Below are 53,103 nucleotides of genomic sequence, written 5' to 3' on the forward strand. Positions count from 1 at the left end.
TGCGGAACCGGGACACGCTGATCATGACGATCGCGGCCGCGATCGGCACGACGCTCTCCTACGCGCTGGACCCGTTCATCAACGCGGTCCTGGACTCCGACGAGGACTGGCTGACGCTGATCCTGCTCGGCTTCGTCACCTCCATCGTCGTCACCGTGATCGTGGCCGCCATCAGCCGTACGCGCGAGTACCTCGCGGACGAGGGGAGCGCGCGCCTGACCGGGGACCCGCTCGGGCTCGCGCGGGCCCTGGCCAAGATCGAGGAGGCCGTGAGGGGCGCCCCGATCCGGGCGGAGACGACGGCGGAGGCGGCCACCGCCCACCTCTGGATCCGCAACCCGTTCCGCGGCGGGATGCTGGCGCGACTGTTCAGCACACACCCGCCCACGGAGAAGCGCATCGAGCGGCTCAAGCGCCTCGCCGAAGGGCCGCGCTGACGATCGCCCGCGCGTCCTCCACGTACCGGCGCACGGACAGCGGGTCCCACGGGTCCACCTCACGCGCCGCCCGCACCAGCTCCTCCCGCACCTTACGCGCCCGGCGACTCACGGGCTCCACCCGGGGCACCGACACCCGCTCACCCAGCCGCTCCACGGCCATGCGCACGGGCTCCAGCACCAGCGACCGCTCCAGGTCCGTCAGGAAGTCCCGGGGCACCATCCTCCGAACCAGCCGCAGTCCCATCTCCACCCTACGACCGACCGAGCCCGGGATGAACTTCAGCACCAGCTCCTCCGCCCCGCACTCGAGCGGCAGCGACAGGGCGCGGAGGGGCGGCACGCGGCCCGGCAGCACGCCCCGCTCGGCCTGGAGCGCGTGCGCCAGCTCGTGGGCCAACGACAGCTTTACGGAGGTCAGGTCGCCCTCGGCCGGCAGCGTGATCACCACCGTACCGCCGGAGACGATCGTCCTCGGCCCCTCCAACCGCCTCCGGCAGCTGACCAGCGTGACCCGAGCCTCGGGCTTCAGCCCCTCCGGCAGCTCCCGGAACGCCGTCAGCACCTTGCACCGCTCGCGCTCCGGGTACAGCAGCACCACCTTCAGCACGGGCGTACGCGCACGCCCCGCCGCGCCAGGAACTCCTTCACCTCACGGATCGAATACTCCCCGTAGTGGAAGATCGAGGCGGCCAGCGCCGCGTCCGCCCCGGCCTCCTCGAACACCTCCAGCATGTGCCTCGGGTGACCGCAGCCCCCCGAGGCGATGACGGGCACGTTCACCGCCCGGCACACGGCCCTCGTCAGCTCCAGGTCGTACCCCTCCTTGGTCCCGTCCGCGTCGATGCTCGTGAGCAGGATCTCCCCCGCACCCAGCTCCTCCACCCGCTTGGCCCAGCTGATCGCGTCCAGATCCGTCGGCTCCCGACCCCCGCGCACGTACACCCGGAACCAGTACTCGCGATCCCCATCCCGGAACACGTGATCCGCCAGGTGCTCGTTCTCATCCGTCAACGGCTCCCGCTTCGCGTCGATCGCCACGACTACGCACTGACTCCCGAACACGTCCGCGGCCTCGGAAACGAGCTCCGGATTCTCGACCGCGGCCGTGTTCACGGAGACCTTATCCGCGCCCGCCGCCAGCGCCTCGCGGAAGTGCTCGAGCTCGGAGATCCCACCCCCCACGGTCATCGGGATGAACACGGACTCCGCCGTCCGCCGAACCACGTCCACCATCAGCCGGCGACCCTCGGGCGAGGCGGAGATGTCCAGGAACACGATCTCGTCCGCGCCCTCCCGGTAGTAGTACTCCGCCAACTCCGCCGGATCGCCCGCGTCCCGCAGCCCGCGGAACCTGACCCCCTTCACCACCCGACCGTCCTTGACGTCCAGGCACGGGATAATCCGGCGGGCCACCGTCAACGCGTCTCCGCCCACACACCCCGGTTCCTCCTCATCGGGGAACTCGGCGTGGGGTAGCCTCGTCATCGACCTGGGGGTGATCGGGGTGGAATTCAGGCTGCTCCTGGAATCCATCGAAAAATACCTTTTGGTCGTGCGCCGGATGGTCGACGCCGGCATCCCGAAACGCCGCGCCCTAAAGGCCGCCCAGCGGACCTGGGGGCTCAGTCGGCGGGAGGTGCAGGCCCTCTACCGGATCGTCTGGCCCCGACTGGAGTCCCTCGCTCGCGCGGGCAAGCGGGCCCCCACCGAGCTCCTCCGGGGCCACGACCTCCTCGTCGACGGTTACAACGTGCTCGTCGGGCTGGCGGCCCTGGACCGCGGCGAGGCGGTCCTCTGCGACGACGGCGTCGTCCGGGACCTCCGAATGTCACCCCGGCTGGAGGAGGACGAGGTGGACGCGGCGCTGGAGCGACTGTCCGAGTACCTCCGGCACGTACGGCCCGCCTCGGTCCGGATCCTGTTCGACGCCCCGGTCAGCGGCAGCGGCGAGCTCGCGGCCACCGTCGAGCGGTACCTGCGGGAGGAGCTGAACGCGCCCGTGAAGGCAGCGGCGGTCAAGGGAGTGGACGAGAAACTGGTAAAGCTCCCCGGCGTCCCCGTCACCTCCGACTCCGGCATCATCGATCGGACGTCCACGTACCACGACGCGGTCCGAGAGGTGGCCGCGCTGCGCGGGGAGGACGTCTGGCACCCGCCTCGCCTGCCGGAGACCGGGTTCGTCCGGGCCCCCGTCCCGGAGGGATGATGATCACGGGACCGGGATCGAGGCGTGGCGCCGATGAGAAGAAGCGGCCACACCTGATCGGGGACCCCCGAATGAAGGGGAAGTGCCTGTCCCCGCGGATGGAGGACTACCTAGAGGCCATCTACGTACTCTCCCGCTCCCGGGGAGGGGAGGTGAGGATCTCGGAGCTCAGCGAGTTCCTCGGGGTGTCCAAGCCCACCGCCCTGGAGATGGTCCGGAGGATGGAATCCCTAGGCCTCGTCGAGTACTCCGACGGCTCGATCCGACTCCGCGAGAAGGGAAGGCGGATCGGACGCAACGTGTGGAGCCGACACGTGATCATCTCCGAGTTCCTACGGTTCCTAGGCGTCGACCCCGAGACCGCGGAGCGTGACGCCTGCGCCATGGAACACTGCCTGGACGAGCGGTCCTTCCGCCGCCTGGTCAGGCTCTTCAAGCTGCTGAAGGAGAGGTCCAAGGACAGCGAGGACGTGCGACGCATCATCGAGGAGGTGCGGCGCTCATGAAGGTGAGGAGGAAAACGCTCAAGCAGGGGCTGAAAAAGCTCCGCTCCCTCGTGCGGATCAAGATCGAGCTGGCGGAGGACCACGGGACCCGGGAGGTGGACGTGCGACCGCTCCCGGTCGTACGGGACTACTACGGGGTGGACATCCGGACCGTGGAGGAGGCGCGAGAGTTCTACGAGCGCGAGCTGATCCGGATGCACCGGGTGGGTACCGAGGAGGTTCCGAAGGTGGTGTTCAGCGCGTTCGACGTGATCGAGGGGGTCAAGCACGAGTTCGAGCCGAGGAAGTTCATGTATCAGGGGTGCGAGGTGGACCGCATGGAAGGCCTCAAACTTGATATCATGACCGACGAGCCTCGGGCCGGTGCCGCCTACGTCGGGGAGCCTCCGGAGGGCGTGGACGAGGGACTGTGGGCGGGGCGGGTCGTGTCGGTGATTTCAAGGCTGCTGCCGGAGTGCGTCAGGGCGGGCAAGATCGACCGGTGCTCCGACGTCGAAGGGTTCGACGTCCGCGTGGGGAGATTCACGCTGCTGAACTACGTCACCGCCGCGGCGTTCGACGCGGCCGGGGCTACCGTTTCGACCGCTTGGACCCCTTCTCACCCTCCTTAACGATGAAGTAATGGTCGAACGGGTCCCGGCTGGACACGCGATAGTCCCGTGGGATCTCCCCCTCGCGCTTACCCTTCTTCTCGATCATCAGCCTCACCCCCACCCCCTTCGTTTAACATACCTGAGGCGGTCTAGGTCTAGTTAAAAGTTTTGGATAATCGGGTCGCAACGGGTCCGAAAGCATTAAATACCCGTGACCGGTCGTTGGGGGACGGGAGGCAGGGCCGTGGGGTAGCGGTCTATCCTGCGGGGCTTTGGACCCCGCGACCCCGGTTCAAATCCGGGCGGCCCTACCACCGCGAATCGTTACGAACTTCATAACAATGGGGACGCGACGTTGAGCGTTCTCTCCCTCATCTGCGCGCTGAACGCCCTGGCCGTCGTAGGGTTCGCGTCCCTCGCGTGGTTCTCGCTCCGGTACGGGATGCCGGGGTGGATCCTGGCGATGACCGTAGCGCCCGGAATGATGGGTTCGGTCCTCGTGGACGCGGTCATGCTCCGGATTGGGTTCTACAGGGTCCCGTGGGAGACCGCGCTCGCGTTGGTCGCGTACGGGGTGGCGTGGTGGTGGGGCCGGCCCGGGCCATCCGGCCCGGGGTCCCGTTAGGGTTCCCCCGGGCCCTCATCGGCCGGGGGCGTTAGTCCTGGCGCTTCTTGACCCGGATCTTGACCTGCTCCAGCGTGTGGGCCGCGCACGACAGTCAGATGTCGTAGCTCCGGATGATCATCTCGAGGTAGTTTAGCACGTCCTTCTTCTCGGCCATCGGCTCGACCCCCCTCGGGCCTATTCGGCGAGTTTGACGAGCTCGTCCTCGAGCTTCTTCGCGGCGTCGCGCAGGGCCATCTCGATCGCGGGTACGTTGTGCGTGGTGGCCACGATCAGGTTGGCCTCGGTGACGCGGCCCTCCTCGTCCGTCTTGTAGTGGTGGATCAGCGTGCCGCGCGGGGCCTCCACGATGCCGACCCCGTCCCCCTCCTGCGGCTCGTAGTCCTCCTTGCACTCGTCCTCCTCCGTGATCACGTCGTCCTCGAGCAGCATCTTGGCCTCCTCGCACGCCGCCACGAGCTCGATCACCCGGGCCCAGTTGATCGTGAGCGAGTAATTCACGCACCCCCCGAACTCGTCCACGTACTCCTCGTAGAGCTCCTGGGCCCGGTCCGTCTTCATCTCCTCGCACACGTTCAGCCGGGCGCCCGGCCCGACGCGGTAGATCCCGTCCGGGTACCCGACCTCCTTCAGGTACGGGTGCTTGACGTACGAGTACTCGATGGACCGCTCGGCGATCACGTCCAGGTACTCGTCCGGCTGGAACCGCGTGAACTCGTTGCCCTCCGGGTCCACGACGCGGACCTCACCGTCGTAGAACTCGTGCCGGTTCCCGTCCGCCACGAGGCCCATGTGGTACGTCTCGATGTTACCCAGCGTCTCCAGCAGGTCGAGGTCGTGCTTCTCCCGGTACTCCTCCAGCGTCTCCCGGATGGCCTCGATCCCGGCCTGGGCACCCTCGTAGGCCCTCTCCACCATCTCCTCCGCCCGGTTGAGGAGCTCGTCCCGGTCCTCCTCGTCCACGGGCGCGGAGACCCCGCCCGGAATGCCGGCGACCGGGTGGATCGCCTTGCCTCCCGTCGCCTCGACGATGTCCTGACCGAACCTGCGGAGCTCGATCGCGATCTTACCGAGCTCCGGGTTCTCCTTCGCGATCTGGACCACGTTCCGCTGCAGCGGGTCGGCGTCCGGGCCGATCACGTAGTCCGGGGCGGCCAGGAAGTAGAAGTGCAGGGCGTGGCTGTGGATCATGTTGCCCAGGTGCATCAGCCAGCGGATCTTGTGACCGCCCTCGGGCGGCTCGACGTCGAAGCACCCGTCCACGGCCTTGCACGCGGCCAGGTGGTGCGCGGTCTGGCAGATCCCGCAGATGCGGGACACGATGTACGGGACCTCCTCCGCCGGCCGGCCCTGGACGAACTTCTCGAAGCCGCGGACGGCCAGGACGGCGAACTTGACGTCCTTGACCTCGCCGCCCTCCACCTCGATGATCACCTCTCCGTGTCCCTCCACCCTCGTCAGAGGGTGAATCTTGATCTCGGACACCCTACTTACCCCCGATCACGTCCCGGTGTCCCTTCAGGATGGAGGACGCCAGGGAGAACATGTAGAGTCGTCCGGGCAGGTCCACGAGGCCCTCCAGGAGCTCCTCCACGTCCACGTCCGCCTCGAACGACACGGAGGCGAGCGCGTCCAGGAACGCGGCGCCCTGGTCCGCGGCCTCCTCCGTGGGACCGTTGCAGCCGCGGCACGGCAGTCCTCGGGACGGGCACGCCGCCCCGCACCCGGCCCGGGTCGCCGGGCCCAGGCACGGGTACCCCTGCTCCAGGAGGCACTTGTCCGGGTCCGGCCTCCCCTGACCGGTCCGGAACTTGATCTCCTCGATGGGTTTGTCCTCCTTCTCCCGGGGGCACTCCTCGCAGAGGTTGGTCCTCGGGAGCTCCGGCTCCCGGTCCTCCAGCAGCGCCGCCACGATCTCCGCGATGGCGTCCGGCTTGGGCGGGCACCCCGGGACCATGTAGTCGACGTCGATGACCTCGCCGAGCGGCCTCACGTACTCGAAGAGCTCCGGGACGACCTCGCTGGGAACATCGCCCTCGTCGTCGGTGCTGTAAGACTCCTCGTACACCCACTTGAGCAGCTCCTCCCGGTCGTACAGGTTGGCCAGCCCGTGCACGCCCCCGAAGCACGCGCACGTGCCCACGGCCACGACGACCTCGGCGGCCTCCCGGAGCTCCTCCGCCACCTCCAGGTCCTCCTCGTTCCGGATGCTCCCCTCGATGAGGGCGACGTCGACCTCCTCGGGGATCTCCTTCTGATCCAGCACCACGTAACAGTACTGGAGATCGATGGCGTCCTCCAGGAGGTCAAGCAGCCGCTCGTGCAGGTCCAGCAGCGACACGTGACAGCCCACGCAGGAAGACAGCTGCGCGGTCGCGACGGTGGCCTTGCCCATGGAGAACGCGTCCCCGGGCGGTCCGACGCGCTGAATTTAATACGCGGACGGCATTAAAATTCCTGATGATGCCCATCATCGAACCGGGGGGACGGGCGATAGCCCACGTGCACCTGCCGGACGGCATGATCCCGCTGCGCTGGTGCGCCCTCTGCTACGCCCTCGCGGGCTCCGTCGTCGCCCTGGGGATCTATAAGATGCCGCGCGAGCGGCTCGTCCCGGCCGGGCTCCTCGCCGGCCTCTCCTTCGCGCTGATGCAGGTGCCCGTCCTGCACGCTCATATTAACCTCACAGGGTTGATCGGTATCCTGATGGGACCGCTGGCCTCGGCCCCGATCGTCTTCCTGGTCAACCTGGCGTGCGGGCTGCTCGGACACGGTGGAATCACCCTGGTGGGGCTAAACACGCTGCTGAACTGGTCCGAGTGCGCGGGCGCGTGGGCCCTGTACCGGGCTCTTCGGGGCGCGATCGGGGCCAGACTCGCCGCCGGGATCGCCACCTTCACGGTCCTGTCCACCACGGCCCTCGTCGCCGCGCTCATCGTCGCGCGGGCCGTCGGCCGGTCCCCTTACTACTTCCTGATCACCCTCACGCCAAGCTGGATCCTAACGGCGGCGATCGAGGCCCCGATCACGGCCTCGGCCGTGGCCGCGCTGGAGAGGATGACGCCGGAGTGGGTGCGCTGAGCGTTGCGTGCGGGGGAGATCCTGGAGTGGTCGCTCACCGCGAACACCGCGCTCCATCGGGTGGACCCGGCGACCAAGCTGGGCTGCCTGTCCGCCACCCTCCTGGCCCTGCTGCTGGTGCGGGACCCGTGGGGAGCGCTGCTGCTGTCCCTACCGTACCTGATCGGCGCGCTCGCTGCCCGGGTACCCTGGGGCTCCATGGCGCGCCTCTCGGTCGTCCCGCTCGGTTTCCTCGGGGCGATCCTCGCGCTAATGCTTCCCACCGGCGTACCCGCGCGCGAGGTCGCCCTCTACGCGGCCCGCGGGTTCACCGCGCTGCTGGCGACGCTGCTCGTCGCCTTCACCACCCCGTTCAACTCCCTGTGGTCCTCGATCGCGAGCCTGATGCCCGGACGCCTGGCGGAGATGGCGCTGCTGTTTCACCGGTCCCTGTACGGGATGATCGACGACCTGAACGGTCTTCTGAGGGCGGCCCGGATGCGGGGGGCCCGGCCCGGACCCCGCCTGATCGGGGTGCTCGTGGCTACCCTGCTCGCCCGGAGTCACGAGTCCGCGCGGAGGCTGATGGCGAGCCTGGAGGTGCGGGGGGCCCGCGGGAGGGTGCGCCCGCTCCGTCGCCCGCGCCCGTCCCGGGAGGACGCGGCGTGGACGCTGCTCACGCTGCTCTCGATCGCGCTCGCGCTCCTAAGGGGGGTGTGACGGGATCGGTTACGCGGTGAAAATCGAGTGCCTGGAGCACGAGTACCCCGACGGCACCCGCTCCGTATGCGGGCTGACCCTGAAGATTCGGGAGGGCGAGTCGGTGGTCGTCCTGGGCCCGAACGGGTCCGGCAAGACCACGCTGCTGCACCACGTGATCGGGCTGCTGGAGCCCAAGGATGGATACATCGAGGTGCTGGGGCACGAGCTGCCCGAAGAAGTCCACCGGGTGCGGGAGAGGATGGGCGTCGTGTTTCAGGACGTGGACGACCAGCTGATCATGCCCAGCGTGCTGGAGGACGTGGCCTTCGGGCTGGTCAATCAGGGCGTGCCCCGGAGGGAGGCCTTCGAGCGGGCGGAGCGGGTGCTGCGAGAGCTGGGCATCGAGCACCTGAGGGATCGACCGCCCCAGTTCCTGAGCGGGGGTCAGAAGAAGCTTGTGGCGCTCGCGGGCGCGGTGGTCACGGATCCCGACCTGCTGGTGCTGGACGAGCCGACCTCCGGGCTGGACTACCGGGCCACGCGGAGGTTCGTGCGGCTGATCTCCGAGCTGAAGGAGCGGATGGACTTCACCCTGATCCTCACGACGTTCGACGTCGACGTGGCGGCCGAGCTGGCGGATCGGGTGGTGGTGCTCAAGCGGGGGAACGTGGTCGCCGACGGGCCGCCCCGGAGGGTGCTCACCGACGTGGATCTAATGCGTTCCTCCGGCTTGAAGCCGCCGGAGCACGTGGAGCTGCTGCGGGAGCTGGGCGTGAAGCGACCGCCGCTGGATCTAACGGAGGCGAAGGAGGTGCTTCGGGAGCTGGTGGGGGAGAGGCTGGATGGAGGCCCGTAGGCTGCCGTACCCGGAGGTGGATCTGGAGGGTGAGGTCGTGTTGCTCCCCGTGGGCAGCACGGAGCAGCACGGGCCGCACCTACCGCTCGGCACGGATCACCTGATCGCGGCGGCGATCTGCCGGGAGGTCTCGCGCCGGACGGGGGCTCCCTGGTACCCGGCGATCCCGTACGGCGTCTCCCGGCACCACCTGGGGTTTCCCGGGACCGTGTCCCTGAGGACGGGCACCATGATCCGGCTGCTCCGGGACGTGCACCGGTCGTTCCTGCACCACGGGGCCGCCGCCACCCTGGCGATCAACGGGCACGGGGGGAACGAGCCCGCGCTGGGGGCGGTGGCCGAGGAGGAGGAACGGTTCCATTGGGTGAGCTGGTGGCGGCTGGCCCCGGAGGAAGAGCTGGAGACGGACTGGGGAGGGCACGCGGACGAGCTGGAAACATCGGTGATGCTGTACCTGTACCCGGAGCTGGTTCGGGAGGATCGGATGGTCAAGGACGGGCGCCGGACCGAGGTGTGGGAGTACCCGGACTTCCACGAGATCTCGGAGACGGGGGTTAAGGGGGACCCGCGGCCGGCGGATCGGGAGAAGGGGAGGCGGATCTTCCGGGAGGTGGTGCGCCGGACGTGCGAGATCGTGGAGCGGCTGCGGGACCGGGGCTAGGAGATGCGCTCCTCGACCCTCTCCGATAGCCTCTTGACGGCTTCCACTTCCTCCTCGCTCAGCTCCAGCTCGGCCAGCTTTTTCGTCCGCTCCCAGCCAGGGTACTTGGAGGTTCCCAGCCGCCGGGAGCGGCGCAAGGTATAGACGGTCACCCGAGCCCCGTCCTCGCCCTCCTCCACGACCACCTCGTACCTGCCGCCCGTGTGAAGGATGCTCTGCATCTGCTTCGCCACGCTGGAGAGCTCGCCCGGCAGCTCCTCGAGTTCCTCCTTCCGACCGTACCGGGCCAGGTTCTCCAGCGCCTCCTCGAGCTCCGTCATCCCTCGACCCCGCCGCCACCCGGCCGGCCGGGGGTTCAAAAGGTGCGCGGGGTGCTGGGGATCGACGAGGCGGGTCGGGGGCCCGTGTTCGGGCCCATGGTCGTGGCCGGCGTTCTGGGGCCCGGCGAGCGTCCGGGCATCGGCGCCCGAGACTCCAAGCGAATGACCCCGAGCGCCCGCCGGCGGAAGTTGTTGGAGATCCTCCGGGACGAGCGGCTGACAGTCGACGTGGAGATCGTCTGGCCCTGGGAGATCGACGAGGAGGGGGTCAACGAGGCCGAGCTCCGGGCGATGAGCGCGTTGATTCGCCGGCACCGCCCGGACCTGGCCCTCGTCGACAAGCCCGGCAATTACGACCCGGACCGGGTCCGACGGGCGCTGCGGCCCCCGCGGGGAGTGACGGTCATCGCGGAGGACCGGGCGGACGAGCGCTACGAGATCGTCTCGGCCGCGTCCATCGTGGCCAAGACGTACCGGGACTGGATCGTCCGGCTGCTGGAGCTGGAGTTCGGGGTCGAGGTCGGATCCGGCTACCCCTCCGACCCGCGCACCGTGCGGGCCCTGCGCCGGGAGCTGCGGCGGAAGGGACCACTGCTCGAGTACTTCCGACGGTCGTGGAGCACCTACGATCGACTCGCCTCCGAGCTGGGCCAATCCACGCTCGACGAATTCGTATGATCAGGGGGAGGGGAGCTGAAGGTCGCCGGCCTCCGGCCCGTCAGCTGTTCGGACGGGCTGCCGGGCGAAGTCTGCTCGGTGGTGTGGGTCCAGGGGTGCCCGCTGCGGTGCCCGTGGTGCCACAACCCGGAGCTGCGGCCCGCAACCGGAGGCACCGAGATGTCGCCCGACGAGGTGGCGGACCTGGTGAAGCGGCGCTCGGACTACCTGGACGCCGTGATCGTCTCGGGCGGGGAACCGCTGACCCAGCCGCTCGACGAGCTCCGGGAGCTCTGCCGACGGATCCGCCGGCTGGGCCTGTCCCCCGTCCTGGACACCTCCGGGTACCCGGCGGAGCGGCTGGATCGCGTGGCGGACGCGTTCGATCGGGTGGCCCTCGACCTCAAGGCCCCGCTGCGGGACCGGGACTACCTGCGCGCGACCGGGAACGTCATGGACGCGCTCGAGCTCCGGCGCGCGGTGAACGCCGTCCGGGGCCGGGTCGAGCTGGAGCTCAGGATCACCGCGCACCCCTACCTGCCCGACGACCGCGAGTCCCTGGTCCGGTCCGTCAAAGAGATCGACCCGGACTACGTGGTCGTTCAGCGGTACGTCGGTGAGGGTGAGGGGCCCGATCCGCGCGAGCTCGCGGGCGCGCTGAGGGAGGTCGTCGGAGCGGTGTTCGTGAGGGTGTGAGGCCGTTGCGGGTGCGGTTCGAGGTCAAGGACCGGGACGTCGCCGGGCGCCTCGCCCGGTTCGAGGTGAACGGGCGCCGACTCGAGACGCCCGCCCTGCTCCCGGTCATCAACCCGAACGACCCGGTGGTCCCGCCCAAGGAGATCGGTCGGATGGGTTTCGACGGGGTGATCACCAACGCGTACATCATCTGGAAGCACGAGCACCTGCGTCGGGAGGCGCTGGAGCGCGGCGTGCACGGGCTCCTGGACTTCGACGGGTTCGTCATGACCGACTCCGGCTCCTTCCAGCTCGCGGAGTATGGGGACGTGGACGTCACCAACCGGGAGATCGTGCGGTTTCAGGCCCGGATCGGGTCGGACGTGGGCACCATCCTGGACATCCCCACCCCGCCCGACGCGCCCCGGGATCGGGCGGAGCGGGACGTGGAAACGACCGTCGAGCGGGCCCGGGAGGCCGCCTCGCTGGACGAGCGCCCGCCCCTGGCCCTGACCGTGCAAGGATCCACGTACGAGGGCCTGCGGCGGGAGTGCGCGGAGCGGCTCGCCGAGCTCCCGGCCGCGGTCTATCCGGTCGGCGGCGTCGTGCCCCTCCTGGAGGAGTACCGGTTCGCCGACGTCGTCCGCGTCGTCCTCGCCGCCAAGTCGGCCCTACCGCCCCACCGACCGGTGCACCTCTTCGGGTGCGGTCACCCGCTGGCGATCCCGCTGGCCGTCTGCATGGGGTGCGACCTGTTCGACTCCGCCTCCTACGCGATCTACGCGCGAACCGACCGGTACCTGTCCGTCCTCGGGACCCTCAGGCTGGAGGAGCTGCGCGAGTTCCCCTGCTCCTGCCCGGTCTGCACCCGACACGATCCCGGGGAGCTGCGGGATATGGACCGGGAGGAGCGGACGCGGCTGCTCGCGCGGCACAACCTCCACGAGCTGCACCGGGTGATCCGCACCGTCCGTCAGGCGATCGCCTCGGGGGAGCTGTGGGAGCTCGCCGAGTCCGTCTGCCGCGCGCACCCGGCCGCGTGGAGGGGGATGGAGGAGCTGTCCCGGCGCGGGGAGGAGCTGGAGCGATGGGTGCCCGGGACGCGACGGAGCGTCTTCGCGTTCGACGAGGTGTCCAAGGGGCGGCCGGAGCTGCGCCTGTACCGTCGTCGGCTCCGGGAGCGGTTCGGTCCGCTCGAGGGGCGAAGGCTCGTAAAGGGGCTCAAGAGACCCTTCGCCGAGCGGGTGGAGTGGCTCGAGCCCTGGGAGCTGGCCTTCGCCGACGAGTGGCTGGGAATCGTGCCCGGGGAGCTCTCGTGGACGTACCCGTGCCACTCCCTCGTGACGCCCGGGGATGATGAGGGTGAGGACCGACGGAGGGGTGAAGAGGGTCGCAGGCGCTGAGCTCGTGCTCTACCGGGAGGGGTCCTCGGAGTTCTACGTGCCCGATCCGGACCGGTACTGCGAGGGCGGTCTCCCCACCCGCGACGCCCCGATCGCCTTCGCCCCGAACGCGGCGGTTAACCGGTCGATTCTGGTGCTGTTCCACCGGGTCAACCGGATCGAGCGGTTCGGGGACGTGTTCTGCGGGGTGGGGGCCCGGGCCGTTCGGCTGCACCTCGAGGCGGGCATCAGGGAGTCCGTGCTGTCCGACGTGAACCCGCTCGCCTGCCGCGTCGCCCGGATGAACGTCACCCGACACGGGCTCCGGGCCCGGGTCCACTGCCTCGACGCCGCGATCGCTCTCTCCAGCTTCGACTTCGACGCGGTGGACCTGGACGTGCACGGGTCCCCCGTTCCGTTCGCCCAGGCCGCGTTCCGCGGCGTGGGGGACGGGTACGTCCACCTCACGGCCACGGACCTGGAGTCCCTGTACACCCCGGCCGCCCGCCGGAAGTACCTGCTGGACGGTCCCCTGAGGGACCGGGACCCGGAGCTCGAGGCGCGCGTCATCGTGGGCGCGCTCGTGCGCCTGGCCGCCTCCGTCGACGTGGGTGCCTTCCCCCGGTACTGCCTCGTGGAGCCGGGGCTGCGCGTCCGCGTCTGCCTCGAGTGCCGCCGCGGCAAGTCGCACGCGAACCGGGCCCTGGAGCACCTGCGCCGCGAGCGGGGCGTAGGGCCCGTGTGGTCGGGTCCCCTGACGGACGAGCGCACGCTGTCTCGAATGCGTCGGGAGCTGGATCGGGTGGACTGGCGGCCGGAGCACGTGCGCAAGGTGCGCCGGGCGCTGGGGCGTAACGTTTTGATCGCCTGATTGGATCGTGGTCCCTCGGGCCCTCGGCCTTGAACGAGGTCGTGAGGGAGGTGGAGCAGATCCGCGGGGCGAGGGTCGCGCGGACGCTCGCGACGCAGCACCCGGACGCGACCAAGTCCGTGCGAGTGCAGGAGGAGCCGGAGGAGGCGGTGGAGTGCCTCACCAGGTTCGGCATCGAGGAGTACATGATCGACTTCGAGGGAAAGCTCACCCCGTACCTGCAGCCCGTGCAGGTGCTCATGGAGCTGCACGACGCGGGCGTGGAGGTGGGAGAGGACCGGTTCGTGATCGTCCGGGTGCCGAGCGCGTCCAAGGAGAACGTGCTCCGGCAGATCCAGGCGCTGCTGGGCGTGATGGAGGCCAACTCCGAGCTGTTTAAGGAGAACCCGGACGCGCGCGGGATCTTCGAGGTCGTGCACCCCATGACGGCCTCGCCCGAGGAGCTGCTCGACACCGCGGACCGCATCTCCTACGCCCGACGGTTCGCCTCCCGCGAGCTGGACGCGCCCCTGAGCGCGGGCCACCTGCGCATCATCCCGCTCATCGAGGAGGTGCCGGAGCTTCTGAACATCCGGCAGATACTGAAGGGCTACGTGGACGGCATGCGCGACATCGGGATGGACGTGAGCTACCTCCGGGTCTTCATCGGTCGGTCCGACCCGGCCCTCTCCTACGGGCACGTGCCCGCCGTCCTGGCCTGCAAGTACGCGATCTTCCAGGTGTACGAGCTCGTGGACGAGCTGGGCGTGCCGATGGCTCCCATCCTTGGCGGCGGTTGCCTCCCCTTCCGGGGCCACGTCAAGCCCGGGGTGGAGGACGACTTCACCCAGGAGTACGCCGGCGCGGCCACCTACACCATACAGTCGGGGTTCCGGTACGACCACGACGAGGACCTGGCCATCCGGTCCGTCCACCGCATCAACGAGCTCGCCGCCAACGAGCCGCTCGAGCTCTCCGACGATGACGTGGAGTACCTGATCCTCTCGACCGGCATCTTCGTGAAACACTACCTGAGCGTCTTCTTCCGCTGCATCGGGACCATCAACATCGTCTCCGACCTGATCCCCAACACCCGGGACCGACTCGCCCGAAAGGGTCCCGTCGGGTACGCCAGAGACATCCCGGAGCCGGACAAGGTGGGCGAGCTCTGCAAGCGCGTCAACGACGACGTGGGGCGCGAGCTCTACCGCGAGCTCCGACGCATGCGGGTCGAGAAGCTCCCGGAGCTCCCGCGCGCCATCAAGTTCACCGGCGCGTGCTACACCGTCGGAATGCCGCCCGAGCTCATCGGCACCGGTCGCGGGCTCGCCGAGGTAGAAGAGCGCCTGGGCGAGGACGCCCTGGACGCCCTCCTCTCCCGACTGTACCCGATGCTCCGACGGGACCTGCAGTTCGCCGTCGAGCACACCTTCCTGGAGACGGCCGGGGCCGTCCTCCCCACGACCGGCGTCTCCATGGTGAACGCGGACCTCGAGTACTGCGTCGAGTACCTGGACCTCGAGCCGCCCTCCGACTTCGAGTACCAGAACCTGGTCCACACGCTGGAGCCCTACCTCCGGTACGTGGTCGCGGAGGGCGGCGTCGAGGAGGTCAACCCGTTCGTCCGCAACCTCCTCTTGGAGATGGGCCGCATGCGAGGCTCACTGGGCTGACGGCGGTCTGGACAGCACCACCGACGAGAACAGACCCTCCAGCGCGCCCACCTCCCCGCGATCCACCAGGCAGTGGTGATTACCCCTGGGCTCGAACCCGCTCACCCTCACCTCCGCCTGCACCCTGCACTGATCCTCCCGCCACGACGTCCCCACGACGTCAACCCGCCACACCTCTGGGTACCGGGCCAGCCCGAAGGCGCCCGAACCGACGCACCCCCGCACCGCGTGAGGGGCGCCTGTCTCCAGGTGATCACAGGGCTCCGGCCCCTCCACCAGCTCCAGCGGGCAGGCGCAGTGGGCCAGCCGCACCCGATCACCCTTCCACTCCACCACGTTGGCCACGAACGGCTGCCTCCGACAGGCCAACACGGTCAACAGCGCGGTCGCGTCCCCCTCGCAGCAGTACCCTCCCCGGGCCGAGAAGTAGAGGCACGGAACCGCCCCGTACTCCTCGTACAGGCCGAAGCAGTCCCCCGTGATCACGCCCGCCCCCTCCCGCTCGGCCAGCGCGTGGAGCCTCCCCGCCAGCTCCAGGAACCCCTCGTCCAACGACCGAACGTCCACGCCCGCCGAGGAAAGCAGCCTCCTGACCTCCCGAAGGGCGGGCTCGACGTCGGCGAGCTCATCCACGTCCACCGCGGTCGCGTTCAAGTACGGCAGCTCGACCGGCTCCGCGCTCCGGACCCAGTCGCACTTGCCCCCCAGCACGAGCACCTTCCTCTCAACGAGCCGCCGGAAGGCCTCGACCACGGCTCCACAATCCTCCACACTCACCGGCGACAGACCGACCTCCAGCGCGGCGGCGAGGGAGTTGTAGCGGGGCCAGTACAGCGGGAGTAGGGCCGGGCACCGCTCCATCAACGCCTCGAGGACGTCCTCGGTCCCGCCGGTGGCGACCAGCGCGACCGCCGGATCCTCCGGCGCCCGCTCCGGGTCGGTGACCACCTCGATACGGTCCAGCCCCAACCCCCTCAGCCGGTCCTTCGCCTCCCGGATCGTGCCCCTGTCCGCCAGCTCGGAGGCCGCGACGACGCCCACGACCCTCAAGCCGTCTTGGCCCTCCGGTACTCGTTGAGCGTGACGAGGGTCAGCTCCTCCGGGTCGGTGATGTGGTACGAACGGCCCCCGGTGATGCTGGCGATCTGCTCGATGAGCTGGCGGCCCTCCCGGGGCAGCCGAACCCCGATCGTGGAGATGGTGACGCCCCGCCGGGCCGCCGCGATCGCCTCGGACACGGCCTTCGTCTCCGGGTCCGGCTCGCCCTTCGTCGGTATCCCGTCGGTCAGCAGGATCATGTGCCAGCCGCGGTCCCGCCCCCCGCTCCGCTCGAACAGCCGCACGCCCACCCGGATGGCGTCCCCCACGTCGGTGGCGCCGCCCGGCTTCAGGGAGATCACCCGGGTGATGATCCGCTCCACGTCCGACGTGATGTCGGTGACCACCCGGGCCCGGGAGTTGAACTCAACGATCCCCACCCGGTCCCGGTGCCGGAGGCTGAAGTGCGTGAGGGCGATGGCCGCCCGCTTGGCCGCGTCGATCCGGTCCCCCGCCATGCTGCCCGAGGTGTCGATCACGTACACGAGGTCGAGCCTCACCTCCTCCTCGCGGTCGCGCGCCCTCAGGTCCTCAGGCAACACCCTCCGACGACCCCTGCGGACCGACGTGCGGATGGACTTGCGCACGTCGATGGTGCTGTAGGGGTCGCCCCGGCGGTACTCCCGGGCGTACCCTCGGTCCCCCGTCCCGTGCACGCTCAACCGCTTGGCCGCGTGCTGACCGAACTCCCTACCCTCGAACGCCTCCAGCTCCTCAACCAGCGCGGAGAAGGCCGCCAGCTCCTTCCCCTTCGTCGTGATGCTCACGCCGCCCTGGTAGGAGGGCCGAATGAACCCCAGCTCCTCCAGCACCTCCAGACGCTCCCGGATCCGCTCCTCCAGCTCGTCGATGAACGAGTAATCGTGCTGGCGCCGCGCGATCTCCTCGTACCGGTACCCCGTGATGTCCTCGATGAACTCCCGTCCGTACCGGCTCTTCACGTGGGCCGCGCTCGTGACCAGCGTCTCCGCCAGCTGATCCGGGCGCAGGTACTCGATCCCGCGGTTCAAGAGGCTCCTGAGCACCCGGGCCGAGAACACGTACCGTTCGTCGCCGTCGATGTATCGGAGCTGATCCCGCTTCGTGAGCCGACGGAACCGCAGCCGCCCCTCGCCGCGATCCGCCGCCTCCGACCGGTCGGGCTCGCCGCCCTCGGTTCGGGGGCTCGACCCGCCCCCCACCGCCGACCCCGCGGAACCTGGCGAGCGTTCCGAGCCCCTCCGACCACCTCCTCGTCTCTTCTCTCCCCTCTTCTTCACCTTCCTTAGAGCGCGCCCGGTCCCGCCCGACGACCGCCCGCCGGCCGGCTTACCCTCCTTTCCCCCGTCCTTTCCCCCTCCCTCGTCGACGTCAAGCCCCACCCGCTCGGGCTTGACGTCGTACTGCTCCTCAAGGAGCTCCCGGATGAGCTCCCGGATCACCTCCTCCTCGGTCTTAACGTGCTGAACCCGGGGGCTTAGCTTGATCCGCTTCCTCAGCACCGAGGGGGCCACCTGCACGACGTCCCTCAGCTCCACCTTCGACCGCCCCTCGAGGACCGCGTGAGCCTGCGCCCGCTCGTACAGCCCGATCGTGGCCCGAACGCTCGCCGGCCGCTCGATCTCCTCGTGCTCCCGCGTGGCCCGGACGAGGTCCACGATGAACTCGAGCACGTGCTCCGGCACCTCGACGTCCAGGTCCTCGCCGCGCTCCAGGACGATCCGCTTCTCCACCTTCCGGGACCTCGGGTAGGTCATCTTCACGGTGTCGAACCGGTCCAGCAGTACCTCGGAGAGCTCCTCGGTGCCGGCGTACTCGTGCGGGTTCATCGTCGCGATCATGATGAAGTTGGCCGGGTAGTCCACCTCGTACCCCGCGATGGTGGCCCGCTGCTCCTCCAGCACCTGCAGGAGCGCGTTCTGCAGCTTCTCGGGGCACCGGTTGATCTCGTCGAAGAACACGACCCCTCGGTTGCCCCGGAGCAGCTTGCCGGGCGTGAAGGCGCGCGGGTCGGTGGGCCCGTACTTCAGGGCCGCCACGGGATCGATGTCGCCCAGTAGGTCCTCCGCGGTGAGGTCCGGGCTGCCCTGAATCCGCACGAACCTCTCCCGGCCCGGGATGACCTCGGTCTCCAGCTCCTCCCTTGACTTGGACCGGCAGAGCGGGCAGACGGGGTCCTCCGGGTGGCAGTGGAACGGGCACCCCTTCACCGCCTCGGCCGGGGGCAGCAGGTCGGCGATGGCCCGGGCCAGCGTGGTCTTACCCACGCCCGGCGGTCCCTCGATGAGCACGTGTCGGCCCGCGATCAGCGCGGAGAGTACGTGCCGCTTCACCTCCTCCTGACCCAGGATCTGCGGGATCGGGTCCTCGCCCCGACCGAGCTTCTCGAGCACGACCTCGCGCAGCTCCTCGTGCACCTCCCGCACGGTCAACCGCTCTCACCACCTCCGGTCGGGCAGCGGTCTCGCACCGGGCACTCCTCGCACCGGGGCCGGGATCGACACACGTCCCGGCCGAACTGTATGAGGGCCAGGTGGGCTTTTCCTCGTTTACCCTCGGGAACCGCCGCGTGCACGGCCCGCTGCACCCTCTCGTAGTCCCGGGACTCGGTCAGCCCCAGCCGCCGGGCGATCCGACGCACGTGCACGTCCACCGGGCACAGATCGTGCCCGCCCGCGAACAGCAAGACCACGTCGGCGGTCTTGGGACCCACCCCGGGCAACTCGAGCAGCACCCGCCGGGCCTCCTCGACCGGGCGCCGGACCACCTCCCCCAGGTCCAAACCGTCCTCCACGATCCGCTCGCAGCAGGCCTTGATCCAGCGGGCCTTCTGCCGGTACAGCCCGGCCCCGCGCAGGACCTCCTCGAGCTCGCTCAGGCTCGCTTGAACCACGTCCTCCGGCGTCCGGAACCGCTCGAAGAAGCGCTCGGACACGCGGTAGGTGAGGGTGTCCCGGGTCCGCTGTGAGATGATCGTCCGGACGAGCACCTTGAACGGATCCTCCCGGCGCCGCAGCCGCTCCATTATGGGGTGGTCCTCGTAGAGGCGGATGATCTCCATCACCGGGTTCACGGCGCCCCGGCCCGCGAAACTCCTTAATACTTGATAAGTCGTGCCGTGGACGGGCCCGACCCCTCGGCCGCCGCCACCGGGGTGGTCCCCGGGCCGGACTTCAGATCCGGCGCGCCCCGAGACGGGGCGCGGGGTTCAATTCCCCGCGGCGGCCGCCCCTCAATCGTTACGTGACCCATAACGAATGCCTCGGGCCGGGGGAACCAGGGACCGCACGTCCTCCACGACCCGCCGCACCATCTCCCGATCCTCCCGCACCTCCGGCCGCACGTACACCCGGAGGGTCGGGATCTCCCGCTCCGCCCGCTCCTTCAGCGTCCTCACGAGATCCGACACCTCCGACAGCGGCACCTGACCCTCCTCGGTCCTCACGATCACCCCCTCCGAGGACGGGTCGTACGGCACGATCTTCGAGGAGTCCAGTAGAACGCCATTCGGGTCCCCCAGGTGCTCCTCCGAGACCTCCTCCGCCCACCGGATCAGCTCCCCGTGCGTGGGCTCCTCCGCGGCCTTGTACTCGGCCACGCACTTGTACAGCCGGCGCGCCCGAAGCCCCTCCACCAGCTCCCGCGCCTCCGGATGCTCCATCAGCTCGTGCAGCAGCCGGCAGTCGTCCATCTCCAGGAACGCGGCCCGCGCGTTCTCCTTCCGGAGCAGCCGATCCGGGTCGAAGGCGCCGAGGTCCAGGTGCCCGTCGTCCACCGCCAGCCGGATCGCCCGCAGGAGCATCGCGTCCCCGGCCCGGCACGTCTTGTGGAAGTACACCGTCCGGTACATGTGGTACCGGGCGACGAGCACGGATTCCGCCGCCTCCACCCCCTTCCAGTGCACCGTGATCCGCTCGCCCAGCTCCAGCGTGTGCAGGACCCGATCCAGCTCGATCCTCCCGTACTCCACCCCCGCGTGCAGGGAATCCCGCACGAGGTAGTCCAACCGGTCCACCCCCAGGTCGCCGGCGATGATCTGGTGCAGCATCCGCGTCCACCCCTCCCCCGGGCCGAACGCAGTCTCCAGCACCGCCTCCACGTCCATCACGTCCTCCCGCTCCAGCACCACCCGGGCCACCGCCGCCCCGATGTCCTCGTGATCCACCCCCAGCTCCTCCTCCAACAGCGGCTCCGGCACGTGGGAGAACGGCGGGTGGCCCACGTCGTGCAGCAGCCCCGCCAGCCCCAGCACCTCCTCCACGTACTCCCGGGAGAACCGGCCCACCTCCGGCACGTCCCTCCGCAACCGCTCCCAGTGGATCTCCAGGACCCGATCGCAGAGGCACTTCACGCCCAGGCTGTGCTCCAGCCTGACGTGGGTCGCCCCCGGGTACACCAGGTCGGCCAGGCCCAGCTGCCGCACCCGGCGCAGCCGCTGCATCTCCGGGGAGTCGAGCACCCGCTCGCTGACCCCGTCCACCTCCACGAACCCGTGCACCGGGATCCGCACGACCCTCAAGACCGACTCCCCAACCGCTCCTCCAGCCTCCGAACCGCCCTCAGGTACCGCCCCGATCGAACCGTCCTCCGGACCGTCTCCAGCGCCTCCCGGCACCGACGCTCGTGCTCCTCACCCAGGTGCAGCCGGGTGAACTCCACCAGCGCCTCCACCATCGCCCCCTCCCCCCTCACCAGCGCGCGGGGCCTCGGGTGCAACAGCCCCCAGTCGGAGACCCGAAGCTCGGCCCGGAGCACCCCCCGACCGTCCTCGGACGCCCGGACCCTCTCCAGGACGAGGAAGGCCCGCGTTCCCTCCGCCACCGGCACGCCGGCCCGCTCCCGCACCGGCAGCTCGTCGAAGAGGGCCCGCAGGAAGTCGATCGGGTCCGGGTTCACGCAGGCCACGAGCCGCCCCGACTCCTCGAAATTCCGCCGGGTCCGCGAGCCCCGGTACAGGGCGACCCGGGGCGTCCCGTCGAAGAGGCGCAGCCCCACCGGCGCCACGTTCCGACCCGCGGGCCCCTCCGTGACCGCGAGCACCTCGTTGACCGCCTCCGACCGCAGCCCCAGGAACTCCGGCGGCGGTTCCAGCTCCCCGGAAAGCAGCCGACGGGCCACCCTCCGGGCCTCCCTCACGGACCCCACGTCGAATAGCTCCGGGCAGGAGAGCACGCGGGCGAGGACTACGGTCTCATCCCCAACCGGCACGCGTACCCCAACCCCGCCGCCAGGATGTCCGCGGTCGACCCGGGGTTGATCCCCCGCTCGTGCAGCTCCTCGTCCATCCGCCACAGCTCCCGGCACCGCGTGACGGGACCGTCGCCGGCCAGCCGCAGCACCTCCCGCGCCCGACGGGAGACCTCCAGCGCCGTCCTCAGCCCGTGCTTCCGCCAAATCAGCGTGTCGGGCCGGCGGGCCAGCTCCTCCAGGAAGACCCGAACGATGGCCTCGTTCACGTCCCCCAGCTCGGTCGACAGCTCCAGCACCCGGGTCCCCACCCGGAGCGTCCGCCTCAGCCCGCTCACCCAGTCCTCGGCCACCGCGTCCCGCTCGGCGGAGGCCCTCAACGCCTCGTACATCGTGACCCCCTCGCGCAACACCCGGTCCGGGTCCCGCACGTCCGGGGCGTCCCCCTTACCCACCCGCCTCAAACCCCCCGCTCCCGCGAGCTCGATGGCCCGGTACAGGTAGTACGCGTCCTCCTCCGTCGTCTCCCTCGCCAGCCGACGCGCCTCCCGCCTCACCTCAGCCCGGTCCAGCGAGGCGCGAGCCAGGGCCGCCGCCAGCAGCGTGTCCAGAATGAGGATGCCCAGGTTCGTATTCCCGCCCGTGTGCGCGGACCGGGAGGCCCTAACCGCCCGGTACAGGTACCGCCCGAGCGGCACGCGGTCCCGGCTGGCGGCCGCCTCCGCCAGCTCCCTGAGCACCGGGTAGGCGGCCACGGCGCTGGCCAGGAAGTGCTCGAACCGGGTGTCCTCGAAGTCCCGCGTCCGGTGCACGTTCCCGGGCTTGGGCCAGCCTGAGACCTCCAGCAGCGCGCCGAGCGTCAGGCTGGCGGCGATCTCGTCGGCCTCACTCATGCCACCAGGCACCCCGCGAGCAGCCCCAGCAGGAACCCGGCCAGCACGTCCGAGGGGTAATGGGCGCGCGAGGCGACCCGGGCCACCCCCACGAGCACGGTGAGCCCGGCGACGACCGCCCCCGCCCAGGCGGAGGCGTCGAACGCCACCGGGATCAGTGAGGCCACGCGCGCCGTGTGCGTGCTGGGGAAGGAGTACCCCCAGGGCCTCCGACCGGATCGCTCCGGCCGCTCCCGGGCCACGATCAGCTTCAGCACCTCGCTGGAGGCCATCGAGACGGCGAGCGCCTCGAGCATCTTCAGCCCGATCCGCCGGTCCACCAGCAGGAAGACGAGCAGTGAGAGGGGGAAGAGCGTCCACCCGCTGAGCGCGATCCCCACGAGCTCGGACCACGGGCGGGGGCGGTCCGGTACCCGCTCCATCGCCCACTCGTCCAGCCGTCGGATCGCCCGGATCATTCCAGCCACTCCACCACCTCGGGGGCGAAGTACGTGAGGATCAGGTCGGCCCCGGCCCGCTTGATGCACACGAGCGACTCGAGGACGGCGGCCTCGTACTCCACGTACCCACGCTCGGCCGCGGCCTTGATCATCGCGTACTCGCCGCTGACCTGGTAGGCGGCGATCGGCAGGTCGAACCGCCGGCGCGCCTCCCGGACCACGTCCAGGTACGGCATCGCGGGCTTGACCATCAGGATGTCCGCCCCCTCCCTCGCGTCCAGCTCCAGCTCCCGGAGCGCCTGCCGCAGGCACCGCGGATCCATCTGGTACGTGCTCCGATCGCCGAACCGGGGCGCCGACTCGGCCGCGTCCCGGAACGGGCCGTAGAACGCGCTGTGGTACTTCGCCGAGTACGCCATGATCAGCACGTCCTCGAACCCCTCGCTCTCCAGCGCCTCCCGGATCGCCTTCACGCGCCCGTCCATCATGTCCGACGGGGCGACCACGTCCGCCCCCGCCTCCGCGTGCGACAGGGCCACCTCCACCAGCCGCTCCACGGTCGGATCGTTCAGGACCCGGCCCGTCTCCTCGTCCACCACCCCGCAGTGACCGTGCGTCGTGTACTGGCACAGGCACACGTCCGTGATCACCACGACCTCGTCCCCGTACTCCTCCTTCAGCGCCCGCACCGTCCGCTGCACGACCCCCTCCTGATCCGCCGCGGCCCGGCCCTCCGGGTCCTTCTCCCGCGGGATCCCGAAGAGGATGAACGCCCGGAGCCCCCTGTCCAGCAGCTCGCCCACCAGCTCGACCGCGGACTCCACGGACTGGTACCGCTGGCCCGGCATCGACGGGATCTCACCCGTCTTCCCGTCCTCCCGGACGAAGATCGGGTAGATCAGGTCGTCCGGGCTCAGCCGCACCTCCGCGACCAGGTCCCGAACGGCCTCGGACTTCCGGTACCGCCGCATCCGCACCAGCGGGTACTCCATCCGGGCTACCCCCTCGACACCCTCCTCAGGGACCGGGAGAGCTCCTCACAAATCCTGTCCCGGTCCCCGCCCGGAAGCCGATGGAGCGTGGAGGAGAGCGCGCCGATCAGCCGCTTCGTGTACGCCTCCGCGAAGTCCCTCAGCACCCGCTCCGGGTCCGATCCCTCCAGCCTCCGCAGCGCCCGCTCCAGCTCCCTCTCCTTCAGCTCGTTCAGCGACCGGGCGACCCGGGCCACCGACCGTCGCCTCTCCAGCCGCTCCAGCTCCCGCTCCAGCGACCTCAGCTCCTCCCGGATGATCTCCTCCACCTTCGGGATCTCGGAGCGTCGCCGCTCCAGGTTCTCCCGGGCGATCTCCCGAAGGTCGTCGATCGTCCGGACCTCCACCCCCTCCAGCCGCTCCACGCCGCGCTCCACGTCCCTCGGGTTCGCGATGTCGATGATCAGCAGCGGCCGATCCCCGCGCCCCCGCAGCGCGCGCCGCACGTGCTCCACCGTGATCACGGGGTGCGGGGCGGCCGTGGCCGAGACGACCACATCCGCCGCGGCGAGGTGCTCCTCCAACCGGTCGAACCTCACGGCCCGACCGCCCAGCTCCTCGGCCAGTCGCACGGCCCGCTCGTACGTCCGGTTGGCCACCAGCACGGCCCTGACGCCGCGGTCCACCAGCGCCCGGGCCACGGTCTTCCCCATCTCCCCGGCGCCCACGACCAGAACGGTGCGGTCGCTCAGGTCCCCCAGCTCCCGCTCCGCGAGCTCCACCGCGGCGGAGCCGATGGACACCGCCCCCTCGCTGATCGCGGTCTCCCTCCTGACCCGCTTCCCCACCGAGATCGCCTTCCGGAACACGAGCTTCAACCGATCGTCCAGCGTGCCCAGCCGGGCCGCCCGCTCGTACGCCTCCTTCACTTGCCGCAGGATCTCCTGCTCCCCCACCATCATCGACTCCAGGCCGCAGGCCACCCGGAACAGGTGCTCCACCGCGTCCCGACCCCTCTTCACCCAGGCCTCCTCGTCCACCAGCTCCCGCAGCCGGTCCACGTGACCCTCCCGCACCCCGGACGCGTACAGCTCCACCCGGTTGCACGTCTGCAGGAGAGCGCACCCGGAGAGGTCGAAGGTCTCCCTGATCTCGAGTAGGGCCTCCTCGTCCTCGAACCGGGCCCGCTCGAGCCGCTCCACCTCCGCCTCCTTGTGCGTGAGACCGATGCAAACAAAATCATCCATGGGAAGGCCCCCACCGCCACACGCTCACGGGGGAGACCGGGTTGTCGAAGTCCGAGGCCCTGGCCCACCTGACCGTCATGGAACGGACGTACAACATCAAGATTAAAAACAAGGAAGAGGTGGCCGAGGCGATCGCGGAGAAGGCGCTCGAGACGGGCGTGGAGCCCATCCACATCTGCACGGCGATCAACACCTGGCTCGCGCAGCGGATCTCCCAGGGCGAGGTGGAGGAGAACGAGGAGATCGAGATCCCCCGGGAGATGATCGAGAACATCCGGGTCAAGGAGTGATCAGCCCAGCACCCCGGCCGCCAGCTCGAACGCCGTCACGATCCTCGCCGCCACCGTCCACGCGTCCAGCGGCTCGTCGTAGAGCCGCACGACGTCGTCCGCCCGCTCGTAGAACTCCTCCGAGAAGTCCCCCTTCGGGAACCCCCCGACGATCACGCCCACGCGGTCCACGCCCGCGTCCAGGATCCCCGCCAGGTAACCCACCGGCTCGATCCGGTCCCCCCTCTCCGAGAGCAGCACGTTCACCTCGTTGGCGTCCAGGATCTTCCACACGTCCACGTCCAGCACCTCGATCAACGGGTCGTCGGCGTCCGGCGGCGCCTGACCCTCCTTCAGCACCTGCTCCATGAGGCCGAAGAACCGGTACTGATCCCGCGGCAGCCGCACGTCGTTCCGGAACCAGATCACCTGATCGTGCCGCGTGTGCACGTACACGTCGATCAGGTTCTCCCGGGCGGCCGGCGAGTCGAGCACGTGAAGCAGCGTCACGTGCACGATGTCCGGCCGACCCCGACGGTCCCGCTCCGGCAGCCGCTTGTCCCGCATCGCCACGTGGTGCTTGCTGGCGATCAGCAGGCACTCCCCGGGCTTCCGACCGCGCCGCTTCGCCCACCGGGTCACGTGCGGGTGGCTCCGGAGCTTCGGCGGGATCAGCTCCAGCTCCGACTCCGCCAGCACGAAGCACAGCCTCGGCAACGGGGGCGACCCCTTGGTCTCGTTGGTGATCACGGACCTGGACGGGACGATCACGGGGAGGGACCGCGCCGTCCACCTAAAATCCGTCAGGTACCTCCGCGCCCTCCAACGGCGCGGGATCCCCGTCGGCATCGCGACCGGGAACACCCTGTACTACACCCGGGCGGCCGCCACCCTGCTGGGCCTCGAGGGCCCCCTCATCGCGGAGAACGGGGGCGTCGTCGAGGCGAACGGCCGGCGGGAGGTGCTCGCGGACGAGGACCGGATCGACCTCGTCCGCCGGGCCTACCGCGTCCTCCGAGAGGAGCTGAACGTGCGCCGGACCGAGCCGCCCGGGCTCCGGTGCACCGAGGTGGCCATCCACCGGGACGTCCCGGTGGAACGCGTGCGCGAGGTCCTGCGCGAGCACGGGCTGGAGGAGGTGGAGGTCGTGGACACGGGCTTCGCGTACCACCTGAAGCTTCGGGACGTGGACAAGGGCCGGGGCCTGCGCCGTGCGTGCGAGCTGATGGGCGTGGATCCGGAGGACGTGGTGGCGCTGGGTGACGGGGACAACGACGCCCCGATGCTCCGCGCGGCCGGGCTCGGGGTCGCGCCCGCGAACGCCAGCCGGAGGGCCCGGGAGGCGGCCGACGTGGTGCTGGACGCGGAGGATGGGGAGGGCGTCGCCGAGTTCCTGCGGAGCCTGCTCCGGGAGGTGTAGGCTTGCTGCACGCGCTGGTGAGGAAGGCGGCGCGGATGCTTGACGCGGCGGAGAGCGTGGGGGTCGTGGCCGACATCGACGCGGACGGGGTCTCCGGGGCGGCGACGCTCTGCGAGGCCTTCCGCCTCGAGTCCGGGGACGTCCGGTTCCCGCCCGGCGGGTACTACGGCGTCCCGGAGGACCTCCTGCGAGAGATGCTGGAGGGGTACGACGTGATCGTGACCGTGGACGTGACCCCGCCCCCGATGGACGGGGCGGAGCGTCGGGTCATCGTCATCGATCACCACCCGGGCCCGAGGCGCTACCCGCTGACGATCAACCCGCACCACGTTCCGGCCCTACCCCGGGAGACCTCCGCGTCCGCGCTGGCCGGGATGATCGCGCACCGGACCGGCCGACTCCGCCGCCCGTGGATACCCCTCGTCGGGGCGGCCGGCGACGGGCTCGATCGGGGTCCGGTGTACGAGACCCTGGCCCGCCTCGTGGACCGGTCCCTGCTCGTCCCTCCCCCGGGGCGCCGGTTGAACCCCATTCAGGACGCGGCGGCCACCGTGAACGCGGCCCGTCGGGTGAGGTACCACGAGGGGGCCGAGCGGGCCCTGGAGGTTCTCCTGATGGCCGACTCCCCGCACGAGGTGGTGGAGTCGCGCCTGTCCCGGTACCGGGGGAGGGTGCGGGCGGAGCGGGGAACGTGGTCCGACCGGGCCGCCCGGGCCGCGCACGTCGTGCTCGGGGTGGGGTACGCCGAGGTGCACTCCGAGGTGGACATCGAGGGATTGGTGGCCCACGACCTGCTGCGTCGTCGGGGGCTTCGCTGCGCGGTCGTGTACAACTCCGAGCGGAAGCCGTGCGGGCTGCTGAAGGCGAGCGGCCGGGCCCGCGGATTCCCCGTGAACGAGCTGCTGGCCGAGATGGCCCGGTGGTTGGAGGGGGCCCGGGCGGGGGGTCACCCGAACGCTGCCGCGCTGCACTTCCGGTCCGGGGACCCACGGGAGGCCTTTCACCGCGCCGCCGACGAGCTGCTGAGCCGGGAACCTACCGCTCCATCGCGGCGTTAACCAGACCCAGGAACGGTGGGGAGGGCTGCCCGGGTCGGGACTTGAACTCCGGGTGATACTGCGTGCCCACGAAGTACGGGTGGTCCGGGAGCTCGAGAACCTCCATCCGGCCGTCCGGGGAGCGGCCCGTGAACCGGAGCCCGTGCTCCTCCAACCGGTGGATGTACTCGGGGTTGACCTCGTACCGGTGCCGGTGACGCTCCAGCACGACCTCCTTCCCGTACAGCTCCCGGATTAGGGACCCCTCCTCCAGCACCACGGGCTCCGCGCCCAGCCGCATCGTCCCACCCTTCTCCTCCACGCCTCGCTGCTCCGGCAACAGGTCGATCACGGGGTGGCGCGCGTCCGGGTTGAACTCCGTGCTGTGCGCCCCCTCCATCCCCGCCTCGCTCCGCGCGTACTCCACGACGGCCAGCTGGAACCCCAGGCAGATGCCCAGGAACGGGACCTCCTCCTCCCGCGCGTACCGGATCGCCTCGATCTTGCCCTCCACGCCCCGCTTCCCGAACCCGCCGGGCACCAGCACCCCGTCCGCCTCCTGCAGCCGCTCCCACGCCTCCGAACGGCCCGCCTCCAGCTCCTCCGCGTCCACCCAGTCGATCTCCACGCGCACGCCCGCCTCCGCGCCCGCGTGAACCAGCGCCTCCCGGATGCTGATGTACGCGTCCGGCAGGTCCACGTACTTGCCCACCACGGCGATCCTCACCTCCTCCTCCGCGCTCTCGATGCGCTCGATGAACTCCTCCCAGTCCGAGTGGTCCGGCTCTCCGCCGTCCAGCCCCAACCGCTCGCAGATGTACTCCCCGAACCCCTGCTCCTCGAACATGAGCGGGACCTTGTAGACCAGGTCCGTGTCGTGCGCGTCGATCACCGCCCGCTTCGGCACGTTCGTGTGCAGCGCGATCTTACGCCTCACCGACTCGCTCAGCGGGTACTCGCACCGGCAGACGATCGCGTCCGGCTGGATCCCCAGGCTGCGCAGCTCCTTCACGCTGTGCTGCGTGGGCTTCGTCTTCAGCTCCTCCGTGTGCTTGAGGTACGGGACGTACGTCAGGTGCACGAACATCACGTTCTCGCGGCCCTCCTCCAGCTGCAGCTGCCGGACCGCCTCGTAGAACGGCATCCCCTCGATGTCACCGACCGTCCCACCGATCTCCACCAGGACCACCTCGGCGCCGCTCGCCCGGCCCACGTTCCGGATCCAGGACTTGATCTCGTCCGTCACGTGCGGGATCACCTGCACCGTCTCGCCCAGGTACTCGCCGCGCCGCTCCTTCCTGATCACCCGCTGGTAGATCTTCCCCGTGGTGATGTTGTGGGAACCGGAGAGGGTGACCCCCATGAACCGCTCGTAGTGTCCCAGGTCCAGGTCCGTCTCGACCCCGTCCTCCGTCACGAACACCTCGCCGTGCTGGAACGGGTTCATCGTCCCGGCGTCCACGTTGATGTACGGGTCGATCTTGATCGCGGTCACCTCGATGTCCCGCGCGCTCAGCAGCCGACCGATCGAGGCCGTGGTGATCCCCTTCCCGATCCCGGAGACCACGCCGCCCGTCACCACGATGAACTTCAACGTGCGCCCCCGTCGACCCCGATAGCGGGGAAAAATAAGGTTGCGTGCGGGACGACCCACCCGACGGGTGGTCATCGAGGAGACCGACGTGACCATCTCGGCGGACTCGAGGCGGGACCTCGACCGCGCGGCCCGAGCCGTCCGCCACCATCGGCGCCGGCTCGACGCCTACGTGCACCGGCACCCCGAGTTCCTCACCGCCAAGGTCCCGATCCGCGTGACCGAACGGGCCCCGAGGATCGTCCGGACCATGGCGCGGGCCGCGAGACTCACCGGGGTCGGGCCGATGGCCGCCGTGGCCGGCTCGATCGCCGAGCTGGCCGCCCGGTCCGCCAGCCCCACCGTCATCGTGGACAACGGAGGCGACGTGCAGGTGAGGTCCCGACGCCCGGTCATCGTCGGTCTGTACGTGTCCGAGGACCACCCGCTCACCGGCCGGCTCGGGTTCGAGGTGCGCGGCACGGTCGGCGTCTGCACGAGCTCCGGCCGGTACGGGCACTCCTTCAGCCTGGGGGAGGCGGACGCGGTCACGGTGTTCGCCGAGCGGGCCTCCGTGGCGGACGCAGCGGCCACCGCCGTGTGCAACCTGACCCGGGGTGACGACCCGGAGGGGGCCGTGCAGCGGGCCCTCGAGCTCGCGGACGACCTCACGGGGGACGTCGTGGACGCCGTGCTGATCGTGCACGGGGACCTGGTCGGGTACTCGGGCCGGCTGCCCCGGATGGTTCGGATCGAAGGAGGAGAGGTCAGGCCGGCCCGCCTCGAGCCGACGATCTAGCGGGTGCGGAAGAACCGGGCGAACTCCGGGTGCCCGGCCTTCCTTACCCTCTCCTGCAGGGCCTCCAGGAACTCCACGAGTCCCTCGCCCGTCTTGGCCGAGACGGGGAAGACCGTATCCAGCCACTGACGCCACGGGGGGAACAGGCCGAGCGCCTCCACGACCCGGTCCATGTGTTCCTCGAACCGGACCGGCTTGATCTTGTCGATCTTGTTGGCCGCCACGATCGGGTCCAGGCCCCGCTCGTTGAGGAACTGAAACATCTCCCGATCGATCGGAATCTCGCCCCGCCGCTCCCACCGCTCGGCGATCTCCGGCAGGGCCTTGGCGTCCACCACGTGCACGGCGAAGAGGATGTTGTCCTTGGTCTCCAGGTACTCCACGATCAGGTCCTTCACGCGCTCCTGATGCCTCCGGGGGACGCCCTTCATGAACCCGAACCCGGGCAGGTCGACGAGCACGAGCTCCCCGTCCAGCTCGTGAAACACCGGCCACCGGGTCACGCCCGGGCGCTTGCCTACCCGGACGTCGGCGCCTCCCCGGGTGATGGCTCGAATCAGGCTGGACTTGCCAACGTTCGAGCGTCCCACGAAGACGATCTCCGGCAGTTCCGTCTCCTCCAGCGGGTCCTCGGGCACGTAGCTGTGGATCGCCAACGGCCGACGCACCGCCGCTACGCGTAGGCCATCACGTGCAGGATGGCCAGGACCGCGGCGATGAGGAAGCACGCGTAGATCACGTGGTCCGGGTCGACCCGGTACCCCGGGGCCTCCTCGTCCCAGAAGCTCAGGATGCCCGCCCGGGCCGGGGGCAACTCGGCGCGCTCCTCCCGGGTCTTCTTACCCAAGTCCCCACCCCCCTCACACGGTCGGATCGTCCCACTCCGACATACGTTCAACGGTCCGCTCCGCCTCGGAAACGATGCGCGCGGCCCGCTTCAGGTTGCCCTCGGAGAGCGCGCGCAGCGCCCGGTACAGGTAGGCCGTCTCGATCGCCGCCAGGGCGCGCCGCGTCTCGTTCCTCGCGGCCCGCTCGGCCGCCCCCGTGAACCCCTCCAGGTTCAGCCGGGAGGTGAGCTTCATCCCCTTCAGGTACCACCGGGCCCTCACCTTCCTCGCGTGCGGGGCGCCCGGCACCTCCCGCTCCGGCTTGATCACGAGCCCCTCCAGCCGGTTCTCCTCCACCCGCTCCATCAGCTCCCGGGCCACGGACTCCGCCTCACCCAGGTCACACAGCGTGGTCGGGACCGGCTTGATGTTCTCTCCGTCCACGAGGTCCGAGAGGAGCTCGTACTGGCGCGTCTTCGGCTCCCGGATCGTTACCTCACCGTCGAACAGGTCGACCGCGAAAACGTAGTACACGGGCTCCGAGTCCTCCGGCTCGTACGCGTCCAGCTCGTCCATCCTCCGCAGAACCTCCCGCAGCATCTCCACCGCGTCCTCCGGCACGTAGTCCTTCTCGACGGCGATCGACGTCAGCCGCTCGATCTCGTCCCTCAGCCGCTGGAACCGCTCGTCCTCGGCCAGCCGCACGTCCGGAAGCCGCCGCTGCACGGTCTCCAGGGTCCGCACGTGCCTCCTCAGCTTGGAGAGCCGGTCGAAAAGCTTCCCGATCCACGAGCGCGGCACGCGCTTCCTCCGCGGGTTCAGGGTGTACTTGGACATGAGCCGCACGTGGTAATCCATGTAGTCCAGGGTCTCCTCCCACATCCGGAAGACCGACGTCCCGAAGGCCGAGAGGGGCAGGAACTCCCCCTCCACCACGGTGAGAAAGTGCTCCGAGGGGTCGATCACCGACTCCACGAACTCCTCCACCTCCTCCACCCTCACCCAGCTCCTGGTGTGGGCGATCACCGGCTCCCCGACCGCGTCCTCCAGCGCCCTCCCCAGAACCACCCGCACGTTCGTCCCGTCCTTCTTCTCCTCGATCCTCAGCCCCACCTCCTCACCGTCGTTGACCACGTGCTCCAGCTCGACCCGGTACGCGCGCACCGTGTACTCCACGGTCTCGGGCAGGACGGCCGGCATCGTCCGGGAGAACGTGACCCGGGCCTCCTTCGGGATCCGCGGGCGCTCGCCCGACGGCGTCTCCACGACCTCCGTCAACCGCCCGACCCCTTCAGCAGGTCCGACGGGCTCAACTCCGAGAAGTCATCCACCTCGATCACCTCGAAGTCCACGCCCAGCTCCTCCGCGATCTCCGGCAGCTCCCGCTCCAGCACCTCACCGACCTTGTCCCCCCGCTCCCGCACCAGCACCAGCCGCCGCGCCCCCGACCGCCTCACGCTCTCCTCCACCTCGCGACGGGCCCGTTCCGCCGCCTTCACGATCCCCTCCGGCAGCTCCTCCGGCAGGTTCGGGTTCACCTCCCGGTAATCCTCCGGGATCAGCGGCCCGCCCGCCTGCACGACCGGCCGCTCCACCAGCTCCCGCAGCGCCTTGCGCTCCCTCCCCCGCACGACGACGAACACCGCGTCCCGGAACTCCTCCCGCACTCGCTCCTCGCTCGCCTCCACCTCCGCCTCCAGCCCAGAGAGCCGCTCCACGCTCGAAATGATGTCGTTCAGCAGCCGGGCCACCTCCCGCGCCTCCCGGCCCGTCACCACGTGATCCGGTGCGGTGCGCGTGAGGTAGTGGTCCAGCTCCAGCGCGGCGTGCACGAGCTCCCGAACGGCGTCCACGTCCAGCCGGATCTCCCCGGGATCACGCGGGACCCGCAGCCGACCCCGACCCGAGGCGACGGCCCGTCGGAAAAGTTCTTCCAAGCGCTTCCTTCCCGTCACCCTCGAGGCCCCCGATGACGACTGAGCTGTTAGCCGAGCGCGGTCCGTGAGGAGAGGATGGCTGGCCGAGGGGTCACCCCCACTCCCCAGCGATCTTGTACGGCTCCGACCCCGCCACCGAGAACGGCCGCTTCCTCACCTTCACGACCACCAGGGTTCCCGGCTCGGCGTCCCCCTCGACCTCGTACTCGCCCGGCAGCGTGTTCGCGGCCAGGTCGCTGCCCACGACCACCACGACCCGGTTCTCGCCCGCCCGCTCGAGCACCACGCCCAGGGTCCAGTCGCGATCGAACCGGCGCCGAACCTCCACCAGCGCCAGCACGACGCCCAGAAGGGGGATGCCGAAGGATCCGAGCCCCGGCAGGGTCATCTCGATCGGCAGCATCAGGGCCACGAGTGGGGGCACGTTGGTGAGCAGGACCGAAAGGAACACCGCCCCCAGGATGATCGCCGTGGCGTGCCGGTAAGGCCGCCAGTGGTCCTCAAACGGGGAGACGCGACGCAACCAGCCCAGGCTGAAGGCCGCGACGAACACGGAGAGCAAGGACAGGATCTCCCAGAGGAAGACCGGGGGCACGATCACCTCCTCCAAGACCGTGAAGATCACGGTGGTGATCAGCGACAACTGCAGGATCAGCGCCGGAATGTCCCACGGCATCCGGGGCGCGGCCGCGATCCGCACGCCCCGGATCTCGAGGTCGCGAAACGGCACCTCCTCCAGCTCCGGAAGGAAGACCCGGCCCTCCCGAACAGCCTCCACCGTCTCCCGCGCGGTTTCCATCATCCGCTGAAAGACCTCCACGGAGCGCTCGGCCGAGTCGGCCAGCTGCGAGGCCATCCGGACCGACTTCCGGGGCCCTTCGCGCACCGCCTTCACCAGCAGCCACGGGAGGTTGACCACGAGGTACCCCGTCACCGCGGTGAGCTTCCAGACCGCGCGCCCCACCCTCTCCAGCACCTCACTTCTCCCCGCTCAGCTCGTCCCGGTACGCCTCCAACAGCCGCTCCTCCTCCCCCACCGCCTCGGCGGCCGTGACCACGTTCTCCTCGCTGTACACCTCCGACAGCCGGTCCCGGTACCGCTTGTCCCGAAGCAGGTGATGGTCCAGGATCACCCGGCCCACCCGGTCCGACATCTCCAGCAGGTGATCGGTGGCCTTCTTCAGGTTCTCCTTCGAGAACCGGAAGCCGAGGAGGTAGGTGGGGGGACCGCTGATCAGCACGAGGTCGGGCCGATCCTCCACGATCCACTCCAGGGCCGGCCGGTACACGGGCCCCTGCACGTCCGACGCGTGCAGGACCGTGGCGTCGTCCGTCCGAACCCGCAGGCACAGCACGTAGCCCAACCGGGTCCCCTCGGGCCCGTGCGGGAACGGGGGAGAGAACTCGAGCCGGGTGCCCCCGAACTCGAACGAGCGCCCGTCCGCCACCTCGTACTCGACGCCCTCCTCCTCTAGCCGGCTCGTGAGCGCCCTCGCCCGCTGCCGCTGGCTCTGGTTGATCTTCTCCTCCGGGTCTTTAAGGAGCACCAGCCGGTCCGCGTAGAGCTCCCTCGCCGTCTCCTCGTCGCACGCCTCGTACTCGCGCTCCAGGAACGGCGTGTGGTGATCGTAGTGGTAATGCGAGATCGTGATCACGTCCGCCCGGTCCGCCGCCCGCTGAATCTCCTTCCGCACCCGCTCCAGCGCCTCCCACTCCTCATCGGACGGGGGGAGCCCGTACCGCTTCGGCGGGATGGACACGCCCGGATCCACGAGCACGGTCACGTCCGGGGTCTCGATCAGCGTGGCCATGGACCGGACGCCGAGGCTCTCGAACCCCAGCGGGCGGACCTTGACGTCGCCCACCCGGAGCGAGCGCGCCACGGTCAAGTACCCCAGGGCTCGTCATTCGCGGGGTCGGCCTACCTCGATCTCTTCATCCCGCCTCGGCGTGGTCGCAGGATCTTCACGAGAACGCGAATCCGCGGTTGTTCGCCTCGTCATCGGTCGTCCGCGAGCGCGACCAGCCCGGTTATATTTCTGCCGGATTTGTCGTAGAAGCGCACGCTCCGCCGATCGTACGGGTAGGCCGCGATCGCGTGCACGGCCCCCAACCGCCGGAACAGGAGCAGGTCGTCCTCGGAGGGCACGGGCTCCCCGTACGGGTGCGAGTGAAACGTGCCCACCGCCCCCCGCAGGTGAACGGACATCAGATCGAACACGGCCCCCGTGTCCGACGCCTCGAACGGGACGATCAGCAGGGAGTCTACGATCACCTCCTCCCCGCGCACCTCGCCCCCCAGCACCGCGAAGAACTCGTCAGGGTGATTCCTCCGACTGGCCTCTAGCAGCGAGTCGAGCAGGCTAGCGTTGAACCTTACCAACCTTACCAAGCCGCACGACCCTCCCTTCCCGCCGTCCCACCCTGTCCTTGACCTTCCGGCACCACGACCGCACCGCGCTCGCCACCCGACCCACCACCCCGTACCATCCGGAGACGCCCAGCAGCGCGAACCCGCTCACCGTCATCGCCAGCGCCTCGAGCGGGGATGGGAGGGATCGAGCCACCCGCTCTCTCACGACCCGCGAGGGATCGTACAGCACCTTCACGTTGACCAGACCGCGGAACTCCTCCTGCACCCGGGCCAGCGCGCCCCGGCCCGCCCTCACCTGCAGCACCGACGAGGCCCCGACCACCACGTACCCGCTAGTGTAGGTGATCCACCAAGACACCCGGTCGGCCAGCTTGGGTACATCCTCCAGCCGAACGCGGGAGGTGTCCACGACCAGTACCAGCTTACCGGGCCCCACGAACCGCGCCTCAACGACGCCCGGGAACGCGATCCTCACCTTTCGCTCGATCCAGCGCCGCCGCTCCGGGTTCACCTTCTCCCCCATCGTCAGCTCCAGCCGCACCCGACGATCCACCGTCTTGGCGCCGAGACGCCGCAGCTCCCTCGCCACCTTCGGCAGGTCCGACGGGGACGCGGTCACCTTGGCCAGCACCGGCTTACCGCTCCAGAACTCCGAGACCACACCCGGGAGATCCGTGAGCGCCGGCACGACGAGGAACGTGCCCGCCGCGACCCCCAGCGCGATCGGTCCCGCGACGGCGACGGCCCGGGACCCGATCGTTCGACCCACGCTCCCCACCGTATAGGCGATGACCGCCAGCAGCAGCGTCGAAAGGACCGAAATCGTTACCGTCAGGGCGCCCACGACGGTCCCCCCGGGCCCAAATCAATTAATCCTTATTTTTGAGCGTTAAGTTCAGCACAGAGCCGGGGGTTCCTCGCTTGATCGAGAAGGTGCTGGCCGACCTGAACCGCGTGGACGGAGTGCACGGGTCCCTGGTCGTATCCAGCGACGGTCTGATTATCGCGGAGGCCGTGCCGCCGGACATCGACTCCGAGGTGGTCGGAGCCATCGCCACCACGGTGTACGGATCGGGCGAGCGAGTCGTGGACGAGATGGACCTGGGCGACCTGGAGCAGATGCTGATTGAGTCCACCGAGGGCAAGGTGATGATCATCGCGGTCAGCGAGGAGGCGACGCTGGTGCTCATCACCGACCCAGACGCCAACCTGGGATTAATCCGCCTACGGGCCCAGGAGGCGGCCGAGGAGATCGCCAAGCAGCTATAACCGTTCCCCTCCCCCACCAAAGCCCCCGCAGGAGGTCTCAGGGTGCTGAGGACCGTGGCCCGCATCGTGGGCAAGTTCAAGCGGCTGTTCAGAAGGGGAGGTGAGGAGGAGCGGGTAGAGGAGCCCGAGGATGAGCACGCGAGGGAGGCCCGGGAGGAGGCGATCCAGCGGGCCCTGCAGATCGCCTCCAAGCAGCTGGAGCCGGAGAAGCTCGTCGAGACCGCCCGGAAGGACATGTCCAAGGCGCTGGACGAGCTCCGCGAGTACTTCGGGTTCGAGTGGATGGCGGTGATCGACGAGCGAGGCAAGCCCATCGGAATGTCGGGTGACGGATCCTTCGACCACGAGCTCATCGACGCGATCAAGCGGGTGTTCGAGACGGCGCGGGACGCCGACACGATCATCGTGTCCTCCGAGGAGGGGTCGAACTACCTGGCCGTCAAGGTGAACGGCAGCGTGGCGATCTGCGAGACCAGGACCACCCCATCGGACGCCGACGTGTTCATGCTCCGCAGCGACCTCAGCATGATCGTGGAGTCCGCCAAGGTGCCCTCGCCAGCCGAGGAGGAGACCGAGATTCCGTACGTGATCACCGACCGGCAGGGCCTCGTGGTGGATTCCCAGGGCATCCGGGAACCGGACCGCGCAGCCGCCGAAATCAGCCGGCTCGTCGACCTCCTGGATGACTACATGGAGGTTCATTTAGAGTGGGTGAAGCTTGGAACCAAGTCTGGGAAAACCCTGGCGGTAAAACCCTATAAAGACGTCTTAATCGCGTTCGTCGTCGAATCGGACCCCGAAGAAGTCGACGAAAAATGTGAGAGAATCGCTAAGTCTCTAACGTCCAAGCTGGAGTTCCTCATCGGACACACCACGGAATCATCCGAATCCAAGGCCGAGTCCCCGAACGAGGGGTAGCGAGCTTGGCGGAGTCCGAAGGGGGAGATGGGTGTAGGGCCATCTGCATCGCCTCGGGTAAGGGCGGCACCGGTAAGACGACCGTAACCGCCAACCTGGGAACCGCCCTCGCGGACATGAACGGCGAGGTCTACATCCTGGACGCGGACATCGCCATGGCCAACCTCGGTCTGATCCTCCAGATGGAGGACGCCCCCGTCACCCTGCACGACGTGCTGGCCGGCGAGGCGGACGTGGAAGAGGCAGTGTATGAAGGTCCCAAGGGCGTGAAGGTCATCCCGGCCGGCATCTCGCTCGAGGGCATCCGTAAGGCCAACCCGGAGCGCCTGCGCGAGGTGGTCGAGTGGATCGTAGACCGGGCCGACTTCCTCCTCATCGACGGTCCCGCCGGACTGGGCCGCGACGCGCTGACGGCGCTCTCCGCCGCGACCGAGTGCCTGCTGGTCGTGAACCCCGAGATCGCCTCCATCACCGACGCGCTGAAGGTTAAGGCCGTGGCCGAGCGCGTGGGCACGGACATCACCGGGGCCGCCGTGAACCGGGTGACCAAGGACAAGACCGAGCTCACCAAGGACGAGATCGAGAAGATCCTGGAGACCCGGGTGCTGGCCGAGATCCCGGAAGACCCCGAGGTGCGCCGCGCCGCCGCGTTCGGTGAGCCCGTGGTCGTCCGCAGCCCCAAGTCCGCGGCCGCCCAGGCGTTCAAAAAACTGGCCGCCGAGCTCCTTGGCATCGAGTACGAGGTGGAGGTCCCGGACAAGGAGGGCGTCCTCTCTAAGATCATCAAAGGACTGTTCGGCAAGCGGTAGAGGTCAGACGGCGGGCGTCAGAACCGCGCCTCCCAGAGCTCATCCCCCACGTGGTGCACGTTTTCCACCGCGCGACCCCGATCCCTCCGCTCGATCTCCGACGCGTCGAACCGGGCGATGCCGACGGCCAACGGCCGCTCGTTCCTCTCGTCCAGCACCACCACCCCATCACCGCGCTCGAACCCTCCCCTCACCTCCACGATCCCAGGCACCATAACGTCCGCACCCGAGGCGATCGGCTTGACGGCCCCCATGTCCACGACCACCGCGTGCCCGAACGCCCCCGACCCCAGCTCCAGCAGCGGGTGCAGCGTGGGCAACCACCGCTCCTTCCACTCGAACGCCACCACCCGACCCCGGGCGATGAGTATGCGCTCCACCTCCGGGCCCTTCACGTGCCCCAGCTCCACCAGCTCCTCGCCCGACAGGACCTCCCCAAGGTCCACCCCGACGGTTCCCCGGATGTCCCTCAGCACCTCATCCAGCTCCTTCTCCGAGATCGGATGCCGCCGGGAAACCTTCATGCGCGCCTCCCCCACCGCGCGACGGGGGTGCCGGACCCGTTGAGGCCGCGCGACGCACTGAGGGATTTTTTGGATGACATCGTGATCGTGGAGCTGAAAACCGGCAAGACGCTCCGTGGCCGACTCGTATCCTTCGACGGGCACCTGAACCTGGTCCTGGACGACTGCGTCGAGATCTCCGGGGACTCCGAGGTCCGACTGGGCCGCGTGCTCGTCCGAGGCGACAGTGTCACCTTAATATCCCCGGCGGAGGTCGGGTAACCCTCCGGGGGTGATCGAACGTGGCGAAGGGCACGCCCTCCTTCGGAAAGCGCAACAAGACGAAAACCCACGTCCGGTGCCGTCGGTGCGGCCGCCGGGCCTACCACGTGCGGAAGGGGTACTGTGCGGCCTGCGGCTTCGGCCGCTCGCGGCGGATGAGGAAGTACAACTGGCAGAACAAGAAGTACAACCGGCAGCGGCGACGCTGAGGGAGCCCCGGCGATGCCCCCGCGACGCAAGCGATCCCCCGTCGACGTCCGAGTGATCGTGGAGGGAGCCGCCGACGCCGAGATCATCTCCAAGGTCCTTCAGCGAATGGCCCTCGGAGGGGAGTTCAACGTCACCATTACCTCCATCATCCCCACCACCCACGCCCACATCGCCCGCCGCGCGGCCGAGGGGGCCGACGTGGTCCTCATCGCCACCGACGCCGACAAGCCGGGTCGGAAGCTGGCCAGCGAGTTCCAGGAGGAGCTCGAGGACCTCGTGGGCCACGTGGAGCGCGTCAAGCTCCCGCTCGGCCACGACGTCGAGCACGTTAACCTGGACATCGTGGAGCGGGAGCTCCGCAACGCCCTCATCCGGGCCGGTCTCAAGGGTCTGATCAAGCTCAAGCGGCTGCGGGAGGAGCTCCAGGACCTGAGGGAGCGCCTGAAGGAGCTGGAGGAGTTGGAGGAGCGGGTGGAGGACGAGCGGCGCAGGATCGAGGAACTGAAGGAGGAGCTCGAGCGGTCGGAGGAGAAGCGGGAGGAGCTGGAGGAGGAGCGGGAGCGGCTGGAGCGCGAGGTGGAAAGGCTCCGGGAGCGGGTGCGGGAGCTCCGGGAGCGACTGGAGGAACGGGAGCGCCGCCTGGTACCGGTGAGTCTGGAGGAGGTCTGCCGAGAAGTGGGCCTGTCCCCGGAGGAGGTGGAACCGGGCGTGGTCGAGAAGCTCGGGGAGGCCCTCGGGGTTGAGGTCGTCGTCGGGGACCGCCGGATCGCGGCCCCATCCCGCGAGAGCGCGCTCGAGGTCCTCAGGGTCTACCGGTCCGTCATGGAGCTCTCCAAGGGTGGATGGGAGGTTGAGGAAGGTGAGGGGGAATCGGCTGAGGAGGACGTTGGATCGGGTGGAGGAGACGCTGAGGAGGAGGACGTTCGGGGAGAAGATGAGGAGGCTTGAGGAGGCCTGCGACGGAGAGCGGTGCGTGCTGGTCCGTCGGGACAACGTGAAATGGGCGACGCACTTCCCGGGCCTGGCGTTCTACGCGGACTTCGAGGAGGAGAGGTACGCGCTCCTCGTCCCGAGGATGGACCTACCGGCCGTCCGGGAGTGGCCCGTCCCGGAGGAGCTGGAGGTGCTCGAGCGCGAGGAGGCCCGGGACCTGCCACCGGCCCGCGTCAGCGACTCCCGGCGCGCCCCCGAGTACGTCCCGTGCTACCGGCTGAGGGTCTCGGACGACGTTCGAAACGTTAAGCTATCCAAAACGAAGGGGGAGGTGGAGGTGATCCGGGGGCTGGTCGAGGTCACCGAGGGGATCCTGCGTTCCCTGATACCCGAGGAGGGGAGGGCGGAGAGCGAGGTAGCCGCCGAGCTCGCGGCCCGGGCCCGGGAGCTCGGGGTATCCCCCTCCTTCGACCCGATCGTGGGCTACGACGAGGGCTCCGGCGTCCCGCATCACCGACCGCAACCGGATCGACGGGAGTGGAAGCACACGATGCTCGTCGATTTCGGCCTGAGGTACGTTTACTGCACGGACGTCACGCGGACCGTGTGCGCGGAGGAGGGGAACGCGGTCCCGGTACTGGAAACCGTCTGCGAGGCCCTGGAGAGCGCCCTGGGGGAGCTCCGGGCCGGGGTGGATCCCAAGGAGGTGGAGGAGCGCGTTCGAGAGGAGATGGAGGGGGAGTTTCAGGACTTCTCGTTCCCCCACAGCCTCGGCCATCACGTGGGGGTGACCGTGCACGAGGGTCGGCTCCGTGGTGAGCTGCCGGAGGGTGCCGTGATCACCGTGGAACCGGGCCTGTACTCCGAGCGGTTCGGGGTCAGGGTGGAGGAGATGGTGGTCGTCCGCGGGAACGGGTGCGAGGTACTCACCAACCTACCCCGGGAGTGGATCGTTTGACGGATCTGGGGGAGGTCCTTCCCGGGATCCGGGCCTACGGGGACCGGAGGGCCGTCCACGACGCACTCAGGGCGTGCCTGGGCGAGCGCACGATCCTGATCTGCGTGATCGGTAACACCGAGGTCAGCCTGATCCCGGGCATCTCCGCGGCCGGCCGCACGCCGGAGCTAACCTTCCACACGCCGGCCGGGGACGTGGAGCTGATCTACCTGGACCGGATCGTGAACGCGGAGGACGCGCCCCAGAACCCGGCCGGTGCACCCTCCCCCGCCGTGATCACGCGGGCGGCCATGGATCTGGCTTCCCTCCCCTTCCTGCCCGCGGACGCCGGCGTGGCCGTGAAGCCCGCCTGCCCCTGCATCGACCTGGGCGGGGAGGTGGCGCGGGACTTCCGCGAGGGCCCTGCCCTGTCCGAGGATGCGTACGACGACCTGCTCGAGGCGGGGCGGTTGCTGGGCCGCGAGCTGAGCCGGGACGTGGGTTTCTTGACCGTGGGCGAGAGCGTGCCGGGCGGGACGACCACGGCGATGGCGGTGATGGCCGCCCTAGGGTACGAGGTGTGGGGCCGCTTCGCGAGCAGCTCCCACGAGACGCCGCACGAGATCAAGGAGAGAGTCGTGCGGGAGGGGCTGAGGGCTCAGGGGGTCGAGCCCGGGGACCTGGACCCCCACGAAGCCGCCCGCCGGTTCGGCGACCCCATGATGCCCGCCGTGCTCGGGATCCTCAAGGGGTGCCGGACGCCGGTCCTGCTGGCCGGGGGCACGCAGATGGTCGCCGTGCTCGCGTGCCTCTCCGAGCTGGGCGAGTACGACCCGGGCCGCGTGTTCGTGGGTACGACCAAGTACGTGGTGGAAGACGAGGACTCGGACATCCTGGGGCTGCTGCGGCAGGTGGGCCGGTTCGCCCTGTTCTCCGCGGACCCGGGCTTCTCCCGGTCCCGGTACCGGGAGTTCACCCTGTACGAGCGCGGGTACGTGAAGGAGGGGGTCGGCGCCGGTGGCTCCCAGGTGGCCGCCGCCCTGAAGACGCGCGGTGAGATCACGCCGAGGGACGTGCTGAAGGCGTGCGAGCGGGTGTACGAGCGCTGGCGGGAATCCATGGACGGGGACTGACCGCGTCACGAGAAGACCCGCTCCATCAGCTCCCGCTCGAACCTCCGGTGGGCGTTCAGGTGCCGGTTCAGGTCCCGGAACACCCGGTACACGAGCAGCGGGTACGTGGGGGGCAGGAACAGCGCGAGCAGGGCGTACGCCACCACGTCCTCGCGAAGAAGGCGACGACGCAGCTCCAACCCGGACCCCAGGTACTCGCCCAACAGCTCCACGATCGCGACCTCCCGCTCCTCGTGCCGACGGGCCCGACCGTACACCCGGCACAGCACGTACAGGCAGGAGAGCCCCAGGGTGAGGAACCCCACCACCGCCCACAGTGACTCGTCCATCCTCGACCCCGACAGCCCCTCCAGCTTGCGGATCGCGGCCAGGTAACACCGTCGGGGGATCACCTCCGCCCGGTAGAGGACCTCGATCAGCGCGCGGAAGAACCGCTCCGACCACTCCAGGTGAAAATTGGTCCCCCGGACGACCAGGTACGTCAGGACCGCGTTCACGACCGCGAACGAGGCCACGAGGTTCAGCAGGCCCAGCGGGATCGCCAAGTCCCCGGCCCGATCGATGGGGGCGCCGGAGACCCGCAAGAACCCCGCCACCACGACCACGATGGCCGCGGTCGAGACCGTGGGGCCCAGGACCACCAGGCCGACCGCCAGCGCCGGGTCCGGAACCCGGTCACGCTCCCGCTCCTCCAGGGCCCGTTCCAGCCGCCTCAGCCAATGGTCCACGCTCATTCACGTACCTCCACCGAACCGGTACCGGATGAAGCAGGGTCCCTCCTCCGAGACCATGCACGGGCCCACCGGGTTCGTCGGGGTGCACTTCCGACCGAATAAGGGGCAGTCCTCGGGCGAGGCCAGGCCGCGCAGGATCCGATCGCAGATGCACCCCTCGTGAGCCCCGACGCTGAAATCGGGCTCGATGCCCGCCTCCCTCGCGTCGTGGTCCGCCACCTCCTCCCGCAGGGCCAGCGCGGACCCCGGGATCGTGGGGAACCCCCGCCACGGCCGGTCCTCCGGCTCGAAGGCCCGCTCCATGAGCTCCCGGGCCGTCCGGTTCCCCTCCGGCCTCACCGCCCTCGTGTACTCGTTGACCAGCCCGGTCCGACCCCTCCTGATCATCTTGAGGGCCGCGAGCACGGCGATGAGCACGTCCTCTGGCTCGAACCCCGCGATCACGCACGGGATCCGCTCCGCGATCGGTCCGTAGGGGCGCTCCCCGATGATCGTGGACACGTGACCCGGGCAGATGAACGCGTCGATCCGACACTCGCCCCGCTCGAGCAGCCACTCCATCACGGGCGGTATCAGTCGGTGGGCCGAGAGCACGTACAGGTTCGAGGGCGGGTCGTCGAGCAGGACGGCCGCGGTCGTGGGGGCCGTCGTCTCGAACCCCACCGCCAGGTACAGCACGTCCCGATCCTCCGACTCGGCGACCCGCTCCGCCTGCCGTGCGCTCTGCACCACCCTCACGTCACCATCGCAGGACGAGAGCGAGCCGCGCGGGGTCGGCACCCGGTACACGTCCCCGAACGCGCAGACGACCATCCCGTCCTCCGCCGCCTCGATGGCGGCCGAGAGCTCCCCCGCCGTCGTCACGCAGACCGGGCAGCCGGGACCGCAGACGAGGCGCACACCCTCCGGAAGGAGCGAGCGCAGCCCGTGCTCCACGATCGTCCGCTCGTGCGACCCGCACACGTGCATGATCGAGACCTCGTGACCGACCCGCTCCGCCTCCCGATGCACCCGACGGACCAGCCGCTTAACCATCTCCCTCCTCGCCATGCTCCAGCTCCTCCTCCACGTGCTTGAGCACCTCCTCCCACACCTCCAGCGACGCCCTCGCCTCCTCCTCGGAGAGCTTCTGGATGGCGAACCCCGTGTGCACGATGACCCAGTCACCCTCCTTCACGTCCTCCAGCAGGCTCACGTCCACCTCCTGCCGCACGCCGCCGAAGTCCACGATCGCCCGGTTACCCTCCAGCTCCACGATCCGTCCCGGAATCGCCAGGCACACGCCGCATCACCCCGCACGACCGAAGGATTTCTCTCTTATTTCCCCTCCGCGGGCCGGGGGCCACGCCGGTGCCCTGGGAGGAGATCGAGCACACCGCGGACGCGGCCTTCCGCGTGTGGGCCGACTCGCTCGAGGAGCTGCTCGTCGAGGCGGCCAAGGCCCTGTTCGACCTGATCACGGACCTGGACGCGGTCGAGCCGCGGGAGGAGGTGCAGGTCGAGGTCACCGAGGCCGAGGACGAGGTCGAGCTCCTCCACGACTGGCTCGAGGAGATTCACTTCCAACACGAGGTGAACGGCCTCCTGTTCTCCGAGTTCGAGGTGGACGAGCTGGAGCAAACCGACGACGGATGGCGCGCGGTGGGGACCGCGAGGGGCGAGCCCTACGACCCGGACCGACACCCCTTCCACACCGAGGTCAAGGCCATCACGTACCACAACATGCGGGTCGAGCGCGAGGACGGCCGGTGGGTGGCCGAGTACGTGGTCGACCTCTGAGGGGGCGCCCCCGTGAACCTCGACCGCTACCGCCGCCTCGTCCGCGACACGGAGCGCCGGTACATTAACGTGAACCCGATCCAGCGGGGCGGCGTCCTCACCCCCGAGGCCAAGAAGGCGCTCATCGAGTTCGGCGACGGCTACAGCGTGTGCGACTTCTGCGAGGGCCTGCTCCACGAGGTGGAAAAGCCCCCGATCCGGCAGTTCCACGAGGACCTGGCGGAGTTCCTCGGTATGGACGTTGTGCGCGTCACCGCCGGCGCCCGCTACTCCAAGGAGGCCGTGGTAGGGGCCCTGTGCGAGGAGGGGGACGTCATGGTCGTCGACGCCCTGGCCCACTACACCACGTTCCTCGCCGCGGAACGGTGGGGGGTAAGGGTCCGGGAGGTTCCGCACACGGGCCACCCGGAGTACCGCGTCCGGGTGGAGGAGTACGAGCGGGTCTTCGACGAGGTGGAGGACGAGACCGGGGACCCGCCCGCGCTCGCCCTGCTCACCCACGTGGACAGCGAGTACGGGAACCTAGCGGACGCGGAGAGGTTCATCAAGATCTGTCGGAAGCGGGGTGTCCCGTGCGTTCTCAACTGCGCCTACACGATGGGCCGCATGGACCTCTCCCGGCTCAATCCCAAGCCAGATTTCATGATCGGCAGCGGGCACAAGGGTCTGGCCGCCTGCGCCCCCTGCGGCGTCCTGGCGATGCGGGACGAGTGGGCGGATGAGGTACTCCGAGGCTCCTCCATCGAGGGCGACGTCTCCGGGCGCAGCTGGCCGCACAAGGAGGTGGAGCTGCTCGGCTGCACGGTGATGGGGGCCCCGATCGTCACCATGATGGCCAGCTTCCCGCACGTGGTCGAGCGCGTCAAGCGGTGGGAAGACGAGGTCAGGAAGACCCGGCGGCTCGTGGAGGAACTCGAGCGGATCGAGGGCGTTCGACAGCTCGGAGAGCGGCCCAAACGGCACGACCTGGTGAAGCTCGAGACCCCGGGCTTCCACCGGATCGCCCGGGAGCACCCGAGGAAGGGCTACTTCCTGTACGAGGAGCTCAAGGAGCGCGGGATCACGGGGATCCAGCCCGGTCAGACCAAGGCGATCAAGCTGAGCGTGTACGGGCTCTCGGAGGAGCAGGTGGACCGGGTGATCGAGGCCTTCCACGGGATCGCGGAGGAGCACGGACTCGAGGTGTCCTGAAGGGGCCCCGAGATGCGCGTAGTCGTCCTCTTCTCCGGCGGCCCCGACTCCGTCCTCTCCGCCCTCCTAGCCTGGGAGGAGTTGAGGCCGGATCACATGCTCCTCGCCACGTACGACAACGGGGTCCTGCTGAACGTCGAAAAGGCGAGGCTCAACTACGCCCAGGTCCGCCGGCGCGTGAAGTGCGACCTGGAGTGGCGCGTGTTCGACGTGCACGGTCCCTTCCATCGGTGGGGACTCCGCGGGCTCGAGCGCCGGATCCTGCGGTTCGGGTGGAACCCGGTCTGCCTAGACTGCAAGTTCTGCATGCTGTACCACGCGCTCGAGCGGCTGGACCCGGACGTGATCGTGACCGGGGACCGCCGCTCCCGGGACTACCCGGAGCAGACGCCCGCCGCCAAGGAGTTCTGGGAGGAGATGTGCGAGGAGTACGGCGTCGAGTACCGGACCCCGGTCTGGGACCTGGAGAAACGGGAGGTCTACGAGGGGCTGGTCGAGCGGCGCGTGTCCGTGCGCGGGGCCGAGCCCAAGTGCATGCTCGCGGGCTCCTGGAAGCAGCCCGTGGACGAGGAGAAGGTGGAGAGGTACCTGGAGGGGCTGCGCAAGCGGCTCCGCGGGCTTCGGGAGGCTACTCGCCCTCGCTGAGCTCCTTCAGCTCCTCCACCGCGCCCTCCAGCTCCTCGATCGCGTCGTCCATCGAGGACCGACACTCGCTCAGGGCCTCCACCACCCGGTTCAGCGAGGAGGCCACGTCGCCCACCTTAGAGCGCAGCCGCTCCAGCTCCTCTTCCTCCGCCCTCAGCTTCTCCTCCACCTCCTCCTTGCCCGTCACGATCTTGAGCTCCCCGCTCTTCAGCATGTCGTAGGTCTCCAGGACGAGCTGTCCCGCCTTCGTCTCACCCTGCAGGTGCTTCCGGATCGTGGTCTCCGTGCGCCCCAGCTCCTCCGCGATCTCCGACACCGTGTACCCGGCCTTCTGCCGCGCCAGCGCGGCCGCCGCCACCGCCAGCGAGTCCACCCACGTCAGGAACTTCTCCTCGTGGATCATCTCCAGCACCTTCGGTCGGAACAGCGTCGCCACCAGCAGCACGGTCTCCAGCTGGTGAATCTCCTGCTTGTCCATCGGCTGGAACGGGATCTCCGAGAGGTCGATAACCTCCTCCACGGACTCGGCCATCGGGCTCACCCCCGTCGAGCACCGGGGGCGCCTGAGTATTTAAACTCTGAGAACCGGGGGCGGCCGGCCGTGTTCGCCAAGTTCGACGCCCACGTGCACCTGGACGTGCGCCCGGAGGACGACCTCCGACGCATGAGCTTGGCCGGAATCCGGTACGCGCTCACCCTCTCCCACGACCCCATACCCGCCCGAACCCACGACGCCCTCCTCGGCCACTGGGAGGCGGTCCGGGCCGCCGCGGAGCGGGCCGACGAGTACCTCATCGACGCCCGCGTCGGGCTCGGGGTGCACCCGCGCGCCATCCCGGAGCGGGGGACCGAGAGGGCCCTGAGGACCCTGGAGGAGCGCCTGAGCGACCTCGACGCCGTCGGCGAGATCGGACTGGAGCGGGCCACCGAGCGGGAGGTGGAGGTCTTCCGCGAGCAGCTCGACCTCGCCGCCACCGAGGACGTGCCCGTCGTGGTTCACACGCCGCGCAGCCGGGACCCCCGGGTCGTCGCCCGAACCCTGGAGACGATCCAAGCCTCCGACGCGGACCCGGCCCTGGTCGTGGTGGACCACCTGAACGAGCGGTTCCTGAACGACGTGCTCGAACGGGGCCTGAACGCGGGCATCTCGGTCCAGCCGGGCAAGGCCACCGTCGAGGAGGCCGTCGAGATGGTCCTGAACCACCGGGAGGACGCGGACCGCATCCTGATCAACAGCGACGCCTCCCTGGCCCCCAGCAACGTGCTCGCCGTGGCCGAGGTCGCCCTCGAGCTCGAGCGGAGGGGATTCGACGACGTGGAGGCCGTCACCCGCGACAACGCCCTCCAGCTGTTCTGAGCGAGGCCGGCACCCCTAAAACCCGGGCCGCGGGCCGGAACCGGGGGTCGGACGATGCGCCTCGCCCTGGTCGGAGGCACCGGCGACCAGGGGTTCGGGCTGGCCCTCCGATTCGCGGCCGCGGGCCACGAGGTCGTGATTGGGTCCCGGGAGGAAGAGCGGGCGCTCAAGGCCGCCGAGAGGGCGGTGGAGATCCTCTCCGAGCACGGGTACGAGGACGCGACCGTGGAGGGGAGGGAGAACGAGAAGGCCGTCTCGGACGCGGACGTGGTCCTTCTCACGGTGCCCTTCTTCGCCGTGATCGAGACGGTCCGAGGGCTCCGCGACGCGCTCCCGGACGACGCGATCATCGTGGACGTGACCGTACCCCTGGAGACGGCCATCGGCGGCCGACCCACCCGGACCATCACCCCGTGGGAGGGCTCGGCCGCGGAAACCGTGCAGTCCCTGGTGGAGCAGCCCGTCGTCTCGGCCTTCGAGAACGTCTCGGCGGAGCTACTCCGGGACCTGGACCGGGAGGTCGAGTGCGACGTGGTCGTCTGCTCCGACGACGAGGACGCGAAGAGGACGGTGATGGAGCTCGCGGAGGACATCCCCGGCGTGCGGGCGATCGACGGCGGGCCACTCGCCAACGCCCGGATCGTGGAGTCCATCACCGCCCTGCTGATCGGGCTGAACCAGCGGTACGGGAAGAAGGGCATCGGCATCCGGTTCACGGGGATCGAGTGATCGGGGTCCGCCCGCGTCCCGGTCCTCACCCCTCGGTCCGGGACTTTCTCTTCATCCCGGGGGCCCGGTCGTGCGGGACTTCCTTAAAGTCGTCGAGGACGAGCTGGTGACCGTGCGCCGGGAGCTTTCACCGGAGTACGAGGTCCCGGCCGTCCTCCAGGGCCTGAACCGGCCCGTCCTCTTCGAGCGCGTCGAGGGATACCGAGCCAGCCTGATCGGAAACCTCTGCGCCCGACGCGAATACCTGGTCAGGGCGCTCGGCGTCGACTCGTGGGACGACGTGCTCCACCGCCTGGCGAAGGCCATGGACCGGCCCGAGCGACCCGGGAGGGACCCCTCGCCCGCGTTCACGGAGACCGAGCACGGGCCCGGGTTCCTGGACGAGGAGCTCCCCATGTGCCGGTTCTACCGGACGGACGGCGGCCCCTACCTGACCACCTCCCTGATCATCGCGCGCGAGCCCGAGGAGGGCACGCCCAACGCCTCGGTTCACCGCATGATGTACCTGGGCGACGGTCGCTTCGCCGTGCGGATCGTGCCCCGGCACCTGTACCGGTACTACGAGCGGTCCGGCCGCGACCTACCCGTGGCCGTGTGCCTGGGTGTGGACCCGCGAACCATGTTCGCCTGCTGCGCCCGGGTCCCGTACGACGTGGACGAGCTGACGGTCGCGGCCGCCTTCTGGGATGGCTTCCGGGTGCACCTGGTGGACCACGACCTACCCGTGCCCGCGGAGAGCGAGGTCGTGCTGGTGGGCCGCCTCGTGGACGAGCGGGCCCCGGAGGGACCGTTCGTCGACGTGACGAGGACCCTGGACGAGCGCCGTCGGGAGCCCGTCCTGGTCGTGGAGAAGGTGTACGCGCGCGAGGACTTCACGCCCACCGTGATCCTCCCAGGCGGCGAGGAGCACCGCATCATGATGGGGGGCCCGGCGGAGGCGACCGTCCTCGCGCACGTCTCCCGGGTGTGCGACGTGAGGAAGGTTCGGCTGACCCCGGGGGGCGGCCGCTGGCTGCACGCGGTCGTCTCCATCCGGAAGCGGACGGAGGGCGAGGCGGTGAACGCGGGCCTGGCCGCCCTCGCCGCGCACCCGAGCCTCAAGCACGTGGTCGTGGTGGACGAGGACATCGACCCGGACGATCCGGAGCAGGTCGAGTACGCCCTGGCCACCCGATTCCAAGCCGACCGGGACCTGCACGTGGTGCGCGGTCTGGGCTCGACGCTCGACCCGTCCAGCGAGGACGGCGTGATGGCGAAGGCCGTCCTCGACGCGACGGCGCCGTTGGACGAGAGGGACCGGTTCGAGGTGGTGCGCGTCCCGACCACGGACCGCGTCCGAGAGCTGCTGAGGGAGGTAAAAGGGGAGGGTGGTCACCGCAGGTCCACCATGTGATCCAGCTCGGGCCCCGTGGAGATCAGCGTCACCGGCACGCCCACGGCCTCCTCGACCTTCTCCACGAACCGCTTCGCCTCCCCGGGCAGCTCACCCCACGTCTCCGCCTCCGCCGCGTCCGGGAACCGCCGGTCGATGCACGTAAGCACCACCTGCGTCGCCCCGTTGATCACGCACGCCCGCTTGGCCATCTTGAAGTCGAACTCCCCGATCCGCCTCGGCCGCCCCGTCACCGTTCCGCGCTCCACCTCCAGAATCTCCTCCCCGAACCGCTCGATCACCTCCTCCCGGCTCAGCTCCGTCGGGAACGGGCCCTCGCCCACCCGCGTCGCGTACGCCTTGAACACCACGTACACCTCGTCCACCCGCGTCGGCCCGATCCCCACGTCCGACGCGAAGGCGCTCGCCGTCGTGTCCTTGCTCGTCACGTACGGGTAGTCGATCCCGTGGTACAGCGAGAGCCCGAACCCCTGCGTGCCCTCCACCAGCACGTCTTCACCCTCGTTCACGCTCCCGTTCACCAGGCACGGCACGTCCCCGAGGAACTCCTCCAGCTCCTCCACGTCCCGCGCCAGCTTCGCCTTCCGCAGCGCCCGATCCGCGTTCGCCGGCCCGCACCCCGTCCCCGTCGTGTCGATCTCGTCCGACAGGTGCCTCGACCGCCGCTCCGCCTCGATGTGCTTCCGCTCGATGATCGCGCACCGCTCATCCACCGTGAGCCGCTCACCCACCCGAAACCGGGACAACCGCTCCACCTCGTCCAGCAGGACCTCCGGGTTCACCAGCACCCCTGGACCGATCGCCAGCTCCGCGTCCTCGTACGGGAACCCGCACGGCACCTGCCGCAGCCCGTACTCCTCCCCGTTCACCCGCACCGTGTGGCCCGCGTTCGGACCCACGCCCGCCCTCGCCACCACGCTCGGCTCATCCTGCACCGCCAGGTACGCGACGACCTTCCCCTTCCCCTCATCGCCCCACTGACCACCAGCCACAATGCTGACGCTACCGCGGTCCCGCAAACCGGAACCCCCACCGACCTCGGGCCGGACGAGCCCTCCGAGCCGGAGACGAGCCTGACCGTGACGGTCACTCGGTACTTATTGAATTCGTTTAACGGCAGCGCGTAGGACGACCGAACCCCCTCCGGGGCCGCCACCACCGCGCCCACCGCGAACTCCCTGGCACCCACCCGACACCGCGCGAACTCCAACCCCCTCCCAACCACCGTCCAGTGACTGTCCTTAGGCACGTCCCACAGCCCGGTCACGAAGTCCGGGAACACCAACGGCAGCACCCAGTACCGGCCCAGCGGCACCAAGAACGCCTCCGACACCCGAACCGTCACCGACCCGGGCTTCAACCCCGGCAGCGGGTACTCCAACGCCGCCCGAAACCGCCGGAACGGGTCCCCGATCAGCACGTAGGAGGGGTTCACCAGGTTCCCCGACCCGTACCCACGCTCCCGGAGCACCGACAGCACGCACGACGCCCACCGCACCGCCTCACCCAGCTCGTACCCGGCCGCCGCGAACAGGTAGGCCATCAAGGCCCCAACCGGGCTCGCGAACCCGACCACCGACGAGAACTTCGGGTACCCGTTCGGAGTCACGAACGCCCCGGCCTGCCCGATCACGCCCGGATCCACCGCCAGGAACAGCGCGCACCGACCCTGCGAGTCCAGCGCCGCCAACCACGAGGACGGGGTCGAAGCCGCCCGCCCGCCCGGCTGAGCGGGCTGAGCCGGCTGCCCACCGGGAGCCTGCCCCGGCTGCTGGCCCTGCCGAGCCTGAGAGGACGCCCCCTGACCCGAGGGTCGAGCGCCCGACGTCCAGCTCGCGTCCACCACCGCGCACGGGTGGGCGCACAACCCCGCGTTCACCGCCGCCACGTCGGTCACCCGCAGCACCGAGGCCTGAAGGCACCGCCTCAACCGCGCCTCGTACCTCACCCAACGACTCACCGGATCACAGAGCAGCACCGGCTGAGCCTCCCCGAAAGCCAGCCCGGACAGGATCATCCGGCACGCCGCGAGGAACCCCGGCACGTCCCGGAACGGGAACACCGCCACGACGGGACCCTCCCCGGACGATCCCACCAGCCCGGAGAACTCCTCACCGAACGCGACCAGGTACCGCACATCCCCCGTATCCACCCGCACCCCGTACGCCGTCCGCAACCGCTCACGGACCGCGTCCACCATGCTCCCCGCGTCCCCGCCGGACACGAACCCCACCACCGCGGGACGCAGGCACGCGAACAGGACCGCCGCGAGCGCCATCGGGTTCGGGCTACCCGGGCCCGGGGGACTCGCCGCGGCGACCGCCTGCACCCGCAGGCTCGCCTCCCGGAAACTCCGCAGGTACTCGTCCAGCGTCAGCACCGGCACGCCCGGCACGCTCCTCAGGTACACCGACGGGTCGCCCCACACGATCGCACCGCGCTGCTTGGACACCACCGGGGCCAGCTCCAGGGCCGGGGTCACGTTGGCCGGGTCCAGGCAGAGCAGGAAGTCCACCGGCACGCCGACCGCCCTCGCCGCGTTCACCACCCGGGCGCAGGCCTCCTCCACTTCGTCCGGCAACCGCTCCCACTCCGGCCGCACCGCCGAGACCCCGTACGTGAGCACCCGGGACGGCTTCCCCATCAGCCGCAGCTCCAGCGGTCCCACCGGCCCCTGCACCGGGACCGGCACGACCGACGGCCCGCTCGGCCGCGCCAGCGACGCGGCCGTGACGAACACCTTCACCCAGTCGTCCTCCAGCGAGAACGTGCCCGGCACGTTGACCAGCACGTACACCCGCTCCGCGCTCACCGGCGCCGCCGCGACCACCAGCGCCAGCAGCACCACGCCAGCGCGCACGCCCACCACAACCCGACCCCCGTCGAGGACCTGCGGGATCGGGAGTGCCACCACCCCAGGACCGCGTAAACGTCGCACACCTGGGCCTGCAGGCACGGCCCGGTGACCCTGGGCGGGTCGCCACGACCGATCAGCACCCGGAAGTGCTCGTCCAGACCGTCGAA

Annotated in this window: 64 protein-coding genes and 2 tRNA genes (1 of these 66 cut by a window edge); 34 read left to right on the forward strand and 32 right to left on the reverse strand. The window is 69.6% G+C overall.

Translation table 11 applies throughout. The features are described from left to right. On the forward strand, positions 1 to 437 hold the 3' portion of the coding sequence (locus ACXJJV_RS01280) for a M48 family metalloprotease (RefSeq protein ID WP_456466356.1). 532 nt of this gene lie to the left of the window's left edge; only the last 437 of its 969 coding nucleotides appear in the window; its start codon lies beyond the left edge, outside the window; it ends in the stop codon at positions 435 to 437. Here the strand turns inward: ACXJJV_RS01280 and ACXJJV_RS01285 are convergent. Together ACXJJV_RS01285 and hisF are read right to left on the reverse strand one after the other, a co-directional pair. Further along, positions 409 to 1,047, reverse strand: a complete 639-nt coding sequence (locus tag ACXJJV_RS01285; RefSeq protein WP_456466357.1) for a hypothetical protein — start codon at positions 1,045 to 1,047, stop codon at positions 409 to 411. The two genes, ACXJJV_RS01280 and ACXJJV_RS01285, sit on opposite strands and share 29 nt — an antisense overlap. Continuing rightward, positions 1,041 to 1,859 (reverse strand): imidazole glycerol phosphate synthase subunit HisF, encoded by an 819-nt coding sequence (gene hisF, locus ACXJJV_RS01290; RefSeq protein WP_456466358.1) that lies wholly within the window; start codon positions 1,857 to 1,859, stop codon positions 1,041 to 1,043. Before hisF ends, ACXJJV_RS01285 begins: the two co-directional genes overlap by 7 nt. 85 nt (positions 1,860 to 1,944) lie before the next feature. On the opposite strand from hisF, the gene ACXJJV_RS01295 reads away from it, so the two are divergent. From ACXJJV_RS01295 to ACXJJV_RS01305, 3 genes are all read left to right on the forward strand, one after another. Then, positions 1,945 to 2,646, forward strand: a complete 702-nt coding sequence (locus tag ACXJJV_RS01295; protein WP_456466359.1) for a DUF5616 domain-containing protein — start codon at positions 1,945 to 1,947, stop codon at positions 2,644 to 2,646. Positions 2,647 to 2,717: 71 nt separating this feature from the next. Continuing rightward, the gene (locus ACXJJV_RS01300) at positions 2,718 to 3,152 is read left to right on the forward strand and encodes a metal-dependent transcriptional regulator (protein WP_456466360.1); all 435 of its coding nucleotides are present in this window, start codon (positions 2,718 to 2,720) and stop codon (positions 3,150 to 3,152) included. After that, on the forward strand, positions 3,149 to 3,763 hold the full coding sequence (locus tag ACXJJV_RS01305; RefSeq protein ID WP_456466361.1) for a hypothetical protein: 615 nt from the start codon (positions 3,149 to 3,151) through the stop codon (positions 3,761 to 3,763). The genes ACXJJV_RS01300 and ACXJJV_RS01305 overlap by 4 nt, the downstream gene beginning before the upstream one ends. Here ACXJJV_RS01305 and ACXJJV_RS01310 read toward each other — a convergent pair. Continuing rightward, positions 3,723 to 3,851 carry a hypothetical protein gene (locus ACXJJV_RS01310; RefSeq protein ID WP_456466362.1) on the reverse strand — a complete coding sequence of 43 codons (129 nt, stop codon included), beginning with the start codon at positions 3,849 to 3,851 and terminating at the stop codon, positions 3,723 to 3,725. The two genes, ACXJJV_RS01305 and ACXJJV_RS01310, sit on opposite strands and share 41 nt — an antisense overlap. Positions 3,852 to 3,983: 132 nt before the next feature. On the opposite strand from ACXJJV_RS01310, the gene ACXJJV_RS01315 reads away from it, so the two are divergent. Both ACXJJV_RS01315 and ACXJJV_RS01320 read left to right on the forward strand, forming a co-directional pair. Next, a tRNA-Gln gene (locus tag ACXJJV_RS01315) sits at positions 3,984 to 4,059 on the forward strand. Positions 4,060 to 4,100: 41 nt separating this feature from the next. Beyond that, positions 4,101 to 4,370 carry a hypothetical protein gene (locus ACXJJV_RS01320; RefSeq protein ID WP_456466363.1) on the forward strand — a complete coding sequence of 90 codons (270 nt, stop codon included), beginning with the start codon at positions 4,101 to 4,103 and terminating at the stop codon, positions 4,368 to 4,370. Between the two features lie 177 nt (positions 4,371 to 4,547). On the opposite strand, the gene ACXJJV_RS01325 is transcribed toward ACXJJV_RS01320, so the two are convergent. Both ACXJJV_RS01325 and ACXJJV_RS01330 read right to left on the reverse strand, forming a co-directional pair. Then, positions 4,548 to 5,855, reverse strand: a complete 1,308-nt coding sequence (locus ACXJJV_RS01325) for a Ni/Fe hydrogenase subunit alpha (protein ID WP_456466364.1) — start codon at positions 5,853 to 5,855, stop codon at positions 4,548 to 4,550. A 1-nt stretch (position 5,856) separates the two neighbouring features. Beyond that, positions 5,857 to 6,765 carry an NADH-quinone oxidoreductase subunit B family protein gene (locus ACXJJV_RS01330; protein WP_456466365.1) on the reverse strand — a complete coding sequence of 303 codons (909 nt, stop codon included), beginning with the start codon at positions 6,763 to 6,765 and terminating at the stop codon, positions 5,857 to 5,859. 107 nt (positions 6,766 to 6,872) lie between these two features. Between ACXJJV_RS01330 and ACXJJV_RS01335 the strand changes: the two genes are divergently transcribed. From ACXJJV_RS01335 to ACXJJV_RS01350, 4 genes are read left to right on the forward strand one after another with little or no spacing between them, the layout of a single operon-like run. Next, entirely contained in the window at positions 6,873 to 7,451 is a 579-nt protein-coding gene (locus tag ACXJJV_RS01335) for an energy-coupling factor ABC transporter permease (protein WP_456466366.1), read from the forward strand. A 3-nt stretch (positions 7,452 to 7,454) separates the two neighbouring features. Next, on the forward strand, positions 7,455 to 8,150 hold the full coding sequence (locus ACXJJV_RS01340) for a CbiQ family ECF transporter T component (protein WP_456466367.1): 696 nt from the start codon (positions 7,455 to 7,457) through the stop codon (positions 8,148 to 8,150). A 16-nt stretch (positions 8,151 to 8,166) separates the two neighbouring features. Next, positions 8,167 to 8,988: an energy-coupling factor ABC transporter ATP-binding protein gene (locus tag ACXJJV_RS01345; protein ID WP_456466368.1), complete on the forward strand. Its 822-nt coding sequence runs from the start codon at positions 8,167 to 8,169 to the stop codon at positions 8,986 to 8,988. Then, a complete protein-coding gene (locus ACXJJV_RS01350; protein ID WP_456466369.1) occupies positions 8,975 to 9,649 on the forward strand; it encodes a creatininase family protein in 675 nt (224 codons plus the stop codon). Before ACXJJV_RS01345 ends, ACXJJV_RS01350 begins: the two co-directional genes overlap by 14 nt. On the opposite strand, the gene ACXJJV_RS01355 is transcribed toward ACXJJV_RS01350, so the two are convergent. Next, a complete protein-coding gene (locus tag ACXJJV_RS01355) occupies positions 9,646 to 9,969 on the reverse strand; it encodes a hypothetical protein (protein ID WP_456466370.1) in 324 nt (107 codons plus the stop codon). The two genes, ACXJJV_RS01350 and ACXJJV_RS01355, sit on opposite strands and share 4 nt — an antisense overlap. A 42-nt stretch (positions 9,970 to 10,011) precedes the next feature. Here ACXJJV_RS01355 and rnhB point away from each other — a divergent pair, with 42 nt between their 5' ends. From rnhB to ppcA, 5 genes are read left to right on the forward strand one after another with little or no spacing between them, the layout of a single operon-like run. After that, positions 10,012 to 10,647, forward strand: coding sequence for a ribonuclease HII (gene rnhB / locus ACXJJV_RS01360; protein ID WP_456466371.1), 636 nt, complete (start codon positions 10,012 to 10,014; stop codon positions 10,645 to 10,647). Positions 10,648 to 10,704: 57 nt separating this feature from the next. After that, complete coding sequence (locus ACXJJV_RS01365) at positions 10,705 to 11,322, forward strand: radical SAM protein (protein ID WP_498043496.1); 618 nt, start codon at positions 10,705 to 10,707, stop codon at positions 11,320 to 11,322. A gap of 11 nt (positions 11,323 to 11,333) precedes the next feature. Beyond that, on the forward strand, positions 11,334 to 12,704 hold the full coding sequence (gene tgtA, locus ACXJJV_RS01370; RefSeq protein ID WP_456466426.1) for a tRNA guanosine(15) transglycosylase TgtA: 1,371 nt from the start codon (positions 11,334 to 11,336) through the stop codon (positions 12,702 to 12,704). Next, the gene (locus tag ACXJJV_RS01375; RefSeq protein WP_456466373.1) at positions 12,682 to 13,554 is read left to right on the forward strand and encodes a hypothetical protein; all 873 of its coding nucleotides are present in this window, start codon (positions 12,682 to 12,684) and stop codon (positions 13,552 to 13,554) included. The genes tgtA and ACXJJV_RS01375 overlap by 23 nt, the downstream gene beginning before the upstream one ends. Positions 13,555 to 13,583: 29 nt before the next feature. Beyond that, entirely contained in the window at positions 13,584 to 15,206 is a 1,623-nt protein-coding gene (ppcA, locus tag ACXJJV_RS01380; RefSeq protein WP_456466374.1) for a phosphoenolpyruvate carboxylase, read from the forward strand. On the opposite strand, the gene ACXJJV_RS01385 is transcribed toward ppcA, so the two are convergent. From ACXJJV_RS01385 to ACXJJV_RS01395, 3 genes are read right to left on the reverse strand one after another with little or no spacing between them, the layout of a single operon-like run. Beyond that, positions 15,195 to 16,256 carry a hypothetical protein gene (locus ACXJJV_RS01385; protein WP_456466375.1) on the reverse strand — a complete coding sequence of 354 codons (1,062 nt, stop codon included), beginning with the start codon at positions 16,254 to 16,256 and terminating at the stop codon, positions 15,195 to 15,197. The two genes, ppcA and ACXJJV_RS01385, sit on opposite strands and share 12 nt — an antisense overlap. After that, entirely contained in the window at positions 16,253 to 18,709 is a 2,457-nt protein-coding gene (locus ACXJJV_RS01390) for an AAA family ATPase (RefSeq protein WP_456466427.1), read from the reverse strand. Before ACXJJV_RS01390 ends, ACXJJV_RS01385 begins: the two co-directional genes overlap by 4 nt. Before the next feature lie 2 nt (positions 18,710 to 18,711). After that, positions 18,712 to 19,344, reverse strand: a complete 633-nt coding sequence (locus ACXJJV_RS01395; protein ID WP_456466376.1) for an endonuclease III domain-containing protein — start codon at positions 19,342 to 19,344, stop codon at positions 18,712 to 18,714. 77 nt (positions 19,345 to 19,421) lie between these two features. Here ACXJJV_RS01395 and ACXJJV_RS01400 point away from each other — a divergent pair. Then, positions 19,422 to 19,511 (forward strand) — tRNA-Sec (locus ACXJJV_RS01400). Between the two features lie 4 nt (positions 19,512 to 19,515). Here ACXJJV_RS01400 and ACXJJV_RS01405 read toward each other — a convergent pair. From ACXJJV_RS01405 to hemA, 6 genes are read right to left on the reverse strand one after another with little or no spacing between them, the layout of a single operon-like run. Then, positions 19,516 to 20,793: an HD domain-containing protein gene (locus tag ACXJJV_RS01405; RefSeq protein ID WP_456466428.1), complete on the reverse strand. Its 1,278-nt coding sequence runs from the start codon at positions 20,791 to 20,793 to the stop codon at positions 19,516 to 19,518. A 5-nt stretch (positions 20,794 to 20,798) separates the two neighbouring features. Next, complete coding sequence (locus tag ACXJJV_RS01410) at positions 20,799 to 21,491, reverse strand: DUF447 domain-containing protein (RefSeq protein ID WP_456466377.1); 693 nt, start codon at positions 21,489 to 21,491, stop codon at positions 20,799 to 20,801. After that, positions 21,467 to 22,363 carry a triphosphoribosyl-dephospho-CoA synthase gene (locus ACXJJV_RS01415; protein ID WP_456466378.1) on the reverse strand — a complete coding sequence of 299 codons (897 nt, stop codon included), beginning with the start codon at positions 22,361 to 22,363 and terminating at the stop codon, positions 21,467 to 21,469. The genes ACXJJV_RS01410 and ACXJJV_RS01415 overlap by 25 nt, the downstream gene beginning before the upstream one ends. Further along, positions 22,360 to 22,821: a phosphatase PAP2 family protein gene (locus tag ACXJJV_RS01420; protein WP_456466379.1), complete on the reverse strand. Its 462-nt coding sequence runs from the start codon at positions 22,819 to 22,821 to the stop codon at positions 22,360 to 22,362. The genes ACXJJV_RS01415 and ACXJJV_RS01420 overlap by 4 nt, the downstream gene beginning before the upstream one ends. Continuing rightward, complete coding sequence (gene hemB, locus ACXJJV_RS01425; protein ID WP_456466380.1) at positions 22,818 to 23,795, reverse strand: porphobilinogen synthase; 978 nt, start codon at positions 23,793 to 23,795, stop codon at positions 22,818 to 22,820. Before hemB ends, ACXJJV_RS01420 begins: the two co-directional genes overlap by 4 nt. 5 nt (positions 23,796 to 23,800) lie before the next feature. Further along, the gene (hemA, locus tag ACXJJV_RS01430) at positions 23,801 to 25,021 is read right to left on the reverse strand and encodes a glutamyl-tRNA reductase (protein WP_456466381.1); all 1,221 of its coding nucleotides are present in this window, start codon (positions 25,019 to 25,021) and stop codon (positions 23,801 to 23,803) included. A gap of 41 nt (positions 25,022 to 25,062) precedes the next feature. Here hemA and ACXJJV_RS01435 point away from each other — a divergent pair, with 41 nt between their 5' ends. Beyond that, complete coding sequence (locus ACXJJV_RS01435; RefSeq protein WP_456466382.1) at positions 25,063 to 25,311, forward strand: hypothetical protein; 249 nt, start codon at positions 25,063 to 25,065, stop codon at positions 25,309 to 25,311. Here the strand turns inward: ACXJJV_RS01435 and ACXJJV_RS01440 are convergent, their stop codons facing one another. Then, positions 25,312 to 26,007, reverse strand: a complete 696-nt coding sequence (locus tag ACXJJV_RS01440; RefSeq protein ID WP_456466383.1) for a 16S rRNA methyltransferase — start codon at positions 26,005 to 26,007, stop codon at positions 25,312 to 25,314. It lies immediately after the preceding gene. Between the two features lie 13 nt (positions 26,008 to 26,020). Between ACXJJV_RS01440 and ACXJJV_RS01445 the strand changes: the two genes are divergently transcribed. After that, a complete protein-coding gene (locus ACXJJV_RS01445; protein WP_456466384.1) occupies positions 26,021 to 26,710 on the forward strand; it encodes a phosphoglycolate phosphatase in 690 nt (229 codons plus the stop codon). Between the two features lie 2 nt (positions 26,711 to 26,712). Then, the gene (locus ACXJJV_RS01450) at positions 26,713 to 27,768 is read left to right on the forward strand and encodes a DHH family phosphoesterase (RefSeq protein ID WP_456466385.1); all 1,056 of its coding nucleotides are present in this window, start codon (positions 26,713 to 26,715) and stop codon (positions 27,766 to 27,768) included. On the opposite strand, the gene pyrG is transcribed toward ACXJJV_RS01450, so the two are convergent. Beyond that, positions 27,746 to 29,341 carry a glutamine hydrolyzing CTP synthase gene (gene pyrG, locus ACXJJV_RS01455; RefSeq protein WP_456466386.1) on the reverse strand — a complete coding sequence of 532 codons (1,596 nt, stop codon included), beginning with the start codon at positions 29,339 to 29,341 and terminating at the stop codon, positions 27,746 to 27,748. The two genes, ACXJJV_RS01450 and pyrG, sit on opposite strands and share 23 nt — an antisense overlap. A gap of 40 nt (positions 29,342 to 29,381) precedes the next feature. Here pyrG and ACXJJV_RS01460 point away from each other — a divergent pair, with 40 nt between their 5' ends. Next, entirely contained in the window at positions 29,382 to 30,119 is a 738-nt protein-coding gene (locus tag ACXJJV_RS01460; protein WP_456466387.1) for a UPF0280 family protein, read from the forward strand. Here ACXJJV_RS01460 and engB read toward each other — a convergent pair. The 8 genes from engB to ACXJJV_RS01500 form a co-directional block, all read right to left on the reverse strand. Continuing rightward, a complete protein-coding gene (engB, locus tag ACXJJV_RS01465) occupies positions 30,116 to 30,775 on the reverse strand; it encodes a GTP-binding protein EngB (RefSeq protein WP_456466388.1) in 660 nt (219 codons plus the stop codon). The genes ACXJJV_RS01460 and engB overlap by 4 nt on opposite strands. Before the next feature lie 17 nt (positions 30,776 to 30,792). Next, complete coding sequence (locus ACXJJV_RS01470; protein WP_456466389.1) at positions 30,793 to 30,966, reverse strand: preprotein translocase subunit Sec61beta; 174 nt, start codon at positions 30,964 to 30,966, stop codon at positions 30,793 to 30,795. A 13-nt stretch (positions 30,967 to 30,979) separates the two neighbouring features. Beyond that, the gene (locus ACXJJV_RS01475; RefSeq protein ID WP_456466390.1) at positions 30,980 to 32,224 is read right to left on the reverse strand and encodes a DNA ligase-like domain-containing protein; all 1,245 of its coding nucleotides are present in this window, start codon (positions 32,222 to 32,224) and stop codon (positions 30,980 to 30,982) included. Continuing rightward, positions 32,221 to 32,883, reverse strand: a complete 663-nt coding sequence (locus tag ACXJJV_RS01480; protein WP_456466391.1) for a SepCysE family protein — start codon at positions 32,881 to 32,883, stop codon at positions 32,221 to 32,223. The genes ACXJJV_RS01475 and ACXJJV_RS01480 overlap by 4 nt, the downstream gene beginning before the upstream one ends. Positions 32,884 to 32,974: 91 nt before the next feature. Further along, entirely contained in the window at positions 32,975 to 33,859 is an 885-nt protein-coding gene (locus ACXJJV_RS01485) for a DUF2101 family protein (protein ID WP_456466392.1), read from the reverse strand. Between the two features lies 1 nt (position 33,860). Continuing rightward, a complete protein-coding gene (locus ACXJJV_RS01490; RefSeq protein ID WP_456466393.1) occupies positions 33,861 to 34,766 on the reverse strand; it encodes an MBL fold metallo-hydrolase in 906 nt (301 codons plus the stop codon). Positions 34,767 to 34,882: 116 nt separating this feature from the next. Continuing rightward, positions 34,883 to 35,275 carry a Mov34/MPN/PAD-1 family protein gene (locus ACXJJV_RS01495; protein WP_456466394.1) on the reverse strand — a complete coding sequence of 131 codons (393 nt, stop codon included), beginning with the start codon at positions 35,273 to 35,275 and terminating at the stop codon, positions 34,883 to 34,885. After that, complete coding sequence (locus ACXJJV_RS01500) at positions 35,247 to 36,101, reverse strand: hypothetical protein (RefSeq protein ID WP_456466395.1); 855 nt, start codon at positions 36,099 to 36,101, stop codon at positions 35,247 to 35,249. Before ACXJJV_RS01500 ends, ACXJJV_RS01495 begins: the two co-directional genes overlap by 29 nt. 77 nt (positions 36,102 to 36,178) lie before the next feature. On the opposite strand from ACXJJV_RS01500, the gene ACXJJV_RS01505 reads away from it, so the two are divergent. Genes ACXJJV_RS01505 through ACXJJV_RS01515 form a run of 3 tightly spaced genes read left to right on the forward strand, consistent with a single transcriptional unit; the run spans position 36,179 to position 38,253 of the window. Then, positions 36,179 to 36,526, forward strand: a complete 348-nt coding sequence (locus tag ACXJJV_RS01505; RefSeq protein ID WP_456466396.1) for a roadblock/LC7 domain-containing protein — start codon at positions 36,179 to 36,181, stop codon at positions 36,524 to 36,526. Between the two features lie 42 nt (positions 36,527 to 36,568). Next, entirely contained in the window at positions 36,569 to 37,444 is an 876-nt protein-coding gene (locus ACXJJV_RS01510; RefSeq protein ID WP_456466397.1) for a hypothetical protein, read from the forward strand. Positions 37,445 to 37,449: 5 nt separating this feature from the next. After that, the gene (locus tag ACXJJV_RS01515; RefSeq protein ID WP_456466398.1) at positions 37,450 to 38,253 is read left to right on the forward strand and encodes a septum site-determining protein MinD; all 804 of its coding nucleotides are present in this window, start codon (positions 37,450 to 37,452) and stop codon (positions 38,251 to 38,253) included. 17 nt (positions 38,254 to 38,270) lie between these two features. Here the strand turns inward: ACXJJV_RS01515 and ACXJJV_RS01520 are convergent, their stop codons facing one another. After that, on the reverse strand, positions 38,271 to 38,777 hold the full coding sequence (locus ACXJJV_RS01520; RefSeq protein WP_456466399.1) for a PUA domain-containing protein: 507 nt from the start codon (positions 38,775 to 38,777) through the stop codon (positions 38,271 to 38,273). 69 nt (positions 38,778 to 38,846) lie between these two features. Here ACXJJV_RS01520 and ACXJJV_RS01525 point away from each other — a divergent pair, with 69 nt between their 5' ends. The 5 genes from ACXJJV_RS01525 to cobT are packed head-to-tail and all read left to right on the forward strand — an operon-like array spanning position 38,847 to position 42,251. Next, positions 38,847 to 39,038: an LSM domain-containing protein gene (locus ACXJJV_RS01525; protein WP_456466400.1), complete on the forward strand. Its 192-nt coding sequence runs from the start codon at positions 38,847 to 38,849 to the stop codon at positions 39,036 to 39,038. A 20-nt stretch (positions 39,039 to 39,058) separates the two neighbouring features. Next, on the forward strand, positions 39,059 to 39,247 hold the full coding sequence (locus tag ACXJJV_RS01530) for a 50S ribosomal protein L37e (RefSeq protein WP_456466401.1): 189 nt from the start codon (positions 39,059 to 39,061) through the stop codon (positions 39,245 to 39,247). Between the two features lie 13 nt (positions 39,248 to 39,260). Next, positions 39,261 to 40,196 carry a toprim domain-containing protein gene (locus ACXJJV_RS01535; protein ID WP_456466402.1) on the forward strand — a complete coding sequence of 312 codons (936 nt, stop codon included), beginning with the start codon at positions 39,261 to 39,263 and terminating at the stop codon, positions 40,194 to 40,196. Further along, positions 40,108 to 41,139 (forward strand): M24 family metallopeptidase, encoded by a 1,032-nt coding sequence (locus tag ACXJJV_RS01540; protein ID WP_456466429.1) that lies wholly within the window; start codon positions 40,108 to 40,110, stop codon positions 41,137 to 41,139. The genes ACXJJV_RS01535 and ACXJJV_RS01540 overlap by 89 nt, the downstream gene beginning before the upstream one ends. Next, entirely contained in the window at positions 41,136 to 42,251 is a 1,116-nt protein-coding gene (gene cobT / locus ACXJJV_RS01545) for a nicotinate mononucleotide-dependent phosphoribosyltransferase CobT (protein ID WP_456466403.1), read from the forward strand. Before ACXJJV_RS01540 ends, cobT begins: the two co-directional genes overlap by 4 nt. A 5-nt stretch (positions 42,252 to 42,256) precedes the next feature. On the opposite strand, the gene ACXJJV_RS01550 is transcribed toward cobT, so the two are convergent. Genes ACXJJV_RS01550 through ACXJJV_RS01560 form a run of 3 tightly spaced genes read right to left on the reverse strand, consistent with a single transcriptional unit; the run spans position 42,257 to position 44,267 of the window. Next, positions 42,257 to 42,985, reverse strand: coding sequence for a hypothetical protein (locus ACXJJV_RS01550; protein WP_456466404.1), 729 nt, complete (start codon positions 42,983 to 42,985; stop codon positions 42,257 to 42,259). Beyond that, the gene (hypD, locus tag ACXJJV_RS01555; RefSeq protein WP_456466405.1) at positions 42,986 to 44,035 is read right to left on the reverse strand and encodes a hydrogenase formation protein HypD; all 1,050 of its coding nucleotides are present in this window, start codon (positions 44,033 to 44,035) and stop codon (positions 42,986 to 42,988) included. Next, entirely contained in the window at positions 44,013 to 44,267 is a 255-nt protein-coding gene (locus ACXJJV_RS01560) for a HypC/HybG/HupF family hydrogenase formation chaperone (protein ID WP_456466406.1), read from the reverse strand. The genes hypD and ACXJJV_RS01560 overlap by 23 nt, the downstream gene beginning before the upstream one ends. Positions 44,268 to 44,335: 68 nt before the next feature. Between ACXJJV_RS01560 and ACXJJV_RS01565 the strand changes: the two genes are divergently transcribed. The 3 genes from ACXJJV_RS01565 to ACXJJV_RS01575 are packed head-to-tail and all read left to right on the forward strand — an operon-like array spanning position 44,336 to position 46,600. After that, on the forward strand, positions 44,336 to 44,764 hold the full coding sequence (locus ACXJJV_RS01565) for an archease (RefSeq protein WP_456466407.1): 429 nt from the start codon (positions 44,336 to 44,338) through the stop codon (positions 44,762 to 44,764). Positions 44,765 to 44,776: 12 nt separating this feature from the next. Then, complete coding sequence (pscS, locus tag ACXJJV_RS01570) at positions 44,777 to 45,955, forward strand: O-phospho-L-seryl-tRNA:Cys-tRNA synthase (RefSeq protein WP_456466408.1); 1,179 nt, start codon at positions 44,777 to 44,779, stop codon at positions 45,953 to 45,955. 12 nt (positions 45,956 to 45,967) lie between these two features. Beyond that, the gene (locus tag ACXJJV_RS01575; protein WP_456466409.1) at positions 45,968 to 46,600 is read left to right on the forward strand and encodes a hypothetical protein; all 633 of its coding nucleotides are present in this window, start codon (positions 45,968 to 45,970) and stop codon (positions 46,598 to 46,600) included. Here ACXJJV_RS01575 and ACXJJV_RS01580 read toward each other — a convergent pair. Next, a complete protein-coding gene (locus ACXJJV_RS01580) occupies positions 46,584 to 47,132 on the reverse strand; it encodes a hypothetical protein (protein ID WP_456466410.1) in 549 nt (182 codons plus the stop codon). The two genes, ACXJJV_RS01575 and ACXJJV_RS01580, sit on opposite strands and share 17 nt — an antisense overlap. A gap of 69 nt (positions 47,133 to 47,201) precedes the next feature. Here ACXJJV_RS01580 and ACXJJV_RS01585 point away from each other — a divergent pair, with 69 nt between their 5' ends. From ACXJJV_RS01585 to ACXJJV_RS01595, 3 genes are all read left to right on the forward strand, one after another. Beyond that, positions 47,202 to 47,957: a TatD family hydrolase gene (locus tag ACXJJV_RS01585; RefSeq protein ID WP_456466411.1), complete on the forward strand. Its 756-nt coding sequence runs from the start codon at positions 47,202 to 47,204 to the stop codon at positions 47,955 to 47,957. Positions 47,958 to 48,011: 54 nt separating this feature from the next. Then, on the forward strand, positions 48,012 to 48,686 hold the full coding sequence (npdG, locus tag ACXJJV_RS01590) for an NADPH-dependent F420 reductase (protein WP_456466412.1): 675 nt from the start codon (positions 48,012 to 48,014) through the stop codon (positions 48,684 to 48,686). A 70-nt stretch (positions 48,687 to 48,756) separates the two neighbouring features. Beyond that, positions 48,757 to 50,079, forward strand: coding sequence for a UbiD family decarboxylase (locus ACXJJV_RS01595; RefSeq protein WP_456466413.1), 1,323 nt, complete (start codon positions 48,757 to 48,759; stop codon positions 50,077 to 50,079). Here the strand turns inward: ACXJJV_RS01595 and ACXJJV_RS01600 are convergent. Then, the gene (locus ACXJJV_RS01600; protein WP_456466414.1) at positions 50,058 to 51,098 is read right to left on the reverse strand and encodes an adenylosuccinate synthetase; all 1,041 of its coding nucleotides are present in this window, start codon (positions 51,096 to 51,098) and stop codon (positions 50,058 to 50,060) included. The genes ACXJJV_RS01595 and ACXJJV_RS01600 overlap by 22 nt on opposite strands. Before the next feature lie 1,789 nt (positions 51,099 to 52,887). Continuing rightward, the coding region (locus ACXJJV_RS01605; RefSeq protein WP_456466415.1) for a hypothetical protein at positions 52,888 to 53,103 on the reverse strand (216 nt) is incomplete at its 5' end.

The organism is Methanopyrus sp., from assembly GCF_053997775.1.

Coding starts and splice junctions, on each gene's coding strand:
- ACXJJV_RS01395 (WP_456466376.1), bottom strand. CDS start 19,344: ATGGAGATCATCCGCCTCTACGAGGACCACCCCATAATGGAGCGGCTG.
- ACXJJV_RS01550 (WP_456466404.1), bottom strand. CDS start 42,985: ATGAGCGTGGACCATTGGCTGAGGCGGCTGGAACGGGCCCTGGAGGAG.
- ACXJJV_RS01350 (WP_456466369.1), top strand. CDS start 8,975: ATGGAGGCCCGTAGGCTGCCGTACCCGGAGGTGGATCTGGAGGGTGAG.
- hemB (WP_456466380.1), bottom strand. CDS start 23,795: ATGGAGTACCCGCTGGTGCGGATGCGGCGGTACCGGAAGTCCGAGGCC.
- npdG (WP_456466412.1), top strand. CDS start 48,012: ATGCGCCTCGCCCTGGTCGGAGGCACCGGCGACCAGGGGTTCGGGCTG.
- ACXJJV_RS01535 (WP_456466402.1), top strand. CDS start 39,261: ATGCCCCCGCGACGCAAGCGATCCCCCGTCGACGTCCGAGTGATCGTG.
- hypD (WP_456466405.1), bottom strand. CDS start 44,035: ATGGCGAGGAGGGAGATGGTTAAGCGGCTGGTCCGTCGGGTGCATCGG.
- ACXJJV_RS01415 (WP_456466378.1), bottom strand. CDS start 22,363: ATGAGTGAGGCCGACGAGATCGCCGCCAGCCTGACGCTCGGCGCGCTG.
- ACXJJV_RS01305 (WP_456466361.1), top strand. CDS start 3,149: ATGAAGGTGAGGAGGAAAACGCTCAAGCAGGGGCTGAAAAAGCTCCGC.
- ACXJJV_RS01520 (WP_456466399.1), bottom strand. CDS start 38,777: ATGAAGGTTTCCCGGCGGCATCCGATCTCGGAGAAGGAGCTGGATGAG.
- ACXJJV_RS01420 (WP_456466379.1), bottom strand. CDS start 22,821: ATGATCCGGGCGATCCGACGGCTGGACGAGTGGGCGATGGAGCGGGTA.
- ACXJJV_RS01310 (WP_456466362.1), bottom strand. CDS start 3,851: ATGATCGAGAAGAAGGGTAAGCGCGAGGGGGAGATCCCACGGGACTAT.
- ACXJJV_RS01330 (WP_456466365.1), bottom strand. CDS start 6,765: ATGGGCAAGGCCACCGTCGCGACCGCGCAGCTGTCTTCCTGCGTGGGC.
- ACXJJV_RS01580 (WP_456466410.1), bottom strand. CDS start 47,132: ATGGCCGAGTCCGTGGAGGAGGTTATCGACCTCTCGGAGATCCCGTTC.
- ACXJJV_RS01355 (WP_456466370.1), bottom strand. CDS start 9,969: ATGACGGAGCTCGAGGAGGCGCTGGAGAACCTGGCCCGGTACGGTCGG.
- hemA (WP_456466381.1), bottom strand. CDS start 25,021: ATGGATGATTTTGTTTGCATCGGTCTCACGCACAAGGAGGCGGAGGTG.
- ACXJJV_RS01300 (WP_456466360.1), top strand. CDS start 2,718: ATGAAGGGGAAGTGCCTGTCCCCGCGGATGGAGGACTACCTAGAGGCC.
- ACXJJV_RS01575 (WP_456466409.1), top strand. CDS start 45,968: ATGCGCGTAGTCGTCCTCTTCTCCGGCGGCCCCGACTCCGTCCTCTCC.